Below are 54,905 nucleotides of genomic sequence, written 5' to 3'. Positions count from 1 at the left end.
CTCACGCGCGTTCGCCGGGATCAACGCGGCCAGCCTGCTGATGTTCGTCGGGATGTTCGGCTCGATCTTCCTGCTCAGCCAGTACATGCAGGGCGTGCTCGGCTACTCGCCCACCGAGGCGGGACTGCGGATGCTGCCGTGGACCGGTATGCCGATGCTCGTCGCGCCGGTCGCCGGAATCCTCTCCGACCGCATCGGCGGCCGTCCGGTCGTCGCGGCGGGCCTGTTCTTCCAGGCCGTCGGGCTCGGCTACATGGCCGTCGTGGCCACCGCGCACGCCTCCTACGCCGTCCAGTTGCCCGCCCTGATGATCAGCGGGGTCGGCATGGCCCTGTACTTCGCTCCGGCCGCCAGCCTCGTGATGTCCAGCGTCCGCCCGCACGAGCAGGGCATCGCCTCCGGCGCGAACAACGCGCTGCGCGAGGTGGGCGGCGCGCTCGGCATCGCCGTGATGTCGTCGATCTTCTCCGCGCAGGGCGGTTACGGGAGTGCGCAGAGCTTCGTGGACGGCCTGCGGCCCGCCCTGGTCACCGGCTCGGCGGTGGTCGCCGTCGCCGCGCTGGCGACCTTGGCGATCCCGGCGCGGCGCAGTGCCGCCCCGGCCGGCGCGTCGGACGAGCAGGGAGCCGGCCGCGTGCAGGTGCCCGCCTCCCGCGAAGCCGCCTCGCTGGAAACGACCGCCCGCTGACCAGGGAACGCACCGAAAGAGCCCGGCCCGTGGTGCCCGTTCTTCCCCGGACCGTTCCGATCGCTCCGGCGCGGGACACCCAGGCGCACGTCTTCACCTCGCGTCGGCCACACGCGCGTGGACCCGGCAGCCGGACCACGCGCGTGTGTGTACGCGTGTCGGTCGCTGAGCGTGGCCGACGGCCGGGCGTGGTGCAGCCGGGCGAGGGCCACGCGCGCGTGCGTACGCGGGTCGTGGCCGGGCCGCGGGGCCACCGTGTGCCGGGCGGGGCCGCCGTCCGGTGGGGCTGACCGAGGGGCCGCGTGGGTGACGGGCTGTCCGAGGCGTCTCGTAGTCTTGGGGCCGTGCAGGTACTCCACGACGCCCCCCTTGCCCCGCTGACCACGTTCCGGCTGGGCGGTCCCGCGACGCGGCTGGTGACCGCCGAGACCGACGCCGAGGTGATCGACGCCGTTCGCGAGGCCGACGACACCGGGACCCCGCTGCTGATCATCGGCGGTGGGTCGAACCTGGTCATCGGCGACAAGGGCTTCGACGGCACCGCCCTGCGCATCGCCACGCGCGGTGCCGAGCTGCGCGGTACGACGCTGGAGCTGGCCGCCGGTGAGGTGTGGACGGACGCCGTGGCCCGCGCGGTCGAGGCCGGGCTCGCCGGGATCGAGTGCCTGGCCGGCATCCCGGGCTCCGCGGGCGCCACCCCGATCCAGAACGTGGGCGCCTACGGCCAGGAGGTGTCCTCCACCATCACCGAGGTGATCGCCTACGACCGGCGCGCCGGCGAGACGGTCACGCTGGCGAACGAGGAGTGCGCCTTCTCGTACCGGCACAGCCGTTTCAAGGCCGACCCCACGCGTTACGTCGTCCTGCGCGTCCGCTTCGGGCTGGAGGACGCGGGCGGGCTGTCGGCTCCGGTCAGGTACGCGGAGGCGGCGCGTGCGCTCGGCGTGGAGCCCGGTGACCGGGTGCCGCTGGCCGACGCCCGCGAGACCGTGCTGAAGCTGCGTGCCGGGAAAGGCATGGTGCTCGACCCCGAGGACCACGACACCTGGTCGGCCGGGTCCTTCTTCACCAACCCGATCCTCACCGACGAGCAGTTCGCCGCGTTCCACGCGCGCGCGTGCGAGCGGCTGGGGGCGGGCGTCGAGCCGCCCGCCTATCCGGCGGGCGAGGGCCGTACGAAGACCTCCGCGGCCTGGCTGATCGACAAGGCGGGCTTCACCAAGGGCTACGGCACCGGGCCCGCCCGCATCTCCACCAAGCACACCCTGGCCCTGACCAACCGGGGCGCGGCCACCACGGAGGACCTGCTGGCGCTGGCCCGCGAGGTCGTCGCCGGTGTCCGCGAGGCCTTCGGGATCACCCTCGTCAACGAACCGGTCACCGTGGGCGTCAGCCTCTAGCGCGGTTCAGTAGGCCACGCCGACCCCCTGCTTCACCGTCCCCTCGTCGCCGGTCATCGACAGCATCGCGTGCGCGACGTCCGCGCGCGCGATGAAGCGGCCGGCCCGCGGGAAGCCGCCGACGACCGTGCGGTAGTGGCCGGTGAGCGGCTTGTCCTGGAGGCGCGGGGGCCGCACGGAGGTCCAGTCCGTGCCGCTGCGGGCCAGCTCGGCCTCCATCTCGGCGAGGTCGGCGTAGATGTCCTTGAGGACGGCCCTCACCACCCCGCGCGCGGCCCGGTCCAGGGCGCCGTCGCCCTCGGCCGCGGGGCCGACCGGACCGGCGCTGACCACCAGCAGCCGCCGTACGCCCTCGGCCTCCATGGCGCGCAGCACCGTGCGGGTCAGCCGGGTGGTGACCCCGGCGTCCTTGCGGCTGCGCGCGCCCAGGCCGGACAGAACGGCGTCCCGGCCCGCGACGGCCGCACGCACGCCCTCCGGGTCGCGCAGATCGGCCTGGAACACCTCCAGCGCATCGCTCCTGACGGCTGAGACGTCGAACCGGGACGGATCGCGGACCACGGCGGTGACCCGGTGGCCGGCGTCGAGCGCCTGGCGGACGATCTCCCGGCCGATGCCGCCGGTGGCGCCGAAAACGGTGAGGTTCATGAGTGCTGCTCCCGTGCTCGGGATGAGTGGGTGAGTGTTCACTCACCCTGCTTCCCTCTAGAGTGGGTAAACACTCACCCACCCGTCAAGCCCGATTGGACACCTCATGGAGCCGAAGCCCGCGCGCGTGCGCATCCTCGACGCCGCACACGAGCTGATGCTCACCGCCGGGCTCGCCCGCGCCACCACCAAGGAGATCGCGCGCGCGGCCGGCTGCTCGGAAGCGGCTCTCTACAAGTACTTCGACAGCAAGGAAGAGCTGTTCGTCCAGGTGCTCAAGGAGCGGCTGCCCCGCCTCACGCCGCTGCTCGGCAGCCTTGCCGCCGAACCGGGACAGGGCACCCTGGAGGGCAACCTCACCGAGATCGCGCGCCAGGCCGCCCTCTTCTACGAGCAGAGCTTCCCGATCGCCGCCTCGCTGTACGCCGAGCCCCAGCTCAGGGCGCGCCACTTCGAGGCGCTGCGCGAGCTCGGCTCGGGCCCGCACCGGCCCATCCGGGACCTGGACGCCTACCTGCGCGCCGAGCAGGCCGCGGGCCGCGTCCACGCCGACGCCGACACCTTCGCGGCCGCCTCCCTGCTGCTGGGCGCCTGCGCGCAGCGCGCGTTCGCCTACGACGCGACCGACACCGGGGAGCGGCCGCCGGTCGACGAGTTCGCCGCGCGGCTCGCGCAGACGCTGCTGGGCGGAATCTCCGTTGTGCCGGGCTCCGTGTGAGCCTCAGGCTGGGCGCATGACACGTGCCCCAAGTGCCCCGAACGTCCCACCCACCTCCGGAAGCACGGCCGTATGCGGCTGAGGCTGCGCGAGTTCCGGCCCCGCACCGGACCGTACGCACACCGGGTCGTCCAGCCCTGGCAGCCCCTGCGCCACACGTCGCTGCGTGCCCCCGAGCCCATCGGGCTGCTGCTCGGTGACCACGAAGGGCTGAACCGGCTGGCGGGCCTGTTCTCCTTCGCCGCGTACTCCCCGCACACGATCGTCCATGTGCCGCTGCGCGACGGCGTCCCGCCCGACGAGGGCGTCGGGGACCTGGTCGACCTCGTCCTCGTCCACCACTCGCTCGGGCTGCGCGCCGGCCGGTGGCCCGAACTGCGGCGGAAGCTGCGTCACGGCACCCCGCTGACCGTCCGCACCGACGAGGCGCGCACCGCGCGGGATGCCGCGGCCTGGCGCGCGGGCCTGGGCCGCGCGGACTTCCGGGACGAGCTGCGGCACGCCACGCACGCGCGTACGTTCCTTCTCTTCGGCAGTCGGAAGTCGTTCGCCGAGACGGCCACCGGATTCGCCCACGCGGCGGGCCACGGGCCGTTCCAGCGGGGCGTGGGCGAGGGACGCATGGCGTACCTGGGGTCGTTCCTGCCGCTGGTCGAGTCGCCCGGCGGCGGGCATCCCGTCGAGGTGATGGTCTGCTTCAAGCCGTATCCGCCCTACGCCCACTTCAGACGGCCCGGTGAGCCCGTCAGAGGGGTCAGGCGGCCGGGCGCACCAGCCACTCGTCCACGCCGGCCAGCAGCCGCGCCCTGACGTCCTCCGGGGCGGCCGAACCGCGCACCGACTGGCGCGCCAACTCCGCGAGTTCGGCGTCCGAGAAGCCGTGGACGTGCCGGGCGATCTCGTACTGGGCGGCCAGCCGGGAGCCGAACAGCAGCGGGTCGTCGGCGCCGAGCGCCATCGGGACGCCCGCCTCGAAGAACGTGCGCAGCGGCACGTCCTCGGCCTTCTCGTACACGCCGAGCGCCACGTTGGACGCCGGACACACCTCGCAGGTCACCTGCCGGTCCGCCAGCCGCTTCAGCAGCCGCGGGTCCTCCGCCGCGCGCACCCCGTGTCCGATCCGGTGGGCGTGCAGGTCGTCCAGGCAGTCGCGCACCGAGGCCGGGCCGGTCAGCTCGCCGCCGTGCGGGGCCGACAGCAGGCCGCCCTCGCGGGCGATGTGGAAGGCCCGGTCGAAGTCGCGCGCCATGCCGCGCCGCTCGTCGTTGGAGAGCCCGAAGCCGACCACGCCCCGGTCCGCGTACCGCACGGCCAGCCGGGCCAGGGTGCGCGCGTCCAGCGGATGTTTCATCCGGTTGGCCGCGACCAGGACCCGCATGCCGAGCCCGGTCTCCCGGGCGGTGGTGTCCACCGCGTCCAGGATGATCTCCAGCGTCGGGATCAGACCGCCCATCCGGGGCGCGTACGACGTCGGGTCCACCTGGATCTCCAGCCAGCCCGAGCCGTCCTTCAGGTCCTCCTCGGCCGCCTCCCGGACGAGGCGCTGGATGTCCTCCGGCTCGCGCAGGCAGGAGCGCGCCGCGTCGTACAGCCGCTGGAAACGGAACCAGCCGCGCTCGTCCGTGGCCCGCAGTTTCGGCGGCTCGCCGCTGGTCAGCGCGTCCGTCAGGGCGTCGGGCAGACGTACGCCGTACTTGTCGGCCAGTTCCAGCACGGTGGCCGGTCGCATCGAGCCGGTGAAGTGCAGGTGCAGATGGGCTTTCGGCAGCTCAGAGAGATCACGTACACGCTCCATTCCAGGATCCTGCCGTACGTCCCCGAACTCCCGGAAGCCGTTTCCCTGAACGTGGTCTTGCTCGCACACAGAAGCGGGCCGTCTCCCCGCAGGGAAACGGCCCGCACACGCGCGTGGCGACCGGGAACTAGTCCCGGGCCTCCGCCAGCAGCTTCTGCAGCCGGCTCACGCCCTCGACGAGGTCCTCGTCGCCGAGCGCGTACGACAGCCGCAGGTAGCCGGGGGTGCCGAAGGCCTCGCCCGGGACGACCGCGACCTCGGCCTCCTCCAGGATCAGCGCGGCCAGCTCGACCGTGTTCTGCGGGCGCTTGCCGCGGATCTCCTTGCCGAGGAGGGCCTTGACCGACGGGTACGCGTAGAAGGCGCCCTCGGGCTCCGGGCAGAGCACGCCGTCGATCTCGTTGAGCATCCGCACGATCGTCCTGCGGCGGCGGTCGAAGGCCTCGCGCATCTTCGCCACGGCCGTGAGGTCACCGGAGACGGCGGCCAGCGCGGCCACCTGGGCCACGTTGGAGACGTTCGAGGTGGCGTGCGACTGGAGGTTCGTCGCGGCCTTGACGACGTCCTTCGGGCCGATGACCCAGCCCACGCGCCAGCCGGTCATGGCGTACGTCTTCGCGACGCCGTTGACCACGATGCACTTGTCGCGCAGCTCGGGCAGGAGCGCCGGCAGGGAGGTGAACTCCGCGTCGCCGTAGACGAGGTGCTCGTAGATCTCGTCCGTGAGCACCCACAGGCCGTGCTCATGCGCCCAGCGGCCGACGGCCTCGGCCTGCTCGCGGCTGTAGACCGCGCCGGTCGGGTTGGACGGGGAGACGAAGAGGACGACCTTGGTCTTCTCCGTGCGGGCCGCCTCCAGCTGCTCCACGCCGACGCGGTAGCCGGTGGTCTCGTCGGCCACGACCTCGACCGGGACGCCGCCCGCGAGGCGGATCGACTCGGGGTACGTCGTCCAGTACGGCGCCGGGACGATGACCTCGTCGCCCGGGTCGAGGATCGCCGCGAACGCCTCGTAGATGGCCTGCTTGCCGCCGTTGGTCACCAGGATCTCGGAGACCTCCGGCTCGTAGCCGGAGTCGCGCAGCGTCTTCGCGGCGATCGCGGCCTTCAGCTCGGGCAGGCCGCCGGCCGGCGTGTAGCGGTGGTACTTGGGGTTCTTGCAGGCCTCGACGGCCGCCTCGACGATGTAGTCCGGGGTCGGGAAGTCGGGCTCGCCGGCGCCGAAGCCGATCACCGGACGCCCGGCGGCCTTCAGGGCCTTGGCCTTGGCGTCCACGGCGAGGGTGGCGGACTCGGAGATCGCGCCGACTCGGGCGGAGACCCGGCGCTCGGTGGGAGGGGTTGCAGCGCTCATGCGGCCCATCGTTCCAGACCGGAAATGTCCCCGGCACGCGGGTTTCACAGACTGAACAGCAAGGTGTCGGCACGTGAACACGGATCCGAATCCGGGTCCGATCCGCCCTCCGGCCAGGACGATCTTCGGCCGCACCGCCCCGGACGGGCACTTTCTGTTCGACGCCGGGCCGTGGACCACGTACACTCTCACCTCGTTGGCCTTCGGCAGCCGCCGCCGACGCCGGTGCACACCGAGCACCCGGTCGGATGCGGTACGTTGGGGGACACACAAAGGGTCGTAGCTCAATTGGTAGAGCACCGGTCTCCAAAACCGGCGGTTGGGGGTTCAAGTCCCTCCGGCCCTGCTACACACACCGCCAGGATGTGTGCGCATGTACGTTCAGTAATGCACCGCCGTGCGGCTCCAGAAACCGGGCGCGGCACGGCCATGACCCGGGACCAGGTGAGGACGCATGACGGACGCCGTGGGCTCCATCGACACGCCTGATGCCCAGGACGAGGTGTCCGAGTCCAAGAAGAAGGCCCGCAAGGGCGGCAAGCGCGCCAAGAAGGGCCCGCTGAAGCGCCTCGCCACCTTCTACCGCCAGATCATCGCGGAACTCCGCAAGGTCGTCTGGCCGACTCGCAACCAGCTGACGTCGTACACCACTGTGGTGATCTTCTTCGTCGCCATCATGATCGCCCTGGTGACCGTGATTGACTATGGGCTCAACCACGCGGCCAAGTACGTCTTCGGCTGAGCCAAGAGCGAAGGGCGCCGTGGTACCGGCGCCCGTTTTCGCATGTTCCACCCCTATGTATCCAGGAAGAAGCAGCCACCGTGTCTGACCAGAACCTGAACGACGCCATCGAGTCGCACGGGCAGGACGTCGAGTCCGTGGAAGACGAGCTCGACATCGTCGAAGGTGCGGACGAGGACCTGGACGAGGTCGAGGCTGCCGACGACGAGGCGGGCGAGCCGGCCGAGGAAGCCGCGCTGCACGTCGAGGACGAGGACGGCGAGGAAGCCGAAGAGGCGGAAGAAGCCGAAGAGGCTGTCGCGGAGGCCGCCGAGGAGGAGCCGGCCGCGCCGGTCGACCCCGTCGAGGCCCTGCGCCAGGAACTGCGCATCCTGCCCGGCGAGTGGTACGTCATCCACACCTACGCCGGTTACGAGAACCGCGTGAAGACCAACCTGGAGCAGCGCGCCGTCTCGCTGAACGTCGAGGACTACATCTTCCAGGCCGAGGTGCCGCAGGAAGAGGTCGTCCAGATCAAGAACGGCGACCGCAAGACGATCAAGCAGAACAAGCTGCCGGGTTACGTCCTGGTCCGCATGGACCTGACCAACGAGTCCTGGGGCGTCGTCCGCAACACCCCGGGCGTCACCGGCTTCGTCGGCAACGCCTACGACCCGTACCCGCTGACCCTGGACGAGATCGTCAAGATGCTCGCCCCGGAGGCCGAGGAGAAGGCCGCCCGCGAGGCCGCCGAGGCCGAGGGCAAGCCCGCCCCGCAGCGCAAGGTCGAGGTCCAGGTGCTGGACTTCGAGGTCGGCGACTCGGTCACCGTCACCGACGGCCCGTTCGCCACGCTCCAGGCGACCATCAACGAGATCAACCCCGACTCCAAGAAGGTCAAGGGTCTGGTGGAGATCTTCGGTCGCGAGACGCCGGTCGAGCTGTCCTTCGACCAGATCCAGAAGAACTAGTTCTCTCTGGAGTCACCGCTTCCGAGCAGGTCAGGCAGGCTGTCTCAGCCCGTCTGACCTGCTCGGTTTTAAGCCGCGCATCTATACCCGTTATCGTTGTGCGGTATGCCTGCGTCAGGACTCGTTCCGCGCGCGGGCATGGACCCGAATCGAAAGGACCCGGAGAGTAATGCCTCCCAAGAAGAAGAAGGTCACGGGGCTCATCAAGCTCCAGATCAACGCCGGTGCGGCGAACCCGGCCCCGCCGGTCGGCCCCGCGCTGGGCCAGCACGGCGTCAACATCATGGAGTTCTGCAAGGCGTACAACGCCGCGACCGAGTCGCAGCGTGGCTGGGTGATCCCGGTGGAGATCACGGTCTACGAGGACCGCTCCTTCACCTTCGTCACCAAGACGCCGCCGGCCGCGAAGATGATCCTCAAGGCCGCTGGTGTCGAGAAGGGCTCCGGCGAGCCGCACAAGACCAAGGTCGCCAAGATCACCGAGGCGCAGGTCCGCGAGATCGCCACGACCAAGATGCCCGACCTCAACGCCAACGACCTGGACGCCGCGTCGAAGATCATCGCCGGCACCGCCCGTTCCATGGGCATCACGGTCGAGGGCTGACCTCACCCCCCAGCAGTCATGCGGCCGTAGCCGGTCGCACGTGGCAGGGCCTGCTCGGCCCAGAGACCACGACTCCTTACAGAACACACAGGAGCAAGTTGTGAGCAAGCGCAGCAAGGCTCTCCGCGCTGCGGACGCCAAGGTCGACCGGGAGAAGCTGTACGCCCCGCTCGAGGCCGTCCGTCTCGCCAAGGAGACCTCCACGACCAAGTTCGACGCCACCGTCGAGGTCGCCTTCCGTCTGGGTGTCGACCCGCGCAAGGCCGACCAGATGGTCCGTGGCACCGTGAACCTTCCGCACGGCACCGGTAAGACCGCCCGGGTCCTGGTCTTCGCGACCGGTGACCGTGCCGAGGCCGCGCGTGCCGCGGGCGCCGACATCGTCGGTGCCGACGAGCTGATCGACGAGGTGGCGAAGGGCCGTCTGGACTTCGACGCCGTCGTCGCCACCCCTGACCTCATGGGCAAGGTCGGCCGTCTCGGCCGCGTCCTCGGCCCGCGTGGTCTGATGCCGAACCCGAAGACCGGCACCGTGACCCCGGACACCGCCAAGGCTGTGACCGAGATCAAGGGCGGCAAGATCGAGTTCCGCGTCGACAAGCACTCGAACCTGCATTTCATCATCGGCAAGGCGTCCTTCGACGACGCCAAGCTGGTGGAGAACTACGGCGCCGCGCTGGAGGAGATCCTCCGTCTGAAGCCGTCCGCCGCCAAGGGTCGCTACATCAAGAAGGCCGCGGTCAGCACCACCATGGGCCCCGGCATCCAGCTCGACCCGAACCGCACCCGCAACCTCCTCGTCGAGGAGGACCCGGCCGCCGTCTGAGCCTTCCGCTCACCCCGGTAGCCGCGTCAGGGACGTGTGAAGCAGAGGGCGGGCCCCGCAACCTTCCAGGTGCGGGGCCCGTCCTTTCTTTGCGCAGCCTCTCGAACGGCTGTCAGTGCCCTGGGCTACCGTGCAGGACACACGACTCACAGGGGTGGGACCAGATGAAGAGCACGACCGTCCGCCGTACGGCCCTTTGCATAGCGGCCGCCGCCGCACTGACGTCCGTGGCGGCCTGCGGCTCCTCCAGCGGCTCGGGCAAGAGCGACAAGGCGGCCGGCGGCCAGACGATCCACGTCAGCCCCATCGCCGCCGTGCTGCGCACCGCCGAGCAGTCCACCGACAAGGCGAACTCGGCCAAGGTGCGCTCCACCATGTCCATCGGCGACGTGATGACCATGTCGTCGAGCGGCGCCGTGCGCTGGGGCAGCGGCCTCCAGGGCGACCTCACCGTCGGCTACACCGGCGGCAAGATGGCCGAGGCCATGCACAAGGCGGGCATGGGGGCGCAGATGCACGCCCGGTATCTGCCGGACGCCATGTACGTGAACATGGGCGGCGCGTCCGCCGAGCACCTGGCGGGCAAGCACTGGATCAAGTACTCGTACGACGACCTCGCCCGGCTCGGCGGCGCCTCCGGGGCGTACACGAAGGACGAGCTCCAGAACTCCACGCCGACCCGGTCCGTGCAGATGCTGCTGGCCTCCGGTGACGTGAAGAAGGTGGGCGAGGAGACGGTCTCCGGTACCCGCGCCACGCACTACTCGGGCACGGTGAACGTCGCCGATCTCGCGGGCAGGAGCAGCAACCTCGATGCGGCCCAGCTGACGGCCCTGAAGCAGCAGCTCGACAAGGCGGGGATCGCCACCGAGACCATCGACATCTGGCTCAACGACCAGAACCTGCCGGTGAAGAAGACCGAGAAGGCGAACACCACCAAGGGGCTCCTGACCAACACCGCCTACTACAGCGACTACGGCGTGCAGGTCTCCGCCGAGGCGCCCCCGGCCGGCGACACCAAGGACTTCAAGGACCTGATGAAGTCACTCGGCACCCCCGGCTCGGGGAACGTGGCGAGCGGCTCCGCCAGCGCCTCCTGACGCGCCTTGCTGGACGGGCGGGCCGCCGGATTTGCTCCCGTGCGGCCCGTTCCCGTACTCTCTTCCCGAAGCCAAAGACCGCTGGTCGTTGCCGTGCGCTCCCACGAGGGTGCGGTGGCCGAAGGATCCGCTGAAAAGTGGACGACCCGCGCAGGTGTCAGTGGAAGAACTCCCGGAGTATGCGCGCCCCGCGTGCGTGCGGCCGGTCGAGTCCGCCCCGAGCGCCTGCGCCGGGGCGTTTCGTTTACCCAGTCCTCCTTCGGGTCCGCGCGGTCAGAATCACCCGGAAGGAGGCCGAGGCTCTATGGCGAGGCCCGACAAGGCTGCCGCGGTTGCCGAGCTGACGGACAAGTTCCGCAGCTCCAACGCCGCCGTGCTGACCGAGTACCGCGGTCTCACCGTGGCGCAGCTCAAGACGCTGCGCCGGTCGCTCGGTGAGAACGCCCAGTACGCCGTGGTGAAGAACACGCTGACCAAGATTGCGGCCAACGAGGCCGGGATCACGCTGGACGACCAGCTCTTCGCTGGTCCGACGGCTGTCGCCTTCGTCACCGGTGACCCGGTGGAGTCGGCGAAGGGTCTCCGTGACTTCGCCAAGGACAACCCGAATCTCGTCATCAAGGGCGGTGTCCTTGACGGCAAGGCGATGTCCGCCGACGAGATCAAGAAGCTTGCGGACCTCGAGTCCCGCGAGGTTCTGCTCTCCAAGCTGGCGGGTGCCTTCAAGGGCAAGCAGTCCCAGGCTGCTCAGCTCTTCCAGGCGCTTCCCTCGAAGCTCGTCCGCACCGTGGACGCTCTTCGCGCCAAGCAGGACGAGCAGGGCGGTGCCGAGTAATTCGGCTCGCATCATGACCGCCGCCTGAGGCAGCGGTCGTAGCGGGCCGAACGTACGCCCGCCATTCATGTACATCCGGCACCTGCCGATTGAGTGGAAGGAAAGCCATCATGGCTCTCACCCAGGACGAACTGCTCGCCGAGTTCGAGGGCATGACCCTCATCCAGCTCTCCGAGTTCGTGAAGGCGTTCGAGGAGAAGTTCGACGTCACCGCCGCCGCCGCGGTCGCCGTCGCGGGCCCGGCCGGCCCGGCCGCCCCCGCCGAGGCTGCTGAGGAGAAGGACGAGTTCGACGTCATCCTCACCGGCGCCGGCGAGAAGAAGATCCAGGTCATCAAGGTCGTGCGTGAGCTCACCTCCCTGGGCCTCAAGGAGGCCAAGGACCTGGTCGACGGCACCCCGAAGCCGGTCCTCGAGAAGGTCAACAAGGAGGCCGCTGACAAGGCCGCCGAGGCCCTCAAGGGCGCCGGTGCCTCCGTCGAGGTCAAGTAACACCTTCCGGGTCCTCAGGGACTCGAACGCGCGCTGACCGCAGCCTCGTGGCGCCGTGAAAAGCGCCACGCAGGGCTGTAACGCGAACGCACCGAAGAGCGATCATCCATCCGGGTGGTCGCTCTTCGGCGTTCCCGGCGGGCCCGACCACGGTTGCCTTGCACTCGCGACAGCGAGGGGTATGGTGATCTTCGTCGTGTCTCCGGACCGTCCGCGGACCGCCCGCTTCGGACTGGGGGGCCTTGACGAACCGCACGCAGCGCGCAATTCTCAGGACGCGTCGTCACAAGGATCCGAATCCGAGGCATGGATCGACGACGAAGAGGGCAGTATCAACGTGCGTTGAGGGCAGCATGCCGAGGGCGTTGACGAAGGCGTTGAGAACAACGAGAGTCACAAGGGTCTCAGCAACCCGGGACTGGACATCAGTGTGCCAAGTGGCTACACTGACCCTTTGCGCTGCCTGTTAGCTGTCCCCTGCCCGTCACCAGGGGTCTGCCCTCACTCGAGCATCGACGACAAAAGCTCCCTTGACCTGGGGTTTCTGTCTCTATGCATGGGAGAGGGGCCGGCACGCGCGTAGTGAGTCCGAGCCCTCGGAAGGACCCCCTCTTGGCCGCCTCGCGCAATGCCTCGACCGCGAATACGAACAACGGCGCCAGCACCGCCCCGCTGCGCATCTCCTTTGCAAAGATCAAGGAGCCTCTCGAGGTTCCGAACCTGCTCGCGCTGCAGACCGAGAGCTTTGACTGGCTGCTCGGCAACACCGCCTGGCAGAGTCGGGTCGAGGAGGCTCTGGAGAACGGTCAGGACGTCCCCACCAAGTCCGGTCTGGAGGAGATCTTCGAGGAGATCTCCCCGATCGAGGACTTCTCCGGGTCGATGTCCCTGACGTTCCGGGACCACCGCTTCGAGCCGCCGAAGAACTCCATCGACGAGTGCAAGGAGCGCGACTTCACGTACGCCGCCCCGCTCTTCGTCACCGCCGAGTTCACCAACAACGAGACCGGTGAGATCAAGTCCCAGACGGTCTTCATGGGCGACTTCCCGCTCATGACGAACAAGGGCACCTTCGTCATCAACGGCACCGAGCGTGTCGTGGTGTCTCAGCTGGTCCGTTCCCCCGGTGTCTACTTCGACTCCTCCATCGACAAGACGTCCGACAAGGACATCTTCTCCGCCAAGATCATCCCGTCCCGGGGTGCCTGGCTGGAGATGGAGATCGACAAGCGCGACATGGTCGGTGTCCGTATCGACCGCAAGCGCAAGCAGTCGGTCACCGTGCTGCTGAAGGCTCTCGGCTGGACGACCGAGCAGATCCTCGAGGAGTTCGGCGAGTACGAGTCCATGCGCGCCACCCTGGAGAAGGACCACACCCAGGGCCAGGACGACGCGCTGCTCGACATCTACCGCAAGCTGCGTCCGGGCGAGCCCCCCACGCGCGAGGCCGCGCAGACGCTGCTGGAGAACCTGTACTTCAACCCGAAGCGCTACGACCTCGCCAAGGTCGGCCGCTACAAGGTGAACAAGAAGCTCGGCGCGGACGAGCCGCTGGACGCCGGCGTGCTCACCACCGACGACGTCATCGCCACCATCAAGTACCTGGTGAAGCTGCACGCCGGCGAGACCGAGACGACCGGCGAGTCCGGCCGCACGATCATGGTCGAGACCGACGACATCGACCACTTCGGCAACCGTCGTATCCGCAGCGTCGGCGAGCTGATCCAGAACCAGGTCCGCACGGGTCTCGCCCGTATGGAGCGCGTCGTGCGCGAGCGCATGACCACCCAGGACGTCGAGGCGATCACGCCGCAGACCCTGATCAACATCCGCCCGGTCGTGGCGTCGATCAAGGAGTTCTTCGGTACGTCGCAGCTGTCCCAGTTCATGGACCAGAACAACCCGCTGTCGGGGCTGACGCACAAGCGTCGTCTGAACGCCCTCGGCCCGGGTGGTCTCTCCCGTGAGCGGGCCGGCTTCGAGGTCCGTGACGTGCACCCGTCGCACTACGGCCGCATGTGCCCGATCGAGACGCCCGAAGGCCCGAACATCGGTCTGATCGGCTCGCTCGCCTCCTACGGCCGCGTCAACGCGTTCGGTTTCGTCGAGACCCCGTACCGCAAGGTCGAGGGCGGCCAGGTCACCGACGAGGTGGACTACCTGACCGCCGACGAGGAGGACCGCTTCGTCATCGCGCAGGCCAACGCCACGCTGACCGACGAGCTCCGCTTCGCCGAGAACCGCGTCCTGGTCCGCCGCCGTGGCGGCGAGGTCGACTACGTCGCCGGTGACGACGTCGACTACATGGACGTCTCGCCGCGCCAGATGGTGTCGGTCGCGACCGCCATGATCCCCTTCCTCGAGCACGACGACGCCAACCGTGCCCTCATGGGCGCGAACATGATGCGTCAGGCCGTGCCGCTGATCAAGTCCGAGTCCCCGCTCGTCGGCACCGGCATGGAGTACCGCTCCGCCGTCGACGCCGGTGACGTGGTCAAGGCCGAGAAGGACGGTGTGGTCCAGGAGGTCTCCGCGGACTACATCACCACCGCCAACGACGACGGCACGTACATCACGTACCGCCTGGCCAAGTTCTCCCGGTCCAACCAGGGCACCTCGGTCAACCAGAAGGTCATCGTCAACGAGGGCGACCGCGTCATCGAGGGCCAGGTCCTCGCCGACGGTCCGGCCACCCAGAACGGCGAGATGGCCCTCGGCAAGAACCTGCTCGTGGCGTTCATGCCGTGGGAGGGTCACAACTACGAGGACGCGATCATCCTGTCGCAGCGCCTCGTGCAGGACGACGTCCTCTCCTCGATCCACATCGAGGAGCACGAGGTCGACGCCCGTGACACCAAGCTCGGCCCCGAGGAGATCACCCGGGACATCCCGAACGTCTCCGAGGAGGTCCTCGCCGACCTCGACGAGCGCGGCATCATCCGCATCGGTGCCGAGGTCATCGCCGGTGACATCCTCGTCGGCAAGGTGACCCCGAAGGGTGAGACCGAGCTGACCCCCGAGGAGCGCCTGCTGCGCGCGATCTTCGGTGAGAAGGCCCGTGAGGTCCGTGACACCTCGCTGAAGGTGCCGCACGGCGAGACCGGCAAGGTCATCGGCGTGCGCGTCTTCGACCGCGAGGAGGGCGACGAGCTGCCGCCGGGCGTGAACCAGCTGGTCCGCGTCTACGTCGCACAGAAGCGCAAGATCACGGACGGTGACAAGCTCGCCGGCCGGCACGGCAACAAGGGTGTCATCTCCAAGATCCTGCCGATCGAGGACATGCCGTTCCTGGAGGACGGCACCCCGGTCGACATCATCCTGAACCCGCTCGGTGTCCCGTCCCGAATGAACCCGGGACAGGTCCTGGAGATCCACCTCGGCTGGCTCGCCAGCCGCGGCTGGGACGTCTCCGGCCTCGCGGACGAGTGGGCCCAGCGCCTCCAGGCCATCGGCGCCGACCAGGTCGCCCCGCGCACCAACGTCGCGACCCCGGTCTTCGACGGTGCCCGCGAGGACGAGCTGGCGGGTCTGCTGCAGCACACCATCCCGAACCGCGACGGCGAGCGCATGGTGCTCCCGTCCGGCAAGGCGCGGCTGTTCGACGGCCGTAGCGGTGAGCCGTTCCCGGACCCGATCTCGGTCGGCTACATGTACATCCTCAAGCTGCACCACCTGGTCGACGACAAGCTGCACGCCCGCTCGACCGGTCCGTACTCGATGATCACCCAGCAGCCGCTGGGTGGTAAGGCGCAGTTCGGCGGCCAGCGCTTCGGTGAGATGGAGGTGTGGGCGCTGGAGGCGTACGGCGCCGCGTACGCCCTCCAGGAGCTGCTGACCATCAAGTCCGACGACGTCACCGGCCGCGTGAAGGTCTACGAGGCCATCGTCAAGGGCGAGAACATCCCCGAGCCCGGCATCCCCGAGTCCTTCAAGGTGCTCATCAAGGAGATGCAGTCGCTCTGCCTGAACGTGGAGGTGCTGTCCAGCGACGGTATGTCCATCGAGATGCGCGACACCGACGAGGACGTCTTCCGCGCTGCGGAGGAGCTCGGTATCGACCTGTCCCGGCGCGAGCCGAGCAGCGTCGAAGAGGTCTGACGGGAGTCCGGCAGGGGCCTCGCCGATGAGTGAGGCCCCCGCCGACCCCCAGGCCCCCGTTTCAGACCACAGACTTACGACCCTGAGAGGGATTGACGCATAGTGCTCGACGTCAACTTCTTCGACGAGCTCCGGATCGGCCTGGCCACCGCTGACGACATCCGTCAGTGGAGCCACGGTGAGGTCAAGAAGCCCGAGACCATCAACTACCGCACCCTGAAGCCCGAAAAGGACGGACTCTTCTGCGAGAAGATCTTCGGTCCGACCCGGGACTGGGAGTGCTACTGCGGCAAGTACAAGCGCGTCCGCTTCAAGGGCATCATCTGCGAGCGCTGTGGCGTCGAGGTCACGCGCGCCAAGGTGCGCCGTGAGCGGATGGGCCACATCGAGCTGGCCGCCCCCGTCACCCACATCTGGTACTTCAAGGGCGTCCCGTCCCGGCTGGGCTACCTGCTGGACCTCGCCCCGAAGGACCTGGAGAAGGTCATCTACTTCGCGGCGTACATGATCACGTACGTCGACGAGGAGCGCCGTACCCGCGACCTGCCCTCCCTGGAGGCGCACGTCTCGGTCGAGCGCCAGCAGATCGAGAACCGTCGCGACGCCGACCTGGAAGGCCGCGCCAAGAAGCTCGAGGCCGACCTGGCCGAGCTGGAGGCCGAGGGTGCCAAGGCCGACGTGCGCCGCAAGGTGCGCGAGGGTGCCGAGCGCGAGATGAAGCAGCTGCGCGACCGCGCGCAGCGCGAGATCGACCGTCTCGACGAGGTGTGGGCCCGGTTCAAGAACCTCAAGGTCCAGGACCTCGAGGGCGACGAGCTGCTCTACCGCGAGCTGCGTGACCGCTTCGGCACGTACTTCGACGGCTCGATGGGTGCCGCGGCGCTGCAGAAGCGCCTGGAGTCCTTCGACCTGGAGGAGGAGGCCGAGCGGCTCCGCGAGATCATCCGCACCGGCAAGGGCCAGAAGAAGACCCGCGCCCTGAAGCGGCTGAAGGTCGTCTCCGCGTTCCTGCAGACGTCCAACAGCCCCAAGGGCATGGTCCTGGACTGCGTCCCGGTCATCCCGCCGGACCTGCGTCCGATGGTGCAGCTGGACGGTGGCCGCTTCGCGACCTCCGACCTGAACGACCTGTACCGCCGTGTCATCAACCGCAACAACCGCCTGAAGCGCCTTCTCGACCTCGGTGCGCCCGAGATCATCGTGAACAACGAGAAGCGCATGCTCCAGGAGGCCGTCGACGCGCTCTTCGACAACGGCCGTCGCGGTCGCCCGGTCACGGGCCCCGGCAACCGTCCGCTGAAGTCCCTCAGCGACATGCTGAAGGGCAAGCAGGGCCGCTTCCGTCAGAACCTGCTCGGCAAGCGAGTCGACTACTCGGCGCGTTCCGTCATCGTCGTCGGCCCGCAGCTCAAGCTGCACCAGTGCGGTCTGCCGAAGGCCATGGCGCTGGAGCTGTTCAAGCCGTTCGTGATGAAGCGCCTGGTGGACCTGAACCACGCGCAGAACATCAAGTCGGCCAAGCGCATGGTCGAGCGCGGCCGCACCGTGGTGTACGACGTCCTCGAAGAGGTCATCGCCGAGCACCCGGTGCTGCTGAACCGTGCGCCCACCCTGCACCGCCTCGGCATCCAGGCCTTCGAGCCGCAGCTGGTCGAGGGCAAGGCCATCCAGATCCACCCGCTCGTCTGCACCGCGTTCAACGCGGACTTCGACGGTGACCAGATGGCCGTGCACCTGCCGCTGTCCGCGGAGGCGCAGGCCGAGGCCCGCATCCTGATGCTGTCCTCGAACAACATCCTCAAGCCGGCCGACGGCCGCCCGGTGACGATGCCGACCCAGGACATGGTCCTCGGTCTGTTCTTCCTCACCACCGACGGCGAGCTGCGTGACGTCAAGGGCGAGGGCCGCGCGTTCGGCTCCACGGCCGAGGCGATCATGGCGTTCGACGCCGGCGAGCTGGCGCTGCAGTCGGCCGTGGACATCCGCTTCCCGGTGGGCACCATCCCGCCGCGCGGCTGGACCCCGCCGGCGCAGGAGGAGGGCGAGCCCGAGTGGCAGCCGGGTGACACCTTCCGGCTGCGGACGACCCTGGGCCGCGCGCTCTTCAACGAGCTGCTGCCCGAGGACTACCCGTTCGTCGACTACTCGGTGGGCAAGAAGCAGCTCGGCGAGATCGTCAACGACCTGGCCGAGCGCTACCCCAAGGTCATCGTGGCGGCGACGCTCGACAACCTGAAGTCGGCCGGCTTCTACTGGGGCACCCGTTCCGGTGTGACCGTGGCCATCTCCGACGTCGTCGTCCCCGAGGCGAAGAAGGCCATCGTCGCGGGCTACGAGGCGCAGGACGAGAAGGTCCAGAAGCAGTACGAGCGCGGTCTGATCACCAAGGAAGAGCGCACTCAGGAGCTCATCGCGATCTGGACCAAGGCGACCAACGAGGTCGCCGAGGCGATGAACGAGAACTTCCCCAAGACGAACCCCATCTTCATGATGGTTGACTCGGGTGCCCGAGGAAACATGATGCAGATGCGGCAGATCGCCGGTATGCGTGGTCTGGTGTCGAACGCGAAGAACGAGACCATCCCGCGTCCGATCAAGGCCTCGTTCCGTGAGGGTCTGTCCGTGCTGGAGTACTTCATCTCCACGCACGGTGCCCGTAAGGGTCTGGCGGACACCGCCCTGCGTACCGCCGACTCGGGTTACCTCACCCGTCGTCTGGTCGACGTCTCGCAGGACGTCATCATCCGCGAGGAGGACTGCGGCACCGAGCGCGGTCTCAAGCTCCGGATCGCGGAGCGGGGCGCGGACGGCGTGCTGCGCAAGGCGGACGACGTCGAGACGTCCGTGTACGCGCGCTGCCTCGCCGAGGACATCGTGGTCGACGGTCAGGTCCTGGCCCCGGCCGGCACCGACCTCGGTGACGTCCTCATGGACGAGCTGGTCGCCCGTGGCGTCGAGGAGGTCAAGACCCGCTCGGTCCTGACCTGCGAGTCCGCCGTCGGCACCTGCGCGATGTGCTACGGCCGTTCGCTGGCCACCGGCAAGCTGGTCGACATCGGTGAGGCGGTCGGCATCATCGCCGCCCAGTCCATCGGTGAGCCCGGTACCCAGCTGACGATGCGTACCTTCCACACCGGTGGTGTGGCCGGTGACGACATCACCCAGGGTCTGCCGCGTGTCGTCGAGCTCTTCGAGGCCCGTACCCCGAAGGGTGTCGCCCCGATCTCCGAGGCCTCCGGCCGCGTCCGGATCGAGGAGACCGAGAAGACCAAGAAGATCATCGTCACCCCGGACGACGGCAGCGACGAGACGGCGTTCCCGATCTCGAAGCGCGCCAAGGTCCTGGTCCGCGAGGGCGACCACGTCGAGGTGGGCCAGCAGCTCACCGTGGGTGCCACCAACCCGCACGACGTGCTGCGCATCCTGGGCCAGCGTGCCGTCCAGGTCCACCTGGTCGGCGAGGTCCAGAAGGTCTACAACTCGCAGGGTGTGTCGATCCACGACAAGCACATCGAGATCATCATCCGGCAGATGCTCCGCCGTGTGACGATCATCGAGTCGGGCGACGCCGAGCTGCTGCCCGGCGAGCTGGTCGAGCGCTCGAAGTTCGAGACCGAGAACCGTCGTGTGGTCCAGGAGGGCGGTCACCCGGCCTCCGGTCGTCCGCAGCTGATGGGTATCACCAAGGCCTCGCTGGCGACGGAGTCCTGGCTGTCGGCCGCCTCCTTCCAGGAGACGACCCGAGTCCTGACGGATGCGGCGATCAACGCCAAGTCCGACAGCCTCATCGGCCTCAAGGAGAACGTCATCATCGGTAAGCTCATCCCGGCCGGTACGGGTCTGTCCCGCTACCGCAACATCCGGGTCGAGCCGACCGAGGAGGCCAAGGCCGCGATGTACTCGGCCGTCGGCTACGACGACATCGACTACTCGCCGTTCGGCACCGGCTCCGGCCAGGCCGTTCCGCTGGAGGACTACGACTACGGTCCGTACAACCAGTAAGCGAGCAGCATGAAGGGCGGCCACTCCGTTTCGGGGTGGCCGCCCTTCGGCGTGTTCAGCCGTTCTGTGCCGGGCCCTGCGGCTGCAGGTAGGGCTGGAGGTGGTGCAGCCGGGTGTGGTGGTCGGGGTGGGAGGACAGCAGCCGGGCGAGTGCGCTCTCCTCGACGTGCCGTCCGCCGCCCTGTGCGGCCAGCTGGGCCTGCTGCCACTGCTCCTGCCGGTGCATCGTGTCGAGGACGGCCGCCAGCATGGGGGCGAAGCCCAGCGCGGCGGCGTGCTCGTCGGCCCGCAGTTCGGCGCGGCGGCCCACGGCGGCCAGGGCGTACGGCACGACCAGGAGCAGCAGCGGCAGGCCGTAGAACGTGCTGATGGTGGCCAGTCCGACGCTGCCGACGACCAGGACGAGGAAGCCCATGCCGAAGCAGCCGAAGGCACGCGAGATCCTGAACGTGAAGCCCGAGACCGCCTTCAGCACTCGCCAGGCCGTCCGGCCGGGCAGGGCGTACCAGTAGCCGAGCAGCGAGGACCAGGCGTGGCCGCCGACGTGGTGGCCCAGCTCGTGCGCCATGACGGCGGCCAGCTGGCCGTTGGGCAGGCCGTTCATGGCGAAGCGGGTGACGCCGACGATGTGTCCGGCGGCCGCGACCGCGTTCAGGGCGTCGCTGTCCTCCACCCACAGCTCGTAGTTGCGGCCCTCGACCCCGGCGCGGGCCGTGACCTCCCGCCAGACCGGTTCGAGTACGGCGCGTTCCTGCGGAGTGGGGTGGCGCAGCCGGAACACATGGCGCGCCAGCGCGCTCTCGGTGGGCCGGTGGAACACGAGCGCGCCGCTGGCGAGCCAGGCGAGCACGACGACGATGCCGAAGCCCCCGAAGAACGCGGCGACCAGGCCGACGACGAAGAGGCTGCACAGGAAGTTGGGCACGTGCAGCAGCAGGTTCCCCCAGGCCGTGGCGTCCGTCTGACGCTGCTTGTCGCTGAGGAAGACGCGGCCCCGGTCGGTGTCGATGTGGTGCGGGTGCTGTGCCGGGGCCGGCGGTGCGACGGGGGGCGCGACCGGGGGCACGGGCGGTGGCGCCGTCGGGTACTGCGGAGCGGAGCCCGGGTACTGCGGCGGCACGGGCGCCGCCGCCTGTGGGGGACCGGGGTACCGGGGTGCGGTGTGCGGGTACGGGGGAGCGGCGGCCGCCTGTGGATAGGGCGGGGGCGTCGGCGCTGCCGTCGGGTACGCCGGCGGCGCCGGGGGCGGCTCGGGGTGCGGGCGGACGGATGGCTCGGGGTGGTCCGGTGGTGAGGTCATGGCGGTCGTTCGTTCCTTCACGTGCGTGGGGACGGCTGCCGAACGGCGGATCAGCCGATCAGCAGGGAGGCCGGCAGCAGGACCGTGCCGGCGCAGAAGGCGATGAGCCCGGTGCGGATCCACTGGTGCTTGCGCGCGGCGATCCGGCTGTTCTCGGTGAGCGCGCGGGTCAGCCCGGCCGTGGGACGCAGCTCGGTGTCGGCGAGAGCGGAGTCCAGACGGCCCTGCCGGACGGCCTGTTGGATGTCGCCGAAGTACGACAGCGGTTCCCCGGGCGTCCAGGTGCCGAGCCGGTAGCGGGGCAGTACGGCGAGGAGCAGGGCGAGCAGCGAGACCAGCAGGGACAGGGCCCCGGCCCACCACACGACGGTGCCGGTCACGGAGAGCGCGGACGGGCTCCACTTCCGTCCCGCGAGCAGCGCGCTGAACACCCCTGCGGTCATCCCGAGCGCGGCGACGAGGACGGAGGCCTTGTTGTCGGCGTGGGCGATCTCGCCGCGCGTCTCGGCGAGCAGTCGCGCGCAGAGCCGGGCGGCGGTGGGGGTGTCCGGGTCCGCCGGCGCGTCGGGGTCCGCGGTCGTCACGTGCCGCTCGCTTCGCCGTCGCCGGGTGCGGCCGGGGGCTCCGTGTCCTCCGGCTGCGCCGCCGCAACCGCACCCGGATCCGGCACCGTCGGCGTCGTGCCGTACCCGGGAGGCGGCTGCCAGGCCGGTGTCGTCGGGGCGTAGGCGGGCGGGGGCGGCGGCGCGTAGGCCGGCGGAGCCGGGAAGCCGGGGGTGGCGTACGGACCGGGCATGCCCGGCGGGGTGTAGGGCGCGGTCGGCGGTGCTGGTGGGGCCGGTGGGGCAGCCGGGGCAGCCGGAGCGAGGGGCTGCGTCGGGCTCGCGGGCTCCGCCGGCATCGCCTCCGTCGGCACCGCCTGCGGCGGGCCCTGCGGCAGCAGGGGCGGGTTCTGCGGTACGCCGGGGAGGCGCTGGTTGAGGATGTCGCTGACCGTGCGCAGGGCCAGCTGTTTGGGGCCCTCCAGCTCGTAGTTCTCGGCCGTGTCGCCGCTCAGCAGCTGCTTCACCAGGTCCATCTGGGCCTGGATCATGCGCAGTTGGTCCTCGCGCATGCTGCTCATCACCAGGTGGGAGTCCTCCGGGTGCTGGGCGAGGTGGAGGGCCCAGGAGTGCACGCCGCCCTGCTGGAGATGGAACTGGTAGAACTCGATCTTCTGGGCCTCGATCTGCTGCAACTCCACCTGCTGACGCCCCTGCTGGAGGGCGAGCTCGTGGTGCTGCCCGCTCGCGAGCATGGCCTGCTCGTGCTGCCAGCGCTGCTGCCGGAGCAGGAGTTCCTGCTGCTGGGTGCCGTACGCGACGGCCCGCTCGATCTGGAGCGCGTCCTGCTGGCGCAGCCGGCGGTCCATGTCCACGTCGACCTGCATGCCCCGCTGGGCCGCGAAGGACTGCTCGGTGGCGGAGTGGTCGATGGCCCGCAGCCGCTGCTGGTGCTCGATGTCGGCCTGGTCGCGCCGCAGCCGCAGGGTCCAGGTGACCTGGAGTCCCGCGGTCGCCCCGAGCGGCCCGAGCACGGTCACCGCCTGGAGCAGTTCCTGCTCGGCCGAGGCGCTGCGCGCGACCGGGAAGCGGCGGGTGACCGGCCGGGCCGCCTGCTGGAGTTCGCCGAGCACCAGCGCGGGCACGTCCCGGTGCCCGCTCGCCACGAACCGGGCCGGGTCCAGCACCTGCCAGGACAGGTCGATCTCGGCGGTGAACTCGAAGGCGTCGTTGTCGCTCGGCAGCGTCAGGGTGGAGGTGTGCGGGTGGACGCCCATGTCCACCTCGTAGACGGCGGAGTAGCGCTTGGCCGTGATCTCGGCGCGCGTCGGCCGCTGGGGCGGCAGGTAGGCCTCGTAGGAGCCCTTCGGCGTGGAGAAGACGAGCGCGTGGTCGATGCGGACCAGGGATCGGAAGTTGAACTCGAAGCGCGACAGCTGCCGCACGGTGAGCACCGGGTCGACCAGCTGGGTGTGCCGGTCGGCGGGCTGCTGCCACTCGGGTTGCCGGAAGGAGGGCATGGTGTGTCTTCCCGGGTCGGTCTGCGGATGGGTCGGTCTGCGGGACGGGCGGGTCTGTGAGACGGGCGGGTCTGTGAGACGGATGGGTCAGTGGGCGGACAGCACGGTCAGCAGGCGGGCCGCGACCTCGGGCGGACGGGCGCCGTCCTCGCCCGGCATGGTGCGCAGCAGATGGCTCAGCCGCTCGTACTCGGTGGCGGTGGTGACGAGCCTCGGCAGCAGCGCGGCCAGGGCCCACTCGACGGGCGCCGACCGGTCGGCGATCAGCACCCAGCGGCTCAGGACCCTCAGCGCCTGCCGTGTGGTGCCCAGATCGGCCAGCGCGGCCCGCCAGAGGAACGGCACGCCCTGCGCGGCGGTCGTACCACGGTCGTCGGTCACCAAGGCGGCGGTGGCGCGCTCGGTGGTCGCGCGGGCGAACCAGTCGAGGACGAGCGGAGCGCCGTACCGTTCGTCGCCCTCGGTGTGCTCGCAGGCCCCGATGAAGCCGGTCAGCGTCAGGTCGCGTACGGCACGGTCGTCGTCGAGGTGGGCGCACAGCTCGCCGAGGACGCTGTCGCTCGCGGCCGACAGCAGCAACAGCGCGACGGCCTCGGCCAGTTCGTCGGCCAGCTCGCCGTCGATGTCGTCGGGCTGGTCCTCGTACAGCCGCCGTACGGCGCGGCGCAGGGCGGCCATGGCCTGCACCGGGCGCTCCGCCCCGATCAGCCCGTACGCCCGTACGGCCACCCAGCGCAGCGGCGCCGGGCCGTCCTCGCACCAGGCGTCGAGGATGCGCGGGATGTTGGGCGTGCCGACCAGGTGGGCCAGGGCGAGCGCGTTGACGGCCACGAGCCGGTGCCGGTACCGCTTGGAGGTGCCCCACGGCTCGATGACCAGCGCCATCGCGGACGGCAGATCGGTGCGGGCGAGGACCGCCACGGTGGAGGCGGCCCGGGTGCGCACCAACGGGCGTCCGTCGTCGGCCAGTTGGCGCAGCCAGCGGATCAGCGCGGGCCGGGCGGAGGGGTGGCCCGTCCACACCTCGCGCAGCAGCACCAGCGAGGCGCGCTCGTCGCGGAACACGGCCTTCTGCTGGTCGACGGGGCCCCACTCGGTCTGCTCGGGCTCCCACTTCATCTCCGCACGGGCCAGCTGCAGCCGCTTGCCGACGTGTGTGCCGAAGACGGGGACCTCGGGGACGCGGGCGCGGTTCTCGGTCTCCTGGAGGTGGCGGTAGAGCAGGTCGCTCAGCTCGGCGGTGAGCGCGTACGGCCCGCCGTCGAAGGCGGCGAGGGCGACGAGGAAGGCCTTGTCGCGCAGGTGGAGTTCGGACTCCGGGGCCTCGAACCACTCCTGGACCTGGCTCTCCAGCGACGCCAGCGAGAACCGTGCGACGTCGGCCGCGTCGGCCTCTGCGGTCGCGTACCGGACGAGCAGCCCGGCGAACTCTGCCGTCTCGCGCGGCTGGTGGCTGCGTCCCAGGAAGTCGGCGACCTCCGGCAGGGCGAGCAGTCGGCCGGCCGTCTCCTCGTCGGTGCGGGCGCGCAGCCGGGCGGCGAGCACCTCGGCGGCGGCCGGCGGACGCCATTCCTCGGCGGTCACGTCGTCCAGCGCGGCGCCGGGGTCGAGGGTGACGACGAGGTAGGCGTCCCGCTCGGCGAGGCGCTCGCGGACGGCGAGCAGATGGGTCCAGCGCAGCGGCTGGTCGCGGCGCGGCGTGAGGTCGCACAGCACATGGCCGCGGGCCTTGTCCCGGCCCGGCGCGTCCGGTGCGGCGTGCTCGTCGCCGAACCGGTCGGCGAGACCGGCGGCGGTGGTGTCGCGGGCCAGGGTGCGCACGGGGTGGGCGCCGAGGCGGCGCAGCAGCATCAGCGCGGCGGTGCGCCGGCCGGTGAAGCGGCCGCCGGATAGCACCAGCACCCGGTCCTCGCGCAGCCGTCGCAGCAGGCGCTCCATCAGCTGCTCGTCGGCCGCGAAGCCGCGCTCCAGCTCCGCCAGCGTGGCCTCGGGCACCTCGCCGGAGGCCGGGGTCGCGGTGCCCGGTGCGCCGACCCGGTAGACCTCCGTCTTGCCGCCGAGGAACACGTCGCCGGTGAAGTGGCCGCCGCTGATCCCGCCGTGCTGGTCGCCGCCGAGCAGGCCGCCGCTGAAACGGGCCCGCGCGCCGACGTTCATGGAGCGCGGGCTGTGGTCGACCAGGTCGCGCCGGGCCGACCAGGCGTCCTGCGGCTGGTCCCGTTCCTCGGCCGCGTCCGGGTCCGCGGCGGCGTCGGCCGGTCGGGGCTCGTCCGCGGCGGCCGGCTCGGGGGCCGGCGGTCCGGCCGGGCGGGGCGCTTCCTGCGGCTCGGGCGTGCTCATGCGTCCGCACCCCGCCCGCGGCCGTCACGGCCGTCTCTCCCGCCGCCGTCGCCACGGCCGTCGCCGCGGTGTTCGCCGAGGGAGACGTCGCCGCTGAAGTGGCCGCCGCTGATCCCGCCGTACTGGTTGCCGCCGAGTACGCCGCCGCTGAGGGTGCCGCCCTGGATGGTGATGGACGTCCCGGTGGCGGGGGCGCCCGGCGCCGGGGCTCCCCCTGAGCCCTCCGGCGCGGCGGGCGGCCGCGGTGCCGGGCGGTCCCCCGATCCGCCCGGCACCTCCCCCGTGTCACCGTGGTCGTGATCCCGCGCCGCGTCCCGGTCCGTGCCCACCGGCAGCGGCCCGTGCAGCCAGGCCCGCAGCGGGCCGTTCTTGCTGTCCACCGTCACCGGGCGGAAGTCGCCGGCTGGGATGCCCGGGTGGTCGTGGCGCACCACACCGGCGTACAGGGCGTCCGAGACGCACAGCGCGAAGTCGTCGGGCCGCTCGCGCAGGGCCTGGCGCAGCAGGGCGGCGTCCAGCAGCCGGCAGGCGTGGTTCAGATCGGCGCCGACCCAGCCGTCGTGCTCGTCCACGGCGACGTAACCGGTGGCGACGACGCCGCGCAGCCGCATCTGCGCGGAGCGGGACGCCATGCGGTTGACGGCGCGCAGCTCGGCGGGGACCTCGCCGAGCAGGACCCGCAGCAGCGCCGTGACCGAGGCGTTGGCGTCGATCAGCTCCATCACCGCGTCCCCGCGGTCGGCCCGCAGCCGCCGGGTCTCGTCGATGCCCGCGCGTTCCAGCACGCGGTCGGTGAGGTCGTACAGCATGCGCCGCAGATAGGCCTGCTCCACGTCGTCTCGGTCGCTGAACCGCTCGATGTCCAGCAGCAGGATCGTCCGGCTCACGGGGTCGGTCATGGTCGCCTCTCGGGAGTTGCGCCGTGCAGAGCAGCAGAGTGGCCCGGCGCCGGCGCCGGCCGTGAGGGCGGATGACGCAGTCGGAGTGTGACCGTGTGCACAGAGTGAATCCGGGGCCCGGAGTCATCCCTCGGGCGACCTGGGCGGCGAGGGGATCGCCGGTGCTCCCTCCGTCGCCGTCGCCGCCGCTATCTGCCGGAGCACGTCGGGGCGGCGGATCAGGAGGGTGCGGCGGCCCGTGGTGACCGCCTGCTTGTCGCGGAGCTCCTTCAGCAGGCGCTGGACCATCTCGCGCGAGGCGCCCACCGAGCCCGCCAGCTCCTGCTTGCTCAGCGGTACGGAGAGCTCGATGCCCTCCTCGGTGCGGCGGCCGTGGGTGCGGGCCAGCTCCAGGAGCAGCACGGCGAGGCGCTCGCGCACGTTCAGGGAGGCGAACTCCAGACGGCGGCGGTCGGCGGCGCGGGTGCGGTCGGCGGTCAGGCCCAGCAGCGCGAAGGACGTGGCGGGGGAGTGCTGGAGGAAGCCGCGGAACCGTTCGTGCTCCACGGCCAGCGAACGCACCGGCTCCAGCGCGGTCACCGTCGCCGACCGCGGCCGTCCGGTGATCGCCGACGACTCGCCGACGATGTCACCGGGGCCGCGCAGCGCGAGCAGCGCCTCGTAGCCGTTGGTGGCCGCCGCGGTCACCTTCGTCCAGCCCTGGACGAGGAAGAGCACGTACGACGACGGCTCGTTCTGGCGGATCAGCACCGTGCGGGCGGGGAACGTCAGCTCCCGGCCGAGTGCCAGCAGTGCCGCCCGGTCCTCGGTCTCCAGCCGGGCCAGGAAGGGCACCCGGTCGTCCAGGCCGCCGTCGTCCCGTACCGACGTGGTGGTCCACGCGCTCGTCATGCCGGCCCCCCGAATCGTTCACCCGCAGCGGACGGATCAACGTACTGAAAGCGCATCGGCCGTACCCCCGGCAAGACTGTAAATCGGCCATAAATGTCCGAAGGTCGTCGGTGCCCCCTCCGACCAGGGGCGATGTGGTGCCGGGGCGGCCGTACGACAGCCATAGGACAAGTGGGACGAAAGCTCGCTCACGAGGTGAGAAGTCCGGCGTGTCGGGGCCCGCTCCATTTGTTTTGACCGAAGTCCGTGAGGTAGGTACGCTCAGACCTTGTGCCTGGGGTGTGCCCTGGCTCTCGTGCGTGCCTTCAACCGCACGGCGAGCCGCACATGGCCACCGTACTCTGCGCCCTTTCGCCCTAGCGGCAAGGTCTGCGGGATTCGACACACCCGACCGCGTGGGTCGGCGACGTTCCAGGTTAGCTTCACCATTCGGCACACAGAAACCGGAGAAGTAGTGCCTACGATCCAGCAGCTGGTCCGCAAGGGCCGGCAGGACAAGGTCGAGAAGAACAAGACGCCCGCACTCGAGGGTTCCCCTCAGCGTCGTGGCGTCTGCACGCGTGTGTTCACGACCACCCCGAAGAAGCCGAACTCGGCCCTGCGTAAGGTCGCGCGTGTGCGTCTGACCAGCGGGATCGAGGTCACCGCTTACATTCCGGGTGAGGGACACAACCTGCAGGAGCACTCCATCGTGCTCGTGCGCGGCGGCCGTGTGAAGGACCTGCCGGGTGTTCGCTACAAGATCATCCGTGGCTCCCTCGACACCCAGGGTGTCAAGAACCGCAAGCAGGCCCGTTCCCGCTACGGCGCCAAGAAGGAGAAGTAAGAATGCCTCGTAAGGGCCCCGCCCCGAAGCGCCCGGTCATCATCGACCCGGTCTACGGTTCTCCTCTGGTCACGTCGCTCATCAACAAGGTGCTGCTGAACGGCAAGCGCTCCACCGCCGAGCGCATCGTCTACGGCGCCATGGAGGGTCTGCGTGAGAAGACGGGCAACGACCCGATCATCACGCTGAAGCGCGCGCTGGAGAACATCAAGCCGACCCTCGAGGTCAAGTCCCGCCGTGTCGGTGGTGCGACGTACCAGGTTCCGATCGAGGTCAAGCCCGGTCGTGCCAACACGCTCGCGCTGCGCTGGCTGGTCGGTTACTCCCGCGCCCGTCGCGAGAAGACCATGACCGAGCGTCTGCTCAACGAGCTTCTCGACGCTTCGAACGGCCTCGGTGCGGCCGTCAAGAAGCGCGAGGACACGCACAAGATGGCCGAGTCCAACAAGGCCTTCGCGCACTACCGCTGGTAGTCGCTACCCACATCGAGACCGAGAGAAGACTGAAGCCTTATGGCTACCACTTCACTTGACCTGGCCAAGGTCCGCAACATCGGGATCATGGCCCACATCGACGCGGGCAAGACGACCACCACCGAGCGGATCCTGTTCTACACCGGTGTGTCGTACAAGATCGGTGAGGTCCACGACGGCGCTGCCACCATGGACTGGATGGAGCAGGAGCAGGAGCGTGGCATCACGATCACGTCTGCTGCCACCACCTGCCACTGGCCGCTGGAAGACGTCGACCACACCATCAACATCATCGACACCCCGGGTCACGTCGACTTCACCGTCGAGGTGGAGCGCTCCCTGCGTGTGCTCGACGGTGCCGTGACGGTGTTCGACGGCGTCGCCGGCGTCGAGCCCCAGTCCGAGACGGTGTGGCGTCAGGCGGACCGATACGGCGTTCCGCGTATCTGCTTCGTCAACAAGCTCGACCGCACGGGCGCGGAGTTCCACCGCTGTGTCGACATGATCGTCGACCGCCTGGGCGCGCAGCCGATCGTCATGCAGCTCCCGATCGGTGCCGAGGCCGACTTCCAGGGTGTCGTGGACCTCGTCCGCATGAAGGCCCTGGTCTGGTCCGCCGAGGCCACCAAGGGCGAGATGTACGACGTCGTCGACATCCCGGCCACGCACACCGAGGCCGCCGAGGAGTGGCGCGGCAAGCTGGTCGAGGCCGTCGCCGAGAACGACGAAGAGATCATGGAGCTGTACCTGGAGGGCGAGGAGCCTTCCGAGGAGCAGCTGTACGCCGCGATCCGTCGTATCACCATCGCGTCCGGCAAGTCCGACGGTAAGACGATCACCCCGGTGTTCTGCGGCACCGCGTTCAAGAACAAGGGCGTCCAGCCCCTGCTCGACGCGGTCGTGCGCTACCTGCCGTCCCCGGTCGACATCGAGGCCATCGAGGGCCACGACGTCAAGGACCCCGAGGTCGTCGTCAAGCGCAAGCCGTCCGACGAGGAGCCCCTCTCGGCGCTGGCGTTCAAGATCATGAGCGACCCGCACCTCGGCAAGCTCACCTTCGTCCGGGTGTACTCGGGCCGCCTGGAGTCCGGCTCTTCGGTGCTGAACTCCGTCAAGGGCAAGAAGGAGCGCATCGGCAAGATCTACCGCATGCACGCCAACAAGCGTGAGGAGATCGAGTCGGTGGGCGCCGGTGACATCGTCGCCGTCATGGGCCTGAAGCAGACCACCACCGGTGAGACGCTGTCCGACGACAAGAACCCGGTCATCCTGGAGTCCATGGACTTCCCGGCGCCGGTCATCCAGGTCGCCATCGAGCCCAAGTCGAAGGGCGACCAGGAGAAGCTGGGCGTCGCGATCCAGCGCCTGGCCGAGGAGGACCCGTCCTTCCAGGTCCACTCGGACGAGGAGACCGGCCAGACCATCATCGGTGGTATGGGCGAGCTGCACCTCGAGGTGCTGGTCGACCGTATGCGCCGTGAGTTCAAGGTCGAGGCCAACGTCGGCAAGCCGCAGGTGGCCTACCGCGAGACGATCCGCAAGGCCGTCGAGCGCGTCGACTTCACCCACAAGAAGCAGACCGGTGGTACCGGTCAGTTCGCGAAGGTGCAGATCGGCATCGAGCCGCTCGAGGGTGGCGACACCTCGTACGAGTTCGTGAACAAGGTGACCGGTGGCCGTATCCCGAAGGAGTACATCCCTTCGGTGGACGCCGGTGCGCAGGAGGCCATGCAGTTCGGCATCCTCGCCGGTTACGAGATGACCGGTGTCCGCGTGATCCTGCACGACGGTGCCTACCACGAGGTCGACTCCTCCGAGCTCGCCTTCAAGATCGCCGGTTCGCAGGCCTTCAAGGAGGCCGCGCGCAAGGCCAGCCCCGTGCTGCTCGAGCCGATGATGGCCGTCGAGGTCACCACGCCCGAGGACTACATGGGTGAGGTCATCGGCGACATCAACTCCCGCCGTGGCCAGATCCAGGCCATGGAGGAGCGTGCCGGCGCTCGCGTCGTGAAGGGCCTCGTGCCCCTGTCGGAGATGTTCGGCTACGTCGGCGACCTCCGCAGCAAGACGTCGGGTCGCGCAAGCTACTCGATGCAGTTCGACTCCTACGCCGAGGTTCCGCGGAACGTCGCCGAGGAGATCATCGCGAAGGCCAAGGGCGAGTAACGCTCCGCGTTCACACGCCTTAGGCTTGACTCCGGAGCCGCCAGGGGCATTCACCCGCATTCGTGGGGGAATGCCCCCGGCCCCGGGCTTTCCAGCAAAGATCACCTGGCGCCGATGAAGCAAGGCGTTCAGAACCACTCCACAGGAGGACCCCGTGGCGAAGGCGAAGTTCGAGCGGACTAAGCCCCACGTCAACATCGGCACCATCGGTCACATCGACCACGGTAAGACGACCCTCACGGCCGCCATTACCAAGGTGCTGCACGACAAGTACCCGGACCTGAACGAGGCCTCGGCCTTCGACCAGATCGACAAGGCTCCTGAGGAGCGCCAGCGCGGTATCACCATCTCCATCGCGCACGTCGAGTACCAGACCGAGGCGCGTCACTACGCCCACGTCGACTGCCCGGGTCACGCGGACTACATCAAGAACATGATCACCGGTGCCGCGCAGATGGACGGCGCCATCCTCGTGGTCGCCGCCACCGACGGCCCGATGCCGCAGACCAAGGAGCACGTGCTCCTGGCCCGCCAGGTCGGCGTTCCGTACATCGTCGTCGCCCTGAACAAGGCCGACATGGTGGACGACGAGGAGATCCTGGAGCTCGTCGAGCTCGAGGTCCGTGAGCTCCTCTCCGAGTACGAGTTCCCGGGCGACGACGTCCCGGTCGTCAAGGTCTCGGCGCTCAAGGCGCTCGAGGGCGACGCGACGTGGGGCCAGTCCGTCCTGGACCTCATGGACGCCGTCGACTCCGCCATCCCGGAGCCGGAGCGTGACGTCGACAAGCCGTTCCTCATGCCCATCGAGGACGTCTTCACGATCACCGGTCGCGGTACGGTCGTCACCGGCCGTATCGAGCGTGGTGTCCTGAAGGTCAACGAGACCGTCGACATCATCGGCATCAAGACCGAGAAGACCACCACCACGGTCACCGGTATCGAGATGTTCCGCAAGCTGCTCGACGAGGGCCAGGCCGGTGAGAACGTCGGTCTGCTGCTCCGCGGCATCAAGCGCGAGGACGTCGAGCGCGGCCAGGTCATCATCAAGCCGGGCTCGGTCACCCCGCACACCGAGTTCGAGGCGCAGGCCTACATCCTGTCCAAGGACGAGGGTGGCCGCCACACGCCGTTCTTCAACAACTACCGTCCGCAGTTCTACTTCCGTACGACGGACGTGACCGGCGTGGTGACCCTCCCCGAGGGCACCGAGATGGTCATGCCGGGTGACAACACCGAGATGAAGGTGGAGCTCATCCAGCCCGTCGCCATGGAAGAGGGCCTGAAGTTCGCCATCCGTGAGGGTGGCCGCACCGTGGGCGCCGGCCAGGTCACCAAGATCGTCAAGTAAGTACCGCTTGCTTGAAGGTCACTGACTGACCCAGCGAAGAGGCCCGTACGACTCCGGTCGTACGGGCCTCTTCTGTTGTCCAGGGGAGAGCCCGTGGGTGTAGCCGACCTGGCCACCGGCCTTTGCGCCGGACTGCTGGTCGGCCGCTGTCACTCGGTCCCGGCGAAGACTTCCGAAGCCGACGTGGCGGTGATGGCGCGGTCGAACCAGGTGTCCAAGAGGTTGAGGTCGTCGCGCGTCAGCACGTATGCGCGCACGTCGTCGGGGACCTGGATGCCCCGGCGCTCAAGGAGTCGCAGTATGGCCTCCGCCTTGCCCTCGGCCATGCCCTTGGCCAGCCCTTGTGCTCGGCCTTCGTCGCGTAGTTCCTCGGCGAGGGAGGACGTGAAGAACGAGGTGTCGACAGCCACGAGGCTCCTCCAGAGGTCTGCGGCCGGGCTCCTGTCCAGGCCTTGCTGGGTCAGTTCGATGAAGATTTCCGCGGTTTCTTCGTCGTGCTTCTGTAGGTCCCGAAGTACGGGGGCCATCGCCTCCAGTATGGCCTTGATCTCCGGATCCCTGCGGTGCAGGACGGCGGAGAGAACCGTCATCGGAAGATCGTCGGCCACCTTTTCCGGTGTGGTGACGACCGGGACGTTGTCAGGGCCCAGCACCAGGGGCCTCAGGGTGACGGAGGGCCATGCCGACGGCCCGATGTCCACCTGTTGGGCGGCCCATGCGGCCGTGGACCGGTCGTGGCACACGACGACGAGAACGGGCGGGATCCGGTACTTCGCATAGAGGTAGGCGAGGTAGTAGTTCCAGTTCGCGGGTTTGTCCGGGTCCTTCTTTCCTTGGGCCTCCACGGCCAGGAGGTATTCATCCGATCGGGTCGCGTTGATCCGTAACAAGGTGTCGATGCGCCGTTCCAGCGGGTGGTTCTCGGTGAGATCGGTCGACAACGGCGTGCTGGTCACGGTGTCGGCGAACGGCGCACCGATCACGCGTGCGGCGCGTGCGAAGAGGCCGGGATCCTGTTGGAAGATCCGGTGCATCGCCTCGTGGGTGGAACTGACCATGGTCGTGTCAGTGGCTCCTTTCTTCGTGTGGGACTCAGGCCGCCGTGGCGGTGCCCGCGCCTGCCTCGCGGCAGTCGTGGCAGTAGGCGCCGGGCGCGGGGGTACGGATCGCGTGTTCGCAGCCCTCGCAGCTGTGGAGCCGTAGCCGGGGAAGGGCGGTCTCGTCGACTGGCGGCGCTGGGGGCGGTGCCTGGGGTGGCAGGAACTCGGTGAGGCGGTACGCGATGAGGTTTGCGGGGTAGCGCGGCCTCGGCGGGAGGTTCGAGACCAGGGCGTGGTGTACGGCATCGGGGGACAGGCCGCGTTCGAGCCAGGCGGCCACGGCTGGGGCGAGACGGCGGACGTCGCGTTCGGAGAGGACGAGGCGGCGGTCGTGATGGTGGAGGGTGGCGAGGAGGATGGTCGCGGTGCGGTGGCTTTCGAGGTCGGGGGTCCAGGGTTCGGGGAGTGGGGCCTTGGGTGTGGGCGCGGGCTCGGCTTCTTCGCGTTCTGGTTCCGGCTCGGGTGCTGGAGCCGTTGGCTGAGACGGGGAAGTGGCTTGCCTGGGCTGTCGTGGAGTGGTCGGCGGCTTCGGCTCGGCGGCGGCCACGGGCTGGTTGTACGACACCGTGTGCGTGACGATCCGGCCGCTGGGGAGGCGTTGGCGGGTGCGGGCCAGGTAGCCGTGTGCCTCAAGTTCGCGCAGGGCGGCGGCGATACGGGTCTCGCCCTCGGGGAAACGGGCGGCGAGGGTCTTGATGTCGACGCGGGTACCGGAGGGCAGCGACTGGATGTGGCAGGCCAGGCCGATCGCCGTGAGGGACAGGTCGCGGTGCTGGGTGAGGTGGTTGCCGACGACCGTGTAGCGGGTCGTGTGCCTGGCGTTGATGTGAGTGATGCCGCGCGGATTCAGCGGCTGGGCGCACGTGGGCGCGCTAAGGTTGTGGTTATCCACGGGAAGTTGTGACCTTCCTCGGTGGTCAGGCCCTCGATCGGGATGCCAGTCCCGGCCGGGGGCCGTCGCATGTCTGCGGTGTGATCGCAGCGAGCATATGCCAGCGAACTGGGCGGAAATCCAACTGAGTTGGGCAATGTCACTCTTCCGGGCGATGGACGCGGTGGGGAGGTGGCTGGGGTTGGTCGGTTCGGTATTTGTCCCCGGTCATGGAAGAGCTTTGATCACGCGTCGGGCCGGATTGCGGGTCACCGGAGCGGGACGGGCCGCGATGCGGTCTCGCGGACGTCCAGTTCCGCCCAGACGGTCTTGCGCGGGGTGGGGCCCTCGGCCACTCCCCAGCGGTCGGCGAGTGCGTCGACGAGGTGCAGTCCGCGCCCGGATTCCGCGTCGGCCGTGAGGGGCTGGGCGCCGGGCAGGCGGTCACCGCGCGTGTCGGTCACCTCGATGCGGAGCGTGGCGCCGACGACGTAGAGCGTGAGCCGGAAGTCCCGTCCGGGTACCTTGCCGTGGGTCACGGCGTTGGCGGCCAGCTCGGCCACGATGTGCTCCGGGGCGTCCAACGGGAGCTGCCAGTCACGGAGTTGTCGTACGGCAAGCAGTCGGGCCAGGCGGGCGCCGCGCGGGGTGGGGGACAGGAGCACCGTGAAGTTGGGGATGACGGATTCTTGGATCACGTCACTCAGAGTGGCCGGACTTGCTTCCATGGGTGAGTGTCAACGCCCTTACGTACGGTGACTGTCCCCGCTTTGTCTCGGCTGTCTCGGCTGTCTCAGGCGTTGTACGGGTACGAGTGCGCGTCGGAGGAGGAGGCATGGGTGACGTGGTGAACGACGGTGTGGACGAGGCCGGTTGGGACGTCGAGCCGGGGGACGAGATCGAGCCGGTGGTGCAGGCGGTGGGGCGCCTGCTCAAGGTGTGCCGGGAGGCGGCCGGGGTGAGTGTGGCCGAACTGGCGGAGGCTCTCAGGTACGGCGAGGACATGATCCGCAAGATCGAGCGCGGAGCGCGGATTCCTCGGCCGGAGGCCCTGGACAGAGCGGACCAGATCCTGAAGGCGCAGGGGCATCTGAGGGCGTTCATGGAGGACATGAGGAAGGCCCGGTATCCGAAGAAGGTGCGGGAGCTGGCGGAGCTGGAGGGGAGGTCGGTGGAGATGCTGCTGTACAGCAACCACAACATCCATGGCCTGTTGCAGACGGAGGAGTACGCGCGAGCGCTGCTTCGTACCTGGCGGCCGGCTTACTCGGCGGACGAGCTGGAGCGCATGGTGGCCGGGCGCATGGCTCGAAAGTCCGTCTTCGAGCGGTCGCCCGCACCGGAGTTCAGCTTCGTTCAGGAAGAGGTGACGCTGCGCCGTCCGGTCGGGGACACAATGGTGTTGCGCCGACAGCTCGAACACATGCTGGAGGTGGCCCGGTTGCCTTCCGTGGAGCTTCAGGTGATGCCGACCGCCCGTGCGAACCACCCCGGGACGTCAGGCCGGATCCAGGTGCTGAAGTTCGCGGACGGTACGGGAACGGGCCGAACCGACGGTGACTTCGCGGGCCGCCCGGTCTCGCACCCCAGGCAGCTCCGGGTCCTCGACCTGCGCTATGGCATCATCCGGGCTCAGGCGCTCACGCCAGAGGAGTCTCTGGTCTTCATCGAGCAGGCACTGGGAGAACTATGAGCACCCCGGAACTCCACTGGTTCAAGAGCAGCTACAGCGACAGCAGCAACGGCAATGACTGCGTCGAGGTAGCCGTAGAGGTCCCCACCATCCACATCCGCGACTCCAAGAACCCCACCGGCCCCCGCCTCACCCTCGCGCCGGAGTCCTGGTCGGCTTTCCTGCCCTACGCATCCGGGAGCCCCCTCATCTGAGTTCATCTGAGTACGCGCGCTCATGTGCGGCTGGCCGCAGCCGAGTTGAGTAGAGCCATGCTTGGAGAATCGCGGAACGACCAGGTGCGGGGCGAGTGGATCCCGCCTCTGGTGTCCACACTGGTCACAGTTCCCTTGGCCCTCTTCCTCCTCGTCGCTACCGCGTTTGCGCCCATGGCGTGCGACAGCTGCACCGAATCTGAGGCACACCGGTTCGACACCAGTTACGACGTCGCCATGCCGGTCTTCCTGACCGGCTTGGTGATTTCCGCATTGTTGATGCTGGCCGGCTGGTGCATGCCGTGGAAGGTGAAGAACATGGCACGTCGCAGACTGACGGCGACCCTCGCGCCGTGCGTCCTGGTGCTTGCGTACGTCTTCTTCGCCGGCCGTATGGCCTCCTGAAGCCGTCAAGCGGTACCGGTTCGATCACGGCTTTCACAAGATCTGACAGACCCTCTGTGCAATGCCCGCATCGGCGAAGAACACTGCCCCCGCCAGTGACCTTGCTCGACCGAAAGCGAACCCGTGACCGCCGTCCAGCCCCCTGAACACCCCGATGAGTCCTCCATACCCGACGAGCAGTGGGAGGCGTTCCTGCGGGAAGCCGCGGAGGACGGTGGCAGGAACGCACCGAAGGAGCCGTCCGCGCGGGCGCGGATGGTGGCCCGTCGGCTGCGGGAGCAGGACGAGGCGGAGCGGGAACAGGCTGCCGAGGGCAGCGGTCGGCGGCGCTGGCGGAAGCGGGCATCGCAGCCGAAGCCGAAGCCGTCGCTGCCGCCGGGATGGCGCACCGGTCCGGCCTGGCGGGAGATGAACGGGCGGAGCAGCCGGCGCCGCACCGTGGGCTCGGTGATCGGTGTGGTGCTGGCAGCGGCGCTGGCCGTCGTGGCCGTACGGCCGTCGCTGCTGCTGGACCGGCTGCCCGGCCACGACCACGGCTCCCGGACCTCGGCCTCGACGCTGCCCGCCGAGACGGCGCCGCCGACCGGCGCCCCGGACGCGGTCGACCAGGCCGGACCGCCCACCCGCAAGGACCCGTTCCTCGGCTCGCCCGCCCAGCGGTGGGCCGACGGGGCGGACGCCATCGACGTGCCGCAGGCGAAGGCCGTGGCCGGGATCAGCCAGGAGGACGTGGCCCTCGCGCTGCGCCGCACCAAGGAGTTCCTGGTCGACACCAACCTGGCCCCGGCCGTGCTGCGTGGCGGCCAGCCCGACGCGGCGCTGGCCCTGCTCGACCCGCGGCAGCCCCACACACTGCCCGACCTGCGGCGCTCGCTGCGCACCCCGGACCGCGACCACGACCCCCTGCAACTGGTGACCCGCTTCGACCCGGCGCAGGTGGCCCTCGCCGGTGACGTGGTCAAGGTGCGCGGCCGTATGACGTTCTCCGCCGGTGACGCGGGCGAGGTGCGGGTGCACGCCGACTACACCTTCGTCTACCCGCTGGTCCGGGCCGGCGGCAAGGGCGACGGCGATGTCGTGGCACGGACGATCATCCGCCGCGACCTGACCATGGTTCTGCTCGACCCGCACAAGTGGATCACGACCGAGGGCAAGCTCGGGATCCGGTCGTGGGACAGCGAGTACTACAACAGCGAGTGCGGCGTCCACGACGGCTACTACCACCCCGTCTTCCCGGACTCCGGTCCCACGGGCGCCCCCGCCACGGGCCCGAGCGCAGACCCCTACGACCGCAGCAAGACCCTGGCGGACGACCAGCACAAGGGCTGCGGCACGGTCACCCGCACCTGACGCACGTCTTCGTCACGTACGCCGCCGGAAGCCGAGGGCCCACACCAGCAGCGCCACCGCCAGCAGCGCGGCCCCCGGCGCCGGCACGGCTCCCCACCCGCCGAACCGGTACGCGGTGACGCCGATCGCCGAGCCGGCCGCGCCGCCGATGTAGTACGACGTCATGTAGACGGACGCGATCCGGGCGCGGGGGTGGTCCGGAAGGCCGTAGACGACGTTCATGTTCAGCAGATGGACGCCGTGGACCACGGCGTCCATGACCAGCACCCCGGCCACCAGCCAGGCCAGGCTGCGGCCGCCCGGCCACAGTGCCGCGAACGAGGCCACCCCCAGGGCCAGCAGCACACCGGTGGCCGCCTGCTGCCCGCCCTGGTCGGCGAGCCGTCCCGTTGCCTTGGCCACGATCGCGCCCGTCGCGCCCACCAGCGAGAACAGTCCGATCGCGGACGAATCCCAGCCGTAGTGCGGGCCGGCCAGCAGGAACGCCGAGGTCGCCCAGAAGACGCTGAACGCGGCGAAACAGCAGGCCCCGATCAGTGAGCGCCGCCGCAGTACCGGTTCCGTCGCCGCCAGCCGCAGCGTGGCGGCGAGCTGGGTGCCGTAGCCGATGGACACGTCCGGCGGGGACGGCGGCAGGAGCCGTACGAGGAGCAGGGCCACGGCCGCCAGCGTCCCGGCCGCCGCCAGGAAGACGGCGCGCCAGCCGAACGCCCCGCCGACCAGCCCGGCCGCCGTACGGGAGAACAGGATGCCGAGCAGAACGCCGGTGAGCAGGGTGCCCATCGCCCGGCCGCGCTGCTCGGCGGGTACGACGGAGGCGGCGTACGGGATGAGGATCTGCACGACGACCGCCCCGGCGCCCACGGCCAGGCCGCCGACCAGCAGTACCCACAGTGCGGGGGCCGCCCCCGACAGCAGCATTCCGGCACAGGCCGCGCCGAGCAGGAACCCGATCAGGCGCCGGCGCGCCACGATGTCGCCGAGCGGCACGATCAGCAGCAGGCCCAGGGTGTAACCGGCCTGGGTGGCGGTCACCAGCGTCCCCGCGGAGGAGGGCGAGGCGCGGTACGAGGCCGCGATCCGGGGGAGCAAGGGCTGGCAGTAGTAGAGGCAGGCGGCGATCAGACCACAGGCCGCAGCGAGCAGGGCGATCAGACGGGGGTGCGGCGGGGCAGAGGTCGCGGCGCGGGGCTCGGCTGACCGGGCGGAGTCTGTCTTCTCGGTCGGGGCGGGAACGGTCATGACAGGGACGCTAGGCGGCAAATGGACCCGCCCCAAGATCCAATACTGCTCGCTGGGAGAGGTCCAATCCGGGCCGGGATGCGCCCTGCGTTTGACCTCCGTCACCTTCGGGGTATTCTCTCCGGCTCGATTGGCGGAGCCCCCGCCCCGTATGGCAGACTGTCCGAGTTGCTCGGTCGAGTGTTGATGCTGCGCGCCTCCCGCCGGGAGGACCGGAAGCGAGTCCCACAGTACTCGTCGCCCTAACTGCCTGCGGGCAGCGCTGGGGCGGACGTACGGGAATCTTCCGGGAAGTGCGGTGCGGCACCGACCAGGCACCCGGTGGGCCTGAGGCTCCCGGTCCGCGGTTCCGGAAGGGCCGTCGCATTCCCTGCAGGGATGTTCGAACAAGGGACATCCGTGTCAGCGAGAGCGCGACACGCCCGACCGCGTGGGTCGGAGGCGAGCAGGCAGCAGAAGGAATCCGCCGGGTTCCAGAGCGTAAGAAGAGACAGGACTACTGAGTAGCCATGGCGGGACAGAAGATCCGCATCCGGCTCAAGGCCTACGACCACGAGGTCATCGACTCCTCGGCGAAGAAGATCGTCGAGACGGTGACCCGCACTGGTGCGTCGGTCGCGGGCCCGGTGCCGCTGCCCACTGAGAAGAACGTGTACTGCGTCATCAAGTCGCCGCACAAGTACAAGGACTCGCGCGAGCACTTCGAGATGCGCACGCACAAGCGCCTGATCGACATTCTCGACCCGACCCCCAAGACCGTTGACTCTCTGATGCGACTCGACCTCCCGGCCGGTGTCGACATCGAGATCAAGCTCTGAGGCTGGTGGGCTGAGAATGGCTAAGCAGATCAAGGGCATCCTGGGCGAGAAGCTCGGCATGACGCAGGTGTGGGACGAGAACAACCGTGTTGTTCCGGTCACCGTCGTCAAGGCCGGCCCCAACGTCGTGACCCAGGTTCGTACGAACGACGTCGACGGCTACGAGTCGGTCCAGATCGCCTTCGGCGAGATCGACCCGCGCAAGGTGAACAAGCCCCTCAAGGGTCACTTCGCGAAGGCCGACGTCACCCCCCGTCGCCACCTTGTCGAGATCCGTACGGCGGACGCCTCCGAGTACACCCTCGGCCAGGAAGTCACCGCCGAGGTCTTCGAGGCCGGCGTGAAGGTCGACGTCACCGGCAAGAGCAAGGGCAAGGGCTTCGCCGGTGTCATGAAGCGTCACAACTTCAAGGGCCTCGGCGCCGGTCACGGCACCCAGCGCAAGCACCGCTCTCCCGGTTCCATCGGTGGCTGCGCCACCCCGGGCCGCGTGTTCAAGGGCCTCCGCATGGCGGGTCGCATGGGCAACGAGCGGGTCACCACCCAGAACCTGACCGTCCACGCCGTTGACGCGGAGAAGGGTCTGCTGCTCATCAAGGGCGCGGTTCCCGGTCCGAACGGCGGCCTCGTCCTGGTCCGCACCGCGGCCAAGGGGGCCTGAGGTAACCGATGAGCACTGTTGACATCCTTTCGCCGGCGGGCGAGAAGGCCGGTTCCGTCGAGCTCCCCGCGGAGATCTTCGACGTGGAGAAGATCAGCATCCCGCTGATCCACCAGGTCGTCGTCGCGCAGCTGGCCGCTGCCCGTCAGGGCACGCACAAGACCAAGACCCGTGGCGAAGTCCGTGGTGGCGGCAAGAAGCCGTACCGCCAGAAGGGCACCGGCCGCGCCCGTCAGGGCTCGACCCGCGCGCCGCAGTTCGCCGGTGGTGGCGTCGTGCACGGTCCCGTGCCGCGTGACTACTCGCAGCGCACCCCGAAGAAGATGAAGGCCGCGGCCCTGCGCCACGCCCTCACCGACCGGGCGCGTCACAACCGCATCCACGTCGTCTCCGGCGTGGTCGAGGGCGAGAACCCCAGCACCAAGGCCGCCAGGTCGCTGTTCGGCAAGATCTCGGAGCGGAAGAACCTGCTCCTGGTCGTCGACCGCGCCGACGAGGCCGCGTGGCTGTCCGCCCGCAACCTGCCCCAGGTCCACATCCTGGAGCCGGGCCAGCTGAACACGTACGACGTTCTCGTCTCGGACGACGTGGTCTTCACCCAGGCCGCTTTCGAGTCCTTCGTCGCCGGCCCGAAGGCCAACGACACCGAAGGGACCGAGGTCTGATGGCTACCCGTCACCCGAGCATCGCCTCGAAGGCGGCCAAGGCCGCCAAGGCCGCGCGCGTCGCCAAGGCGAAGCGCCACGCCACCGAGGGCAAGAACACCGTCGAGACCCCGCTGAGCAAGTCGTACACGGACCCCCGTGACGTGCTGCTCAAGCCGGTCGTCTCCGAGAAGAGCTACGCGCTCCTCGACGAGAACAAGTACACGTTCATCGTCGACCCGAACGCCAACAAGACCCAGATCAAGCAGGCCGTCCAGGCGGTCTTCTCGGTCAAGGTCACCGGGGTCAACACGATCAACCGCCAGGGCAAGCGCAAGCGCACGAAGACCGGTTTCGGTCAGCGTGCCGGCAGCAAGCGCGCGATCGTGACCCTCGCCGAGGGCGACCGTATCGACATCTTCGGCGGTCCGACCGCCTGAGGGCGGTCCGGATCGTCCGATATCGGACGAGGACTGAGAAATGGGAATCCGCAAGTACAAGCCGACTACGCCGGGCCGTCGTGGCGCCAGCGTCGCCGACTTCGTCGAGGTCACGCGGTCCACGCCGGAGAAGTCGCTGGTCCGCCCCCTGCACAGCAAGGGCGGCCGTAACAACGCCGGTCGTGTGACCGTTCGCCACCAGGGTGGCGGACACAAGCGCGCCTACCGAGTGATCGACTTCCGTCGTCACGACAAGGACGGCGTGCCGGCGAAGGTCGCGCACATCGAGTACGACCCCAACCGCACCGCGCGCATCGCGCTGCTGCACTACGCCGACGGCGAGAAGCGCTACATCCTCGCCCCGCGCAACCTGCAGCAGGGTGACCGCGTCGAGAACGGTCCCGGGGCCGACATCAAGCCGGGCAACAACCTGGCCCTCCGCAACATCCCGGTCGGTACCACGATCCACGCGATCGAGCTCCGTCCCGGTGGCGGTGCCAAGTTCGCCCGCTCCGCCGGTGCCTCCGTGCAGCTGCTCGCGAAGGAGGGCGCCTACGCCCACCTGCGCATGCCGTCCGGTGAGATCCGTCTGGTCGACGTCCGCTGCCGCGCCACCATCGGCGAGGTCGGCAACGCCGAGCAGTCCAACATCAACTGGGGCAAGGCCGGCCGTAAGCGGTGGCTGGGCGTTCGCCCGACCGTCCGTGGTGTCGTCATGAACCCGGTCGACCACCCGCACGGTGGTGGTGAGGGCCGGACCTCCGGTGGTCGCCACCCCGTGTCCCCGTGGGGCAAGAAGGAAGGCCGTACTCGTTCGCCCAAGAAGGCGTCGAACAAGTACATCGTCCGCCGCCGCAAGACGAACAAGAAGCGCTAAGGACGGGTTGAGATGCCTCGTAGCCTGAAGAAGGGGCCCTTCGTCGACGACCACCTGATCAAGAAGGTGGACGCCCAGAACGAAGCCGGCACCAAGAACGTCATCAAGACCTGGTCCCGTCGCTCCATGATCGTCCCGGCCATGCTCGGCCACACGCTCGCGGTGCACAACGGCAAGACCCACATCCCGGTGTTCGTCACCGAGTCGATGGTCGGCCACAAGCTCGGCGAGTTCTCGCCGACGCGCACCTTCCGGGGTCACGTCAAGGAAGACCGGAAGTCGAAGCGCCGCTAGTAGCGGATCGCATTCAGACACGTAAGTAACTGAGAGGGACAACCATGGAAGCCAGGGCCCAGGCGCGGTACATCCGCGTTACGCCCATGAAGGCCCGCCGCGTGGTGGACCTTATCCGTGGCATGGATGCCACGGAGGCTCAGGCTGTTCTGCGATTCGCTCCGCAGGCAGCCTCCGTGCCGGTCGGCAAGGTGCTCGACAGCGCCATCGCCAACGCCGCGCACAACTACGACCACACCGACGCCGACAGCCTCTTCATCTCCGAGGCGTACGTCGACGAGGGTCCGACCCTGAAGCGGTTCCGGCCGCGCGCCCAGGGCCGTGCCTACCGGATCCGCAAGCGGACCAGCCACATCACCGTGGTCGTCAGCAGCAAGGAAGGAACCCGGTAATGGGCCAGAAGGTTAACCCGCATGGGTTCCGGCTCGGTGTCACGACCGACTTCAAGTCGCGTTGGTACGCCGACAAGCTGTACAAGGACTACGTCAAGGAAGACGTCGCCATCCGTCGGATGATGACGTCCGGCATGGAGCGCGCCGGCATCTCGAAGGTTGAGATCGAGCGCACCCGTGACCGCGTGCGGGTGGACATCCACACCGCTCGTCCGGGCATCGTCATCGGCCGCCGTGGCGCCGAGGCCGACCGCATCCGCGGCGACCTCGAGAAGCTCACGGGCAAGCAGGTCCAGCTGAACATCCTCGAGGTCAAGAACCCCGAGACGGACGCTCAGCTGGTTGCTCAGGCCGTCGCCGAGCAGCTCTCCTCCCGCGTCTCCTTCCGCCGTGCCATGCGCAAGAGCATGCAGTCGGCGATGAAGGCCGGCGCCAAGGGCATCAAGATCCAGTGCGGTGGCCGCCTCGGCGGCGCCGAGATGTCCCGCTCGGAGTTCTACCGCGAGGGCCGCGTGCCCCTGCACACGCTCCGCGCGAACGTGGACTACGGCTTCTTCGAGGCCAAGACGACCTTCGGCCGTATCGGTGTGAAGGTCTGGATCTACAAGGGCGACGTCAAGAACATCGCCGAGGTCCGCGCCGAGAACGCTGCGGCCCGTGCGGGTAACCGCCCGGCCCGTGGTGGTGCCGACCGCCCGGCCCGTGGTGGCCGTGGTGGCGAGCGGCGCGGTCGCAAGCCGCAGCAGGCTGCCGGCGCCGAGGCCCCCAAGGCCGAGGCTCCCGCGTCCGCTCCGGCTGAGAGCACCGGAACGGAGGCCTGACCGACATGCTGATCCCCCGTAGGGTCAAGCACCGCAAGCAGCATCACCCGAAGCGTCGCGGTGAGGCCAAGGGCGGTACGACGGTCGCGTTCGGCGAGTACGGCATCCAGGCCCTCACGCCGGCGTACGTGACCAACCGCCAGATCGAGGCGGCCCGTATCGCGATGACCCGCCACATCAAGCGTGGCGGCAAGGTCTGGATCAACATCTACCCGGACCGCCCGCTCACGAAGAAGCCGGCCGAGACCCGCATGGGTTCCGGTAAGGGTTCGCCGGAGTGGTGGATCGCGAACGTGCACCCGGGACGGGTCATGTTCGAGCTGTCCTACCCGAACGAGAAGATTGCGCGTGAGGCTCTCACTCGTGCGGCCCACAAGCTGCCGATGAAGTGCCGGATCGTCAAGCGCGAGGCAGGTGAAGCGTGATGTCGGTCGGTACCAAGGCGTCCGAGCTGCGCGAGCTGGGCAACGAGGAGCTTCTGGGCAAGCTCCGCGAGGCCAAGGAAGAGCTGTTCAACCTCCGCTTCCAGGCGGCGACCGGTCAGCTCGAGAACCACGGCCGTCTGAAGGCGGTCCGCAAGGACATCGCGCGGATCTACACCCTGATGCGCGAGCGTGAGCTGGGCATCGAAACGGTGGAGAACGCCTGATGAGCGAGAAGAACGTGACTGAGAACGCAGAGGCCCGCGGCTTCCGCAAGACCCGTGAGGGTCTCGTCGTCAGCGACAAGATGGACAAGACCGTCGTCGTCGCCGTCGAGGACCGCGTCAAGCACGCGCTGTACGGCAAGGTCATCCGCCGTACGAACAAGCTCAAGGCGCACGACGAGCAGAACGCCGCGGGTGTCGGCGACCGCGTCCTCCTCATGGAGACCCGGCCGCTGTCCGCGACGAAGCGCTGGCGCGTCGTCGAGATCCTCGAGAAGGCCAAGTAAGTCTCCTGCGGGGCATCCCTCGCAGGACAGTTCCGCCAGGCTCCGGGAGCCGCTCCGCTGAGCGGCTCCCGGGGAACCGGCAGACAAACAGGAGATAGACGTGATCCAGCAGGAGTCGCGACTGCGCGTCGCCGACAACACTGGTGCGAAGGAAATCCTTTGCATCCGTGTGCTCGGTGGCTCCGGTCGCCGCTACGCGGGCATCGGTGACGTCATCGTCGCCACCGTCAAGGACGCGATCCCCGGTGGCAACGTGAAGAAGGGTGACGTCGTCAAGGCGGTCATCGTTCGCACCGTCAAGGAGCGCCGCCGTCCGGACGGCTCGTACATCCGCTTCGACGAGAACGCCGCCGTCATTCTGAAGAACGACGGCGACCCTCGCGGCACCCGTATCTTCGGCCCGGTCGGCCGTGAGCTGCGCGAGAAGAAGTTCATGAAGATCATCTCGCTCGCGCCGGAGGTGCTGTAAGCATGAAGATCAAGAAGGGCGACCTGGTCCAGGTCATCACCGGCAAGGACAAGGGCAAGCAGGGCAAGGTCATTGCCGCTTACCCGCGCGAGGAGCGCGTCCTGGTCGAGGGTGTCAACCGGGTCAAGAAGCACACCAAGGCCGGTCCGACCGCCAGCGGTTCGCAGGCCGGCGGCATCGTCACGACCGAGGCGCCGATCCACGTCTCCAACGTCCAGCTGGTCGTTGAGAAGGACGGCAACAAGGTCGTCACGCGTGTCGGCTACCGCTTCGACGACGAAGGCAACAAGATCCGCGTTGCCAAGCGGACGGGTGAGGACATCTGATGGCTACCACCACCACTCCGCGTCTGAAGACGAAGTACCGCGAGGAGATCGCGGGCAAGCTGCGTGACGAGTTCAAGTACGAGAACGTCATGCAGGTTCCCGGCCTCGTCAAGATCGTGGTCAACATGGGTGTCGGCGACGCCGCCCGTGACTCGAAGCTGATCGAGGGCGCGATCCGCGACCTGACCACCATCACCGGTCAGAAGCCGGCCGTCACCAAGGCCCGCAAGTCCATCGCGCAGTTCAAGCTGCGCGAGGGCCAGCCGATCGGTGCCCACGTCACGCTCCGTGGCGACCGCATGTGGGAGTTCCTGGACCGCACCCTGTCGCTCGCGCTGCCGCGCATCCGCGACTTCCGCGGCCTGTCCCCCAAGCAGTTCGACGGCCGTGGCAACTACACCTTCGGTCTCACGGAGCAGGTCATGTTCCACGAGATCGACCAGGACAAGATCGACCGCACCCGGGGTATGGACATCACCGTGGTGACCACGGCGACCAACGACGCTGAGGGCCGTGCGCTCCTTCGTCACCTCGGCTTCCCGTTCAAGGAGGCGTGAGCGAGATGGCGAAGAAGGCTCTGATCGCTAAGGCTGCTCGCAAGCCCAAGTTCGGCGTGCGTGGCTACACCCGCTGCCAGCGTTGTGGCCGCCCGCACTCCGTGTACCGCAAGTTCGGCCTGTGCCGCGTGTGCCTCCGTGAGATGGCTCACCGTGGCGAGCTGCCGGGCGTGACCAAGAGCTCCTGGTAATCCCTGTAACAGGGGATTCCTGAAGCTCTCGGTAAGCATCTGGGTCGGCAGGGGCCCTTCTCCGCATGCCGTAGGCTTGTGGGGTTGGGCGTCTGCCGCGCCCGTACGACTTACTACGCCGTAGGTCCACCGCGCCGCACCCGTCCCGTCTCGGATCGGGGAGAGGGATGGCGCACCAGGAAACCCCGGCGAGAGAGGCCGAAGGCCAATTCATGACCATGACTGATCCGATCGCAGACATGCTTACGCGTCTGCGGAACGCGAACTCGGCATACCACGACTCCGTGACGATGCCGGCATCGAAGATCAAGTCGCACATCGCGGAGATCCTCCAGCAGGAGGGCTTCATCACGGGCTGGAAGGTCGAGGACGCCGAGGTCGGCAAGAACCTCGTTCTCGAGCTGAAGTTCGGCCCGAACCGTGAGCGCTCCATCGCGGGCATCAAGCGGATCTCCAAGCCCGGTCTCCGGGTGTACGCGAAGTCCACCAACCTGCCGAAGGTGCTCGGCGGCCTCGGCGTGGCGATCATCTCCACGTCGCACGGGCTCCTCACCGACAAGCAGGCCGGCAAGAAGGGCGTGGGTGGGGAAGTCCTCGCCTACGTCTGGTAGCGGAAGGGAACGGAGGAAACAGCTATGTCGCGTATTGGCAAGCTCCCCATCACGGTTCCCGCCGGCGTGGACGTCACCATCGACGGCCGTACGGTCTCGGTCAAGGGCCCCAAGGGCACGCTGACCCACACCGTCGTCGCGCCGATCGACATCGTCAAGGGTGAGGACGGCGTTCTGAACGTCACCCGTCCGAACGACGAGCGTCAGAACAAGGCCCTGCACGGCCTGTCCCGCACGCTGGTGGCGAACATGATCACCGGCGTGACCCAGGGTTACGTGAAGAAGCTCGAGATCAGCGGTGTCGGTTACCGCGTCACGGCCAAGGGCTCGAACCTCGAGTTCGCGCTCGGCTACAGCCACCCGATCGTCGTCGAGGCGCCCGAGGGAATCACCTTCAAGGTGGAGACCCCGACCCGCTTCCAGGTCGAGGGCATCGACAAGCAGAAGGTCGGCGAGGTTGCGGCCAACATCCGCAAGCTGCGCAAGCCCGACCCGTACAAGGCCAAGGGCGTCAAGTACGAGGGCGAAGTCATCCGCCGCAAGGTCGGAAAGGCGGGTAAGTAAGCCATGGCATACGGGCAGAAGATCCTCAAGGGCGACGCCTACAAGCGCGCCGCGATCAAGCGCCGTCACATCCGGATTCGCAAGAACCTTTCCGGTACGGCGGAGCGTCCCCGTCTGGTCGTGACCCGCTCCAACCGCCACATCGTGGCGCAGGTGATCGACGACCTCAAGGGCCACACCCTGGCTTCGGCGTCCACGCTGGACACGTCGATCCGTGGTGGCGAGGGCGACAAGTCCGCGCAGGCCAAGCAGGTCGGCGCCCTGGTCGCCGAGCGTGCCAAGGCCGCCGGTGTCGAGGCTGTCGTGTTCGACCGTGGTGGCAACCAGTACGCCGGGCGCATCGCCGCCCTGGCGGACGCCGCCCGCGAAGCCGGGCTCAAGTTCTGAGCCTGCCGTAGCTAGCGGAAACAGAGAGAGGTAATTCCAATGGCTGGACCCCAGCGCCGCGGTGGCGGTGCCGGTGGCGGCGAGCGGCGGGACCGGAAGGGCCGTGACGGCGGCGCTGCTGCCGCCGAGAAGACCGCGTACGTCGAGCGCGTCGTCGCGATCAACCGCGTCGCCAAGGTTGTGAAGGGTGGTCGTCGCTTCAGCTTCACCGCGCTGGTCGTGGTGGGCGACGGTGACGGCACCGTGGGTGTCGGTTACGGCAAGGCCAAGGAGGTGCCGGCCGCCATCGCCAAGGGCGTTGAGGAGGCCAAGAAGCACTTCTTCAAGGTCCCCCGTATCCAGGGCACCATCCCGCACCCGATCCAGGGTGAGAAGGCTGCCGGCGTCGTGCTGCTCAAGCCCGCGTCCCCGGGTACCGGTGTTATCGCCGGTGGTCCGGTGCGTGCCGTGCTCGAGTGCGCCGGTATCCACGACATCCTGTCGAAGTCGCTCGGCTCCGACAACGCGATCAACATCGTGCACGCGACCGTGGAGGCCCTCAAGGGCCTGCAGCGTCCCGAGGAGGTCGCGGCCCGCCGCGGTCTGCCGCTCGAGGACGTCGCCCCCGCGGCTCTTCTCCGTGCGCGTGCCGGGGCTGGTGCGTAATGGCACAGCTCAAGATCACGCAGGTTAAGTCGTACATCGGCAGCAAGCAGAACCACCGCGACACCCTGCGGTCCCTTGGTCTCAAGGGCATCAACACGCAGGTCGTCAAGGAGGACCGCCCCGAGTTCCGCGGCATGGTGCACACCGTCCGCCACCTCGTGACGGTCGAGGAGGTCGACTGATCATGGCGGAGCAGAACCCGCTGAAGATCCACAACCTCCGTCCCGCCCCGGGCGCCAAGACCGCCAAGACCCGTGTCGGTCGTGGTGAGGCGTCGAAGGGTAAGACGGCCGGTCGTGGTACCAAGGGCACGAAGGCCCGTTACCAGGTTCCGGAGCGCTTCGAGGGTGGCCAGATGCCGCTCCACATGCGCCTCCCGAAGCTGAAGGGCTTCAAGAACCCGTTCAAGACCGAGTTCCAGGTCGTGAACCTCGACAAGCTGGCCGCGCTCTACCCCGAGGGTGGCGAGGTCACGGTCGAGGGTCTGGTGGCCAAGGGTGCCGTTCGCAAGAACAGCCTCGTCAAGGTCCTCGGCCAGGGCGAGATCTCCGTGGCGCTGCAGGTGACGGTCGACGCCGTCTCCGGCTCCGCCAAGGAGAAGATCACCGCCGCCGGCGGTACGGTCACCGAGCTGGTCTGAGTTCCTCAGGTCCCTCGATGACATGAACGATCCCGACCGGGGATACCCCACATATGGGGTATCCCCGGTCGGTCGTTCCAAGGGAAGTGCTCTCGCCGGTAAGGTGGCCAGCACTGCCCACTTTCATTGGGCGCTCCCCATGGGGCACCCTGAGCGGCAGTTGACCGTTAGTAATTCGTCTGTATCCGTCGAACCTCAAGACCGTCACCCTTGACGCAGTTGCGCGGGGGTCGCAGGAGGCACCGTGCTCACCGCGTTCGCCCGGGCGTTCAAGACGCCCGACCTGCGCAAGAAGCTGCTCTTCACGCTGGCCATCATCGTGGTCTACCGCGTCGGTACCCACATCCCGATCCCCGGCGTCAACTACAAGGCCGTCCAGCAGTGTGTGAGCGAGGCGGGGGCCAACCAGGGCCTGTTCGGCCTCGTGAACATGTTCAGTGGCGGCGCGCTGCTCCAGATCACGGTCTTCGCGCTCGGCATCATGCCGTACATCACGGCCAGCATCATCCTTCAGCTGCTGACCGTGGTCATCCCGCGCCTGGAGGCCCTGAAGAAGGAGGGCCAGGCCGGCACGGCGAAGATCACGCAGTACACCCGGTACCTGACCGTGGCGCTCGCCATCCTGCAGGGCACCGGCCTCGTGGCCACCGCCCGCAGCGGCGCGCTCTTCAACGGCTGCTCGGTCGCGTCGAGCATCGTCCCGGACCAGGCGATCTTCACGACGATCACGATGGTGGTCTGCATGACCGCCGGCACGTGTGTCGTGATGTGGCTGGGCGAGCTGATCACCGACCGCGGCATCGGCAACGGCATGTCGATCCTGATGTTCATCTCGATCGCCGCGACCTTCCCGTCCGCCCTGTGGGCCATCAAGAAGCAGGGCACGCTGGCCGGCGGCTGGATCGAGTTCGGCACCGTGATCCTGGTGGGCCTGGTGATGGTCGGGCTCGTCGTCTTCGTCGAGCAGGCCCAGCGCCGCATCCCCGTGCAGTACGCGAAGCGCATGATCGGCCGTCGTTCCTACGGTGGTACGTCCACGTACATCCCGCTCAAGGTGAACCAGGCGGGTGTGATTCCCGTCATCTTCGCCTCCTCGCTGCTCTACATCCCGGCGCTCGTGGCGCAGTTCGCGGGGGGCAACTCGGGCTGGAAGTCGTGGATCCAGCAGAACCTGACCAAGGGCGACCACCCGATTTACATCACTCTGTACTTCTTGCTCATCGTGTTCTTCGCGTTCTTCTACGTGGCGATCTCCTTCAACCCCGAGGAAGTCGCCGACAACATGAAGAAGTATGGTGGCTTCATCCCGGGCATCCGGGCTGGCCGACCGACCGCTGAGTACCTCAGCTACGTGCTCAACCGGATCACCTGGCCGGGTTCGCTGTATCTGGGTCTGATCGCTCTCGTACCGACAATGGCGTTGGTGGGCTTCGGGGCAAGCCAGAACTTCCCCTTCGGTGGAACCAGCATCCTGATCATCGTGGGTGTCGGTCTCGAGACGGTGAAGCAGATCGAGAGCCAGCTCCAGCAGCGCAATTACGAAGGGTTCCTCCGCTGATGCGTATCGTCCTCGTCGGGCCGCCGGGTGCCGGTAAGGGAACGCAAGCCGTCCGCCTTGCCGCAGAGCTGAAGATTCCGCACATCTCCACGGGCGACCTGTTCCGGGCCAACATCAGCCAGCAGACGGAACTGGGCAAGCTCGCGAAGTCGTACATGGACCGCGGCGAGCTGGTGCCGGACTCCGTGACCATCGACATGGCCAAGGACCGCATGGAGCAGAAGGACGCCGAGGGCGGCTTCCTGCTCGACGGCTTCCCGCGGAACGTGGACCAGGCCGAGGCGCTGGACGGGCTGCTGGAGACCGAGGACTTCAAGCTCGACGCCGTCCTGGACCTGGAGGTCCCGGAGGACGAGGTCGTCAAGCGCATCGCCGGCCGCCGCATCTGCCGCAACGACTCCTCCCACGTCTTCCACGTGACGTACAGCCCGCCGAAGAAGCAGGGCGTGTGCGACGTCTGCGGCGGTGAGCTGTACCAGCGCGACGACGACAGCGAGGACACCGTCCGCACGCGGCTGGAGGTCTACCACACGCAGACCGAGCCGATCATCGACTACTACAAGGCGCAGGGTCTGGTCGTGACGATCTCCTCCCTGGGCCCGGTGGACGAGATCACCAAGCGGGCGCTGGAGGCTCTCAGGCGCGAGAAGGCCGAGCAGTAGTCCCAAGGCCCGGCCTTCCGGCCGCGGTGCCCTTCCGGGGCGCCGCGGCCGTAGTGTTGTACAGATATCCCAGCCGATGTGAGTGACGGAGAGCGCAGGCCCCCATGGTGCAGATCAAGACGCCCGAGCAGATCGCCAAGATGCGTGCGGCGGGCCTGGTCGTCGCCGCCATCCACGCGGCCACCCGCGAGGCCGCGGTGCCCGGCGCCTCCACCAAGGACCTGGACGAGGTCGCCCGCAAGGTCCTCGCCGAGCACGGCGCGAAGTCGAACTTCCTCGGCTACGGCGGCTTCCCCGCGACCGTCTGCACCTCCGTGAACGACGTCGTCGTGCACGGCATCCCCTCCGACGACGTCGTCCTCAAGTCCGGCGACATCATCTCCATCGACTGCGGCGCGATCATCGACGGCTGGCACGGCGACGCGGCCTACACGGCCTTCGTGGGCTCCGGTCACGCTCCGGAGCTCATCGAGCTGTCCCGGGTGACGGAAGAGTCCATGTGGGCCGGCATCGCGGCGATGAAGCAGGGCAACCGCCTGGTCGACGTCTCCAGGGCGATCGAGACGTACATCCGCCGCCAGCCGAAGCCCGGCGGCGGCAAGTACGGGATCATCGAGGACTACGGCGGCCACGGCATCGGCACCGAGATGCACATGGACCCGCATCTGCTGAACTACGTCGACCGCCGCCGCGGCAAGGGCCCCAAGCTGGTCCCCGGCTTCTGCCTCGCGATCGAGCCGATGGTCTCCCTCGGCACCCCGCGCACGGAGGTCCTGTCGGACGACTGGACGGTCATCACGACGGACGGCACCTGGTCGTCCCACTGGGAGCACTCGGTGGCTCTGACGGCAGAGGGCCCACTGGTCCTGACAGCCCCCGACGGCGGCAAGGCGAAGCTGGCGGAGTACGGGATCACGGCGGCACCGGATCCGCTCGCCTGACGACCGATCCGGCCACGACCGCCGGTCGGAGGCCGGCGCAGCTGCTCGAAGCTTGTGAGGCGCCCCCGGCGCCGAGCCCGCGAGAGCGGCGTCAAGGATGGGTCGGCGGCAGGGCGAAGCCGGCGGAGTACGGCATTCAGGCCGCTCCCGATCCGCTCGCTTAGTGATCTCCCGAGTGGGGCAGACTTCCTCGATTCGCCTTTCAGGGTGCGCCGACGTAGACTGACTCGTCGGCTCTCGTGTACCCGTATGTCCGCATGCGTGTAAGAGGGTCGATCAAGGTAGTCGATTCGAAGGGCGAAGCGTGGCCAAGAAGCAAGGTGCCATCGAGATCGAGGGCACTGTCGTCGAGTCTCTGCCGAACGCCATGTTCAAGGTCGAGCTCCAGAACGGCCACCAGGTCCTGGCACACATCAGCGGCAAGATGCGTATGCACTACATCCGCATCCTCCCTGACGACCGGGTCGTGGTGGAGCTGTCTCCGTACGACCTGACGCGTGGCCGGATCGTCTACCGCTACAAGTAGATCTTGCCCGCACCCCGGATCTCCTCGGGGTGATGGCACTGACCCGGAGAACCTCACCATGAAGGTCAAGCCGAGCGTCAAGAAGATCTGCGACAAGTGCAGGGTGATCCGCCGTCACGGTCGGGTCATGGTCATCTGCGAGAACCCGCGCCACAAGCAGCGCCAGGGCTGACGCACGACCATCTCCCTCTGCACCTCTATCGCAGAGATTCGCGCGACGCGAGCTGAATTTGTTCATACGCAGAATCCGAGCCGTTCGGCTCGACACCCTCGGTTCGGAGGCCGAGGACCCGGTTCGTACCTGGTACGGCGGCCGGGAGCCGGTTCTGTGGAAGACCTCCGAAAGATCACCAGGAGCCATTGAATGGCACGCGTTTCCGGTGTTGACATCCCGCGCGAAAAGCGCGTGGAGGTCGCCCTCACCTACGTGTTCGGCATCGGCCGGACGCTCTCGCAGCAGACGCTGGCCGAGACCGGTATCGACCCGAACACCCGCGTTCGTGACCTGAGCGAAGAGCAGCTCGTCGCGATTCGTGAGTACGTCGACAACAACATCAAGACCGAGGGTGACCTCCGTCGCGAGATCCAGGCCGACATCCGCCGCAAGGTCGAGATCGGCTGCTACCAGGGTCTCCGTCACCGTCGCGGTCTGCCCGTCCGCGGTCAGCGCACCAGCACCAACGCCCGCACCCGCAAGGGCCCGCGTCGCGCCATCGCCGGTAAGAAGAAGCCGGGCAAGAAGTAGTCCGCAGCGGACTCGCCGTCCAGCGGTCTTCGCTGTAGGACCGACCACCTCCCGTAGGAGTTATAGATGCCCCCCAAGGGTCGTCAGGGCGCTGCCAAGAAGGTGCGCCGCAAGGAAAAGAAGAACGTCGCTCACGGCCACGCGCACATCAAGAGCACGTTCAACAACACGATCGTCTCGATCACGGACCCGTCCGGCAACGTGATCTCCTGGGCCTCCGCCGGCCACGTCGGCTTCAAGGGCTCCCGGAAGTCCACGCCGTTCGCCGCGCAGATGGCCGCCGAGTCGGCTGCCCGCCGCGCCCAGGAGCACGGCATGCGCAAGGTCGACGTGTTCGTGAAGGGCCCGGGTTCCGGTCGTGAGACCGCGATCCGCTCCCTGCAGGCCACGGGCCTCGAGGTCGGCTCCATCCAGGACGTCACCCCGACCCCGCACAACGGCTGCCGCCCGCCGAAGCGCCGCCGCGTCTGACGCACCGCGCTCCGCCGGTTTCGGGGTTCCGGGCGGTACGGCCTCTGTGAGGAAGCCGTACCGCCCGTACCCTTGCAGTACAGAGTCGGGCGTCAAATAGCGGGCGCCCCTGACTGAAGGATTCATCCATGCTGATCGCTCAGCGTCCCTCGTTGACCGAAGAGGTCGTCGACGAGTTCCGCTCCCGGTTCGTGATCGAGCCGCTGGAGCCGGGCTTCGGCTACACCCTCGGCAACTCCCTGCGCCGCACGCTCCTGTCGTCGATCCCCGGCGCTGCTGTCACCAGCATCCGCATCGACGGTGTCCTGCACGAGTTCACCA

At 68.6% G+C, this 54,905-nt stretch carries 62 protein-coding genes, 1 tRNA gene and 1 pseudogene (1 of these 64 running past the window's edge); 51 read left to right on the top strand and 13 right to left on the bottom strand.

Annotated elements, in window-relative coordinates; all coding sequences use genetic code 11:
- Both BIV23_RS35300 and BIV23_RS35295 read left to right on the top strand, forming a co-directional pair.
- A protein-coding gene (locus BIV23_RS35300; RefSeq protein WP_071385046.1) for a DHA2 family efflux MFS transporter permease subunit crosses the window boundary here: on the top strand, window positions 1-688 show its 3' end. Its footprint begins 794 nt before the window's first position; only the last 688 of its 1,482 coding nucleotides appear in the window; its start codon lies beyond the left edge, outside the window; the stop codon is at window positions 686-688.
- A 344-nt stretch (window positions 689-1,032) separates the two neighbouring features.
- Window positions 1,033-2,088 (top strand): UDP-N-acetylmuramate dehydrogenase, encoded by a 1,056-nt coding sequence (locus BIV23_RS35295; RefSeq protein ID WP_071385045.1) that lies wholly within the window; start codon window positions 1,033-1,035, stop codon window positions 2,086-2,088.
- 6 nt (window positions 2,089-2,094) lie between these two features.
- Here the strand turns inward: BIV23_RS35295 and BIV23_RS35290 are convergent, their stop codons facing one another.
- Window positions 2,095-2,736, bottom strand: coding sequence for an NAD(P)-dependent oxidoreductase (locus BIV23_RS35290; protein ID WP_071385044.1), 642 nt, complete (start codon window positions 2,734-2,736; stop codon window positions 2,095-2,097).
- 106 nt (window positions 2,737-2,842) lie between these two features.
- Between BIV23_RS35290 and BIV23_RS35285 the strand changes: the two genes are divergently transcribed.
- Window positions 2,843-3,454 carry a TetR/AcrR family transcriptional regulator gene (locus tag BIV23_RS35285; RefSeq protein WP_071385043.1) on the top strand — a complete coding sequence of 204 codons (612 nt, stop codon included), beginning with the start codon at window positions 2,843-2,845 and terminating at the stop codon, window positions 3,452-3,454.
- Window positions 3,455-3,526: 72 nt separating this feature from the next.
- Entirely contained in the window at window positions 3,527-4,264 is a 738-nt protein-coding gene (locus BIV23_RS35280) for a hypothetical protein (RefSeq protein ID WP_071385042.1), read from the top strand.
- Here BIV23_RS35280 and BIV23_RS35275 read toward each other — a convergent pair.
- The gene (locus BIV23_RS35275) at window positions 4,209-5,249 is read right to left on the bottom strand and encodes an adenosine deaminase (RefSeq protein ID WP_071385041.1); all 1,041 of its coding nucleotides are present in this window, start codon (window positions 5,247-5,249) and stop codon (window positions 4,209-4,211) included. The genes BIV23_RS35280 and BIV23_RS35275 overlap by 56 nt on opposite strands.
- A 127-nt stretch (window positions 5,250-5,376) precedes the next feature.
- On the bottom strand, window positions 5,377-6,603 hold the full coding sequence (locus tag BIV23_RS35270; RefSeq protein WP_071385040.1) for a pyridoxal phosphate-dependent aminotransferase: 1,227 nt from the start codon (window positions 6,601-6,603) through the stop codon (window positions 5,377-5,379).
- Between the two features lie 273 nt (window positions 6,604-6,876).
- Here BIV23_RS35270 and BIV23_RS35265 point away from each other — a divergent pair.
- From BIV23_RS35265 to BIV23_RS35220, 10 genes are all read left to right on the top strand, one after another.
- A tRNA-Trp gene (locus BIV23_RS35265) sits at window positions 6,877-6,949 on the top strand.
- Window positions 6,950-7,057: 108 nt separating this feature from the next.
- Window positions 7,058-7,345 carry a preprotein translocase subunit SecE gene (gene secE / locus BIV23_RS35260; RefSeq protein WP_071385039.1) on the top strand — a complete coding sequence of 96 codons (288 nt, stop codon included), beginning with the start codon at window positions 7,058-7,060 and terminating at the stop codon, window positions 7,343-7,345.
- Between the two features lie 80 nt (window positions 7,346-7,425).
- Complete coding sequence (gene nusG / locus BIV23_RS35255) at window positions 7,426-8,295, top strand: transcription termination/antitermination protein NusG (RefSeq protein ID WP_071385038.1); 870 nt, start codon at window positions 7,426-7,428, stop codon at window positions 8,293-8,295.
- A 169-nt stretch (window positions 8,296-8,464) separates the two neighbouring features.
- Window positions 8,465-8,899 (top strand): 50S ribosomal protein L11, encoded by a 435-nt coding sequence (gene rplK / locus BIV23_RS35250; RefSeq protein WP_018543896.1) that lies wholly within the window; start codon window positions 8,465-8,467, stop codon window positions 8,897-8,899.
- Between the two features lie 100 nt (window positions 8,900-8,999).
- Window positions 9,000-9,725, top strand: coding sequence for a 50S ribosomal protein L1 (rplA, locus tag BIV23_RS35245; protein WP_071385037.1), 726 nt, complete (start codon window positions 9,000-9,002; stop codon window positions 9,723-9,725).
- Window positions 9,726-9,889: 164 nt separating this feature from the next.
- Entirely contained in the window at window positions 9,890-10,825 is a 936-nt protein-coding gene (locus tag BIV23_RS35240; RefSeq protein WP_071385036.1) for an SCO4651 family lipoprotein, read from the top strand.
- Between the two features lie 304 nt (window positions 10,826-11,129).
- On the top strand, window positions 11,130-11,660 hold the full coding sequence (rplJ, locus tag BIV23_RS35235; protein ID WP_071385035.1) for a 50S ribosomal protein L10: 531 nt from the start codon (window positions 11,130-11,132) through the stop codon (window positions 11,658-11,660).
- Window positions 11,661-11,767: 107 nt separating this feature from the next.
- Complete coding sequence (gene rplL, locus BIV23_RS35230) at window positions 11,768-12,151, top strand: 50S ribosomal protein L7/L12 (RefSeq protein WP_107471362.1); 384 nt, start codon at window positions 11,768-11,770, stop codon at window positions 12,149-12,151.
- A 612-nt stretch (window positions 12,152-12,763) separates the two neighbouring features.
- Window positions 12,764-16,249: a DNA-directed RNA polymerase subunit beta gene (gene rpoB, locus BIV23_RS35225; protein ID WP_071373365.1), complete on the top strand. Its 3,486-nt coding sequence runs from the start codon at window positions 12,764-12,766 to the stop codon at window positions 16,247-16,249.
- Between the two features lie 102 nt (window positions 16,250-16,351).
- Window positions 16,352-20,251: a DNA-directed RNA polymerase subunit beta' gene (locus BIV23_RS35220; RefSeq protein ID WP_071385033.1), complete on the top strand. Its 3,900-nt coding sequence runs from the start codon at window positions 16,352-16,354 to the stop codon at window positions 20,249-20,251.
- A 55-nt stretch (window positions 20,252-20,306) separates the two neighbouring features.
- Here BIV23_RS35220 and BIV23_RS35215 read toward each other — a convergent pair whose 3' ends face one another.
- The 6 genes from BIV23_RS35215 to BIV23_RS35190 form a co-directional block, all read right to left on the bottom strand.
- The gene (locus tag BIV23_RS35215) at window positions 20,307-21,551 is read right to left on the bottom strand and encodes a M48 family metalloprotease (protein ID WP_071385032.1); all 1,245 of its coding nucleotides are present in this window, start codon (window positions 21,549-21,551) and stop codon (window positions 20,307-20,309) included.
- A 50-nt stretch (window positions 21,552-21,601) separates the two neighbouring features.
- Window positions 21,602-22,135, bottom strand: coding sequence for a Pycsar system effector family protein (locus BIV23_RS35210; protein WP_079173611.1), 534 nt, complete (start codon window positions 22,133-22,135; stop codon window positions 21,602-21,604).
- Window positions 22,132-23,613: a hypothetical protein gene (locus tag BIV23_RS35205; protein ID WP_071385031.1), complete on the bottom strand. Its 1,482-nt coding sequence runs from the start codon at window positions 23,611-23,613 to the stop codon at window positions 22,132-22,134. The genes BIV23_RS35210 and BIV23_RS35205 overlap by 4 nt, the downstream gene beginning before the upstream one ends.
- Before the next feature lie 87 nt (window positions 23,614-23,700).
- Entirely contained in the window at window positions 23,701-25,953 is a 2,253-nt protein-coding gene (locus tag BIV23_RS35200) for a hypothetical protein (protein ID WP_071385030.1), read from the bottom strand.
- Window positions 25,950-26,852 (bottom strand): hypothetical protein, encoded by a 903-nt coding sequence (locus tag BIV23_RS35195; protein WP_071385029.1) that lies wholly within the window; start codon window positions 26,850-26,852, stop codon window positions 25,950-25,952. Before BIV23_RS35195 ends, BIV23_RS35200 begins: the two co-directional genes overlap by 4 nt.
- A 123-nt stretch (window positions 26,853-26,975) precedes the next feature.
- The gene (locus tag BIV23_RS35190) at window positions 26,976-27,743 is read right to left on the bottom strand and encodes a Crp/Fnr family transcriptional regulator (protein ID WP_071385028.1); all 768 of its coding nucleotides are present in this window, start codon (window positions 27,741-27,743) and stop codon (window positions 26,976-26,978) included.
- Between the two features lie 454 nt (window positions 27,744-28,197).
- On the opposite strand from BIV23_RS35190, the gene rpsL reads away from it, so the two are divergent.
- From rpsL to tuf, 4 genes are all read left to right on the top strand, one after another.
- Window positions 28,198-28,569, top strand: a complete 372-nt coding sequence (gene rpsL / locus BIV23_RS35185) for a 30S ribosomal protein S12 (RefSeq protein ID WP_003948652.1) — start codon at window positions 28,198-28,200, stop codon at window positions 28,567-28,569.
- A gap of 2 nt (window positions 28,570-28,571) precedes the next feature.
- Window positions 28,572-29,042 (top strand): 30S ribosomal protein S7, encoded by a 471-nt coding sequence (gene rpsG, locus BIV23_RS35180; RefSeq protein WP_003992340.1) that lies wholly within the window; start codon window positions 28,572-28,574, stop codon window positions 29,040-29,042.
- A gap of 39 nt (window positions 29,043-29,081) precedes the next feature.
- On the top strand, window positions 29,082-31,208 hold the full coding sequence (fusA, locus tag BIV23_RS35175) for an elongation factor G (protein ID WP_071373358.1): 2,127 nt from the start codon (window positions 29,082-29,084) through the stop codon (window positions 31,206-31,208).
- 154 nt (window positions 31,209-31,362) lie between these two features.
- On the top strand, window positions 31,363-32,556 hold the full coding sequence (gene tuf / locus BIV23_RS35170; RefSeq protein WP_071385027.1) for an elongation factor Tu: 1,194 nt from the start codon (window positions 31,363-31,365) through the stop codon (window positions 32,554-32,556).
- A 149-nt stretch (window positions 32,557-32,705) separates the two neighbouring features.
- Here tuf and BIV23_RS35165 read toward each other — a convergent pair whose 3' ends face one another.
- From BIV23_RS35165 to BIV23_RS35155, 3 genes are all read right to left on the bottom strand, one after another.
- Window positions 32,706-33,614 carry an RpnC/YadD family protein gene (locus BIV23_RS35165; protein ID WP_071385026.1) on the bottom strand — a complete coding sequence of 303 codons (909 nt, stop codon included), beginning with the start codon at window positions 33,612-33,614 and terminating at the stop codon, window positions 32,706-32,708.
- Between the two features lie 34 nt (window positions 33,615-33,648).
- The gene (locus tag BIV23_RS35160) at window positions 33,649-34,548 is read right to left on the bottom strand and encodes a helix-turn-helix domain-containing protein (protein ID WP_071385025.1); all 900 of its coding nucleotides are present in this window, start codon (window positions 34,546-34,548) and stop codon (window positions 33,649-33,651) included.
- Window positions 34,549-34,796: 248 nt separating this feature from the next.
- The gene (locus BIV23_RS35155; RefSeq protein WP_245790803.1) at window positions 34,797-35,225 is read right to left on the bottom strand and encodes an ATP-binding protein; all 429 of its coding nucleotides are present in this window, start codon (window positions 35,223-35,225) and stop codon (window positions 34,797-34,799) included.
- A gap of 137 nt (window positions 35,226-35,362) precedes the next feature.
- Here BIV23_RS35155 and BIV23_RS35150 point away from each other — a divergent pair, with 137 nt between their 5' ends.
- The 4 genes from BIV23_RS35150 to BIV23_RS35135 all read left to right on the top strand — a co-directional run bounded on the left by BIV23_RS35150 (window position 35,363) and on the right by BIV23_RS35135 (window position 38,169).
- A complete protein-coding gene (locus BIV23_RS35150) occupies window positions 35,363-36,220 on the top strand; it encodes a helix-turn-helix domain-containing protein (RefSeq protein ID WP_071385023.1) in 858 nt (285 codons plus the stop codon).
- Window positions 36,217-36,414: a DUF397 domain-containing protein gene (locus BIV23_RS35145; protein ID WP_071385022.1), complete on the top strand. Its 198-nt coding sequence runs from the start codon at window positions 36,217-36,219 to the stop codon at window positions 36,412-36,414. The genes BIV23_RS35150 and BIV23_RS35145 overlap by 4 nt, the downstream gene beginning before the upstream one ends.
- Before the next feature lie 111 nt (window positions 36,415-36,525).
- A complete protein-coding gene (locus BIV23_RS35140; RefSeq protein ID WP_143079173.1) occupies window positions 36,526-36,819 on the top strand; it encodes a hypothetical protein in 294 nt (97 codons plus the stop codon).
- 123 nt (window positions 36,820-36,942) lie between these two features.
- Window positions 36,943-38,169: a hypothetical protein gene (locus tag BIV23_RS35135; RefSeq protein ID WP_071385020.1), complete on the top strand. Its 1,227-nt coding sequence runs from the start codon at window positions 36,943-36,945 to the stop codon at window positions 38,167-38,169.
- A 12-nt stretch (window positions 38,170-38,181) separates the two neighbouring features.
- Here the strand turns inward: BIV23_RS35135 and BIV23_RS35130 are convergent, their stop codons facing one another.
- Window positions 38,182-39,411, bottom strand: a complete 1,230-nt coding sequence (locus BIV23_RS35130) for an MFS transporter (RefSeq protein WP_079173610.1) — start codon at window positions 39,409-39,411, stop codon at window positions 38,182-38,184.
- A gap of 509 nt (window positions 39,412-39,920) precedes the next feature.
- Between BIV23_RS35130 and rpsJ the strand changes: the two genes are divergently transcribed.
- The 29 genes and pseudogenes from rpsJ to BIV23_RS34985 form a co-directional block, all read left to right on the top strand.
- Window positions 39,921-40,229, top strand: coding sequence for a 30S ribosomal protein S10 (rpsJ, locus tag BIV23_RS35125; protein WP_003948644.1), 309 nt, complete (start codon window positions 39,921-39,923; stop codon window positions 40,227-40,229).
- A 16-nt stretch (window positions 40,230-40,245) separates the two neighbouring features.
- Window positions 40,246-40,890 carry a 50S ribosomal protein L3 gene (gene rplC / locus BIV23_RS35120; protein ID WP_062706771.1) on the top strand — a complete coding sequence of 215 codons (645 nt, stop codon included), beginning with the start codon at window positions 40,246-40,248 and terminating at the stop codon, window positions 40,888-40,890.
- A gap of 8 nt (window positions 40,891-40,898) precedes the next feature.
- Entirely contained in the window at window positions 40,899-41,555 is a 657-nt protein-coding gene (gene rplD, locus BIV23_RS35115) for a 50S ribosomal protein L4 (RefSeq protein ID WP_071385019.1), read from the top strand.
- Window positions 41,555-41,974 carry a 50S ribosomal protein L23 gene (rplW, locus tag BIV23_RS35110; RefSeq protein ID WP_071373347.1) on the top strand — a complete coding sequence of 140 codons (420 nt, stop codon included), beginning with the start codon at window positions 41,555-41,557 and terminating at the stop codon, window positions 41,972-41,974. Before rplD ends, rplW begins: the two co-directional genes overlap by 1 nt.
- A gap of 40 nt (window positions 41,975-42,014) precedes the next feature.
- Entirely contained in the window at window positions 42,015-42,851 is an 837-nt protein-coding gene (gene rplB, locus BIV23_RS35105; RefSeq protein WP_020941674.1) for a 50S ribosomal protein L2, read from the top strand.
- A gap of 12 nt (window positions 42,852-42,863) precedes the next feature.
- Complete coding sequence (gene rpsS / locus BIV23_RS35100) at window positions 42,864-43,145, top strand: 30S ribosomal protein S19 (protein ID WP_023547380.1); 282 nt, start codon at window positions 42,864-42,866, stop codon at window positions 43,143-43,145.
- 44 nt (window positions 43,146-43,189) lie between these two features.
- Window positions 43,190-43,537 (top strand): 50S ribosomal protein L22, encoded by a 348-nt coding sequence (gene rplV, locus BIV23_RS35095; protein WP_003974262.1) that lies wholly within the window; start codon window positions 43,190-43,192, stop codon window positions 43,535-43,537.
- On the top strand, window positions 43,537-44,358 hold the full coding sequence (rpsC, locus tag BIV23_RS35090) for a 30S ribosomal protein S3 (protein WP_003998826.1): 822 nt from the start codon (window positions 43,537-43,539) through the stop codon (window positions 44,356-44,358). Before rplV ends, rpsC begins: the two co-directional genes overlap by 1 nt.
- Window positions 44,359-44,363: 5 nt before the next feature.
- Entirely contained in the window at window positions 44,364-44,783 is a 420-nt protein-coding gene (gene rplP / locus BIV23_RS35085) for a 50S ribosomal protein L16 (RefSeq protein ID WP_030788270.1), read from the top strand.
- Window positions 44,783-45,007 carry a 50S ribosomal protein L29 gene (gene rpmC, locus BIV23_RS35080; RefSeq protein WP_055632347.1) on the top strand — a complete coding sequence of 75 codons (225 nt, stop codon included), beginning with the start codon at window positions 44,783-44,785 and terminating at the stop codon, window positions 45,005-45,007. The genes rplP and rpmC overlap by 1 nt, the downstream gene beginning before the upstream one ends.
- Window positions 45,007-45,291, top strand: coding sequence for a 30S ribosomal protein S17 (gene rpsQ / locus BIV23_RS35075; protein ID WP_018543912.1), 285 nt, complete (start codon window positions 45,007-45,009; stop codon window positions 45,289-45,291). The genes rpmC and rpsQ overlap by 1 nt, the downstream gene beginning before the upstream one ends.
- Window positions 45,292-45,391: 100 nt before the next feature.
- Window positions 45,392-45,760, top strand: coding sequence for a 50S ribosomal protein L14 (gene rplN / locus BIV23_RS35070; protein WP_003998823.1), 369 nt, complete (start codon window positions 45,392-45,394; stop codon window positions 45,758-45,760).
- A 2-nt stretch (window positions 45,761-45,762) separates the two neighbouring features.
- The gene (gene rplX / locus BIV23_RS35065; RefSeq protein WP_030930498.1) at window positions 45,763-46,086 is read left to right on the top strand and encodes a 50S ribosomal protein L24; all 324 of its coding nucleotides are present in this window, start codon (window positions 45,763-45,765) and stop codon (window positions 46,084-46,086) included.
- Window positions 46,086-46,643 carry a 50S ribosomal protein L5 gene (rplE, locus tag BIV23_RS35060; RefSeq protein WP_015658460.1) on the top strand — a complete coding sequence of 186 codons (558 nt, stop codon included), beginning with the start codon at window positions 46,086-46,088 and terminating at the stop codon, window positions 46,641-46,643. The genes rplX and rplE overlap by 1 nt, the downstream gene beginning before the upstream one ends.
- Window positions 46,644-46,648: 5 nt before the next feature.
- Window positions 46,649-46,834 carry a type Z 30S ribosomal protein S14 gene (locus tag BIV23_RS35055; RefSeq protein WP_003948630.1) on the top strand — a complete coding sequence of 62 codons (186 nt, stop codon included), beginning with the start codon at window positions 46,649-46,651 and terminating at the stop codon, window positions 46,832-46,834.
- Window positions 46,835-47,046: 212 nt separating this feature from the next.
- Window positions 47,047-47,445: a 30S ribosomal protein S8 gene (gene rpsH / locus BIV23_RS35050; protein WP_007384075.1), complete on the top strand. Its 399-nt coding sequence runs from the start codon at window positions 47,047-47,049 to the stop codon at window positions 47,443-47,445.
- 24 nt (window positions 47,446-47,469) lie between these two features.
- Window positions 47,470-48,009, top strand: coding sequence for a 50S ribosomal protein L6 (gene rplF, locus BIV23_RS35045; protein ID WP_067299853.1), 540 nt, complete (start codon window positions 47,470-47,472; stop codon window positions 48,007-48,009).
- 3 nt (window positions 48,010-48,012) lie between these two features.
- Window positions 48,013-48,396 (top strand): 50S ribosomal protein L18, encoded by a 384-nt coding sequence (rplR, locus tag BIV23_RS35040; RefSeq protein WP_071373345.1) that lies wholly within the window; start codon window positions 48,013-48,015, stop codon window positions 48,394-48,396.
- A gap of 39 nt (window positions 48,397-48,435) precedes the next feature.
- On the top strand, window positions 48,436-49,041 hold the full coding sequence (rpsE, locus tag BIV23_RS35035; RefSeq protein WP_015658456.1) for a 30S ribosomal protein S5: 606 nt from the start codon (window positions 48,436-48,438) through the stop codon (window positions 49,039-49,041).
- Entirely contained in the window at window positions 49,041-49,223 is a 183-nt protein-coding gene (gene rpmD / locus BIV23_RS35030) for a 50S ribosomal protein L30 (protein WP_003974250.1), read from the top strand. The genes rpsE and rpmD overlap by 1 nt, the downstream gene beginning before the upstream one ends.
- Window positions 49,224-49,225: 2 nt before the next feature.
- Window positions 49,226-49,681 (top strand): 50S ribosomal protein L15, encoded by a 456-nt coding sequence (gene rplO, locus BIV23_RS35025; protein WP_023547373.1) that lies wholly within the window; start codon window positions 49,226-49,228, stop codon window positions 49,679-49,681.
- 244 nt (window positions 49,682-49,925) lie between these two features.
- Window positions 49,926-51,239 carry a preprotein translocase subunit SecY gene (gene secY / locus BIV23_RS35020; RefSeq protein ID WP_071385018.1) on the top strand — a complete coding sequence of 438 codons (1,314 nt, stop codon included), beginning with the start codon at window positions 49,926-49,928 and terminating at the stop codon, window positions 51,237-51,239.
- Window positions 51,239-51,901 (top strand): adenylate kinase, encoded by a 663-nt coding sequence (locus tag BIV23_RS35015; RefSeq protein WP_071385017.1) that lies wholly within the window; start codon window positions 51,239-51,241, stop codon window positions 51,899-51,901. The genes secY and BIV23_RS35015 overlap by 1 nt, the downstream gene beginning before the upstream one ends.
- A 104-nt stretch (window positions 51,902-52,005) precedes the next feature.
- Window positions 52,006-52,842, top strand: a complete 837-nt coding sequence (gene map, locus BIV23_RS35010; protein ID WP_071385016.1) for a type I methionyl aminopeptidase — start codon at window positions 52,006-52,008, stop codon at window positions 52,840-52,842.
- Window positions 52,843-53,146: 304 nt separating this feature from the next.
- Window positions 53,147-53,368, top strand: coding sequence for a translation initiation factor IF-1 (infA, locus tag BIV23_RS35005; protein ID WP_003948620.1), 222 nt, complete (start codon window positions 53,147-53,149; stop codon window positions 53,366-53,368).
- A gap of 58 nt (window positions 53,369-53,426) precedes the next feature.
- Window positions 53,427-53,540 (top strand): 50S ribosomal protein L36, encoded by a 114-nt coding sequence (gene rpmJ / locus BIV23_RS35000; protein WP_003998809.1) that lies wholly within the window; start codon window positions 53,427-53,429, stop codon window positions 53,538-53,540.
- Window positions 53,541-53,732: 192 nt separating this feature from the next.
- Entirely contained in the window at window positions 53,733-54,113 is a 381-nt protein-coding gene (rpsM, locus tag BIV23_RS34995) for a 30S ribosomal protein S13 (RefSeq protein WP_020135802.1), read from the top strand.
- A gap of 66 nt (window positions 54,114-54,179) precedes the next feature.
- Window positions 54,180-54,584, top strand: coding sequence for a 30S ribosomal protein S11 (gene rpsK, locus BIV23_RS34990; RefSeq protein ID WP_003956432.1), 405 nt, complete (start codon window positions 54,180-54,182; stop codon window positions 54,582-54,584).
- Window positions 54,585-54,712: 128 nt separating this feature from the next.
- A pseudogene (locus BIV23_RS34985) lies at window positions 54,713-54,905 on the top strand (DNA-directed RNA polymerase subunit alpha); the annotation flags it as partial.

Origin of the sequence: Streptomyces monashensis (assembly GCF_001866665.1) — a bacterium.
GTDB lineage: Bacteria > Actinomycetota > Actinomycetes > Streptomycetales > Streptomycetaceae > Streptomyces > Streptomyces monashensis.
The sequence above is the reverse complement of the archived record's forward strand: the minus strand, read 5'-3'. Positions and strand labels throughout refer to the sequence as shown.

Bases quoted from the DNA above. Each gene is read 5' to 3' on its own strand.
- BIV23_RS35290 (WP_071385044.1), bottom strand. From the start codon at position 2,736: ATGAACCTCACCGTTTTCGGCGCCACCGGCGGCATCGGCCGGGAGATC.
- BIV23_RS35285 (WP_071385043.1), top strand. From the start codon at position 2,843: ATGGAGCCGAAGCCCGCGCGCGTGCGCATCCTCGACGCCGCACACGAG.
- BIV23_RS35280 (WP_071385042.1), top strand. From the start codon at position 3,527: ATGCGGCTGAGGCTGCGCGAGTTCCGGCCCCGCACCGGACCGTACGCA.
- BIV23_RS35275 (WP_071385041.1), bottom strand. From the start codon at position 5,249: ATGGAGCGTGTACGTGATCTCTCTGAGCTGCCGAAAGCCCATCTGCAC.
- BIV23_RS35270 (WP_071385040.1), bottom strand. From the start codon at position 6,603: ATGAGCGCTGCAACCCCTCCCACCGAGCGCCGGGTCTCCGCCCGAGTC.
- secE (WP_071385039.1), top strand. From the start codon at position 7,058: ATGACGGACGCCGTGGGCTCCATCGACACGCCTGATGCCCAGGACGAG.
- rplK (WP_018543896.1), top strand. From the start codon at position 8,465: ATGCCTCCCAAGAAGAAGAAGGTCACGGGGCTCATCAAGCTCCAGATC.
- BIV23_RS35240 (WP_071385036.1), top strand. From the start codon at position 9,890: ATGAAGAGCACGACCGTCCGCCGTACGGCCCTTTGCATAGCGGCCGCC.
- rplJ (WP_071385035.1), top strand. From the start codon at position 11,130: ATGGCGAGGCCCGACAAGGCTGCCGCGGTTGCCGAGCTGACGGACAAG.
- BIV23_RS35215 (WP_071385032.1), bottom strand. From the start codon at position 21,551: ATGACCTCACCACCGGACCACCCCGAGCCATCCGTCCGCCCGCACCCC.
- BIV23_RS35205 (WP_071385031.1), bottom strand. From the start codon at position 23,613: ATGCCCTCCTTCCGGCAACCCGAGTGGCAGCAGCCCGCCGACCGGCAC.
- BIV23_RS35200 (WP_071385030.1), bottom strand. From the start codon at position 25,953: ATGAGCACGCCCGAGCCGCAGGAAGCGCCCCGCCCGGCCGGACCGCCG.
- BIV23_RS35195 (WP_071385029.1), bottom strand. From the start codon at position 26,852: ATGACCGACCCCGTGAGCCGGACGATCCTGCTGCTGGACATCGAGCGG.
- BIV23_RS35190 (WP_071385028.1), bottom strand. From the start codon at position 27,743: ATGACGAGCGCGTGGACCACCACGTCGGTACGGGACGACGGCGGCCTG.
- rpsG (WP_003992340.1), top strand. From the start codon at position 28,572: ATGCCTCGTAAGGGCCCCGCCCCGAAGCGCCCGGTCATCATCGACCCG.
- fusA (WP_071373358.1), top strand. From the start codon at position 29,082: ATGGCTACCACTTCACTTGACCTGGCCAAGGTCCGCAACATCGGGATC.
- BIV23_RS35165 (WP_071385026.1), bottom strand. From the start codon at position 33,614: ATGGTCAGTTCCACCCACGAGGCGATGCACCGGATCTTCCAACAGGAT.
- BIV23_RS35150 (WP_071385023.1), top strand. From the start codon at position 35,363: ATGGGTGACGTGGTGAACGACGGTGTGGACGAGGCCGGTTGGGACGTC.
- BIV23_RS35145 (WP_071385022.1), top strand. From the start codon at position 36,217: ATGAGCACCCCGGAACTCCACTGGTTCAAGAGCAGCTACAGCGACAGC.
- BIV23_RS35130 (WP_079173610.1), bottom strand. From the start codon at position 39,411: ATGACCGTTCCCGCCCCGACCGAGAAGACAGACTCCGCCCGGTCAGCC.
- rpsJ (WP_003948644.1), top strand. From the start codon at position 39,921: ATGGCGGGACAGAAGATCCGCATCCGGCTCAAGGCCTACGACCACGAG.
- rplC (WP_062706771.1), top strand. From the start codon at position 40,246: ATGGCTAAGCAGATCAAGGGCATCCTGGGCGAGAAGCTCGGCATGACG.
- rplD (WP_071385019.1), top strand. From the start codon at position 40,899: ATGAGCACTGTTGACATCCTTTCGCCGGCGGGCGAGAAGGCCGGTTCC.
- rplW (WP_071373347.1), top strand. From the start codon at position 41,555: ATGGCTACCCGTCACCCGAGCATCGCCTCGAAGGCGGCCAAGGCCGCC.
- rplB (WP_020941674.1), top strand. From the start codon at position 42,015: ATGGGAATCCGCAAGTACAAGCCGACTACGCCGGGCCGTCGTGGCGCC.
- rpsS (WP_023547380.1), top strand. From the start codon at position 42,864: ATGCCTCGTAGCCTGAAGAAGGGGCCCTTCGTCGACGACCACCTGATC.
- rplV (WP_003974262.1), top strand. From the start codon at position 43,190: ATGGAAGCCAGGGCCCAGGCGCGGTACATCCGCGTTACGCCCATGAAG.
- rpsC (WP_003998826.1), top strand. From the start codon at position 43,537: ATGGGCCAGAAGGTTAACCCGCATGGGTTCCGGCTCGGTGTCACGACC.
- rplP (WP_030788270.1), top strand. From the start codon at position 44,364: ATGCTGATCCCCCGTAGGGTCAAGCACCGCAAGCAGCATCACCCGAAG.
- rpmC (WP_055632347.1), top strand. From the start codon at position 44,783: ATGTCGGTCGGTACCAAGGCGTCCGAGCTGCGCGAGCTGGGCAACGAG.
- rpsQ (WP_018543912.1), top strand. From the start codon at position 45,007: ATGAGCGAGAAGAACGTGACTGAGAACGCAGAGGCCCGCGGCTTCCGC.
- rplX (WP_030930498.1), top strand. From the start codon at position 45,763: ATGAAGATCAAGAAGGGCGACCTGGTCCAGGTCATCACCGGCAAGGAC.
- rplE (WP_015658460.1), top strand. From the start codon at position 46,086: ATGGCTACCACCACCACTCCGCGTCTGAAGACGAAGTACCGCGAGGAG.
- BIV23_RS35055 (WP_003948630.1), top strand. From the start codon at position 46,649: ATGGCGAAGAAGGCTCTGATCGCTAAGGCTGCTCGCAAGCCCAAGTTC.
- rpsH (WP_007384075.1), top strand. From the start codon at position 47,047: ATGACCATGACTGATCCGATCGCAGACATGCTTACGCGTCTGCGGAAC.
- rplF (WP_067299853.1), top strand. From the start codon at position 47,470: ATGTCGCGTATTGGCAAGCTCCCCATCACGGTTCCCGCCGGCGTGGAC.
- rplR (WP_071373345.1), top strand. From the start codon at position 48,013: ATGGCATACGGGCAGAAGATCCTCAAGGGCGACGCCTACAAGCGCGCC.
- rpsE (WP_015658456.1), top strand. From the start codon at position 48,436: ATGGCTGGACCCCAGCGCCGCGGTGGCGGTGCCGGTGGCGGCGAGCGG.
- rpmD (WP_003974250.1), top strand. From the start codon at position 49,041: ATGGCACAGCTCAAGATCACGCAGGTTAAGTCGTACATCGGCAGCAAG.
- rplO (WP_023547373.1), top strand. From the start codon at position 49,226: ATGGCGGAGCAGAACCCGCTGAAGATCCACAACCTCCGTCCCGCCCCG.
- BIV23_RS35015 (WP_071385017.1), top strand. From the start codon at position 51,239: ATGCGTATCGTCCTCGTCGGGCCGCCGGGTGCCGGTAAGGGAACGCAA.
- map (WP_071385016.1), top strand. From the start codon at position 52,006: ATGGTGCAGATCAAGACGCCCGAGCAGATCGCCAAGATGCGTGCGGCG.
- rpmJ (WP_003998809.1), top strand. From the start codon at position 53,427: ATGAAGGTCAAGCCGAGCGTCAAGAAGATCTGCGACAAGTGCAGGGTG.
- rpsM (WP_020135802.1), top strand. From the start codon at position 53,733: ATGGCACGCGTTTCCGGTGTTGACATCCCGCGCGAAAAGCGCGTGGAG.
- rpsK (WP_003956432.1), top strand. From the start codon at position 54,180: ATGCCCCCCAAGGGTCGTCAGGGCGCTGCCAAGAAGGTGCGCCGCAAG.